The sequence below is a fragment of the Candidatus Magnetaquiglobus sp. genome (assembly GCF_058402785.1).
In genome coordinates this window covers 1-55,230 of record NZ_JBZVFG010000025.1, presented here as the reverse complement: position 1 = coordinate 55,230, position 55,230 = coordinate 1, and the positions used below count along the sequence as shown (strand labels likewise).

Genomic DNA, 55,230 nt, shown 5'->3' with positions numbered 1-55,230 from the left:
GGGAGTCGTTTCCGTTTTTTGGAAACGACTCCCGTATTTTGCACGCAGCCTTGCGGAAAACGACGCATCCCATGATGGTTGCGGTTTGGACAAGATCCATTCCACATGATCGCTCGCCCAAGCCCCGGCGTCAATCCCCGACCGGAAACGAAGAAACCGACTGCCACCCTGGTTCAGCCAATCGGGCAAGGGGGGTCAGGATGGGTCCGACATCTCCCGAAAGAGCGACTCCGCCAGACAGGCCATTTCGGCATCGTGGGTCGGTCGCAACCCCTCGAACAACTCCTTGCCCTCACCATCGACCACGATGCGCTCCTCCGGCAGAATCGGCACCGGTTCCGGCCACTGCCCCTCCACCGGAGCGCTGACCTGACACAACCGCGCCCCTTTCTCGTCCCGCATCACCGGGTTGGTGGTCAGGTCCAAACCCGGCAGATGCCAGGTGAACTCGACGGCGATACCGTTGGGATCATAAGAGTAGATGGAGTAAAAACAGCCGTGGTCAATCACGTCGGAGACCGGAAAGCCGGCTCCGTCGAGCTTGGCCATCAATGTCCACAACGCCTCCCTGTCGTGGACGCCGATGGAAAGATGGTCGAATCCGAACGGACCCCGCACCGGTTGACCGTGACGCTTGAGCGGAATGGCGGCCACCTCCTCCCACTCGAAGAACGAAATGTAGCCGCTGCCGTGAATGTGAAAGAAGTACTGACGGTAACCGGGTTGCCCGTAACAGTAGACCAGCGGCATACCGAGCAGATCACGCCAGAAACGGGTGGTCAGGGTGATGTCGCGGGTGGCGAAGGCCGCATGATGAATGCCCGTGTAAAAACTCATCGTTCCTCCTGATCGGGTTGGGCGATCAACTGGGCCAGGGTGGTCTCCTCCAGGAGCGCGCGGACCGATCGGTCGATGCGTGCCCAGTGGGTTCGGGACAGACAGGCGTCATCCAGGGCGCAGATGAAATCACTCCGACAACAGGGCGTCAACAGCACCGGATCCTCCATGGCGAGCAGTATCCGCGCCAAGGTGATGTCGGCGGGCGAACGAGCCAGAACGAATCCTCCCTGTCGCCCCTGACGGGAACGCACCACGCCGTGCAGGGCCAGCATCCGCAACACCTTGCGGATCGTGGCCAAGGCCAGGGGAATCTCCTTTTCCAGGCTGGCCGCGGAACGGGCCCGCTCCGGTTCCAGGGCCAGCCGGGTCAGGATCAGGACCGCGTAGTCGCTCAAACGTTGGATGCTCAACATGGTGCCTCGTCCGCCAGGGATGAACCGGTTTGATGACGCCTGAGGGATTTCGCGCCGGGCCTCCCATGGCCTTCCCTGGCCAGGTCTAAAGAGGGAAGCCCGGCGCGAACCGACAAACTCACGCCGCCTGTCGCAACCGTTCGATCTCCTCGGGCGGCAAAAAGAGTTGTGGATAGTCGCGATCTCCGTCGAGCAGCGCCTGGGAGGCATCGAACTGGGTTCGGATCATGCCCAGGGCATCGCAGAACCCCTGCATCGACGCCTCGCCCTGCATCAGGGCCTTCTTCAGATCCCGATCCGCCTCCTCCGCGTGACCACGCGCCAGATGGCAGTAGGCTCGCAGCAGATGGGCGATGCCGTGGTTGGGTTGAATATCGATCGCCGCGTCCAGATTGACGATGGCATCGGCGAAACGCTGCATGCGACCAAACAACGCCCCGCGCAACAGATAGATCCGGCTGTTCTCGGGATCGATGCGCAGCGCCTGTTCGCAATCCGCGAAGGCGGCATGATACCGTTCGGCGCGCAAATGGCCCACCGCGCTCCTCATCAACCACCGCAGCGTGATTTGATCCTCGCCCAACAGCGCATTGGGTCGTGCCATCGGCTCCCGCATCGCCGGGCCGGCGGTCATGGCGGCGTTCTCAATCGAACAAAAGGGTCCGTTCATCGATCATGCTCCTTGCATGGAAATGGAATTCATCGGACGGTGATGTACCGTTTTGCTAATTGAGACTAAAATGGTATCAATTTGGTTCCAGAAAAAAACACGTTCAGCCACGCACGCAACGAACGACTACAACCGCCACTCGAAGAACGGCAACTCCGGGCGGGCGCCGAAACGGAGCGGAATCACCGACATGCCGACGCCGCGCGAGATGTACATCGGCATTCCCGGATCGCGACACCAACCGGCCAGACAGGGATGGTTGCGGTTGAAAAACGGGAGGAGCACGATCTGACCCCCATGGGTGTGGCCGGAGAGCATCACCCGATCGGTCACCACCTTCTCCCTGGCGGGCACCATGGCGATGGTGTCGGGATTGTGGGCCAGGATCAACATCGGACCCGGCCAGGTCGGATGTTCGGCCAAGGCGCGCTCCCAGTTCGGGCGACCCAGGCGGGCATCGTCCAGACCGACCACCAACAGCGACTGCCGCTCCTTTTCCACCACGAGCGCGCCATTGACCAGCAGCGTCACTCCGTGTTGGGCGTGAAACCTGCGCAACTCCACCTTGTCCAGCCCGGTCCAGTACTCCCAGTTGCCCAGAATGGCGATTTTTTTCGAACGGTTGTCAAGTTTATCCAAAAATTTTCCCAACTCCGGCAGTTTGTCGCGATGGGACAACTGATCGCCGGTCAGCACCACCAGATCCGGCTTCTCCTGGTTGATCAATCCGATCACCCGCGCTTCGATCTCCGCGCCGCCGCGTACGTGCAGATCGCTCACCTGGGCGATACGCCATGTCACGGCGGATTCGGCGGTTTTTCCGAAGCGGTGGCGCGTCACCTCCAGATCGCCGGATTCGTCGTTGAGATAGACGAACAAGCCGACCAGGATCATGAGCAGCAACAGTCCATGAACCAATCGTATCATAACGGGCTCCCCTGGGTGCGACCGGCCACCCCCACGGCTTTGAGATAGGCGTCGATCGCGTCCCCATCGGGACGACACCCCGAGGGATCGGCCAATCCAGAGATCAAGGCATCACCCCGGAATCCGAACAGGTGGCGCAGGATCATCACGCCATCGCTCCAGGGATCCACCACCCCATTGCCATCCACGTCCAAGAGCGGTCGGGCGGCGATCAGCAGCGTATCCAGAACCGTCGGGTCGGAACGGGGGGCCACGGCATCCACCGCGCCGGTCAACAAGGCGCTTCCGCGCGTTCCCGTCAGGTGGCGCAGGATCAACAGGCCATCGCTCAACGGGCGGACCGTCCCGTCGCCATCGATATCCCAATCCAGCCCCGCGGCCACGAAGGTGACCGGTTCGGGGATGAACCGTTCATCGGCCTCCGGATCGATCACGCTCACCTTGAAGGGGGTGCGGGTGTTCAAGGGGGTAGCGCCGACCATGCGGAAGGTCAGGGCCAGGCTCGCCCCCTCGCCCAGCACCGTCCCGGCGTAGGTCACGCGAATCCGTTGATCGGTGACCGGATCGCCATCCAGATCCGGGTTGTCCGCTTCCAGGCTCACCACCGGTTGCGTGCCGGATGCCAACACGGGCGGTTGCCAATCGACAAAAGCCATGCGCGTGCCATCGAAATGAAACGTCAGACCCTTTCCGGGCAGACGCCGACCCCCATCCGAACGGGTATGGGCCAGGCGGATGCGCACCAGCTCACCCGGCACCACCGGGTGTTCCGTGACCGGAGGGGTGAGGTGGATCAGCGTCATCCCATCGAAAACGCGCGGATCCGTGCCCCGTTGGGACTCCACCCGATTGGTCACCCCGTCCCCGTCGCTGTCCAAGGCGGCATCGCTGGCATCGAAGGGATCGAAGCCGTGGGCGATTTCGTAGGCGTCCGGCATGCCGTCGTTGTCGTTGTCCGGATCGCACCCATCGCCGATTCCGTCCCCATCGCGATCCGGCTGGTCCGGATTGGCCAGGTCCGGGCAGTTATCGACCGCATCCGGCCAGCCGTCCCCATCCCGATCCGGCTGGAGCGACCCGGCGCGCGCCACCACCAGCAGGTTGATCCCGGCCACATTGCCTGCCGTCAGATCGACTCCCTTGGCCGCCGTGCCGTATACCAACGATGCCGGCTCGCCACCGATCTGGTCGCCCCAGTCGCCGTTCCAATATTTTTGCGAGGTCACGCGCGGATGATAGCCATCCACCGCCGCGAGGCCAGGGATCGAAAAGGCCAGATCCTGACCATCGCCGGTCAGATCCACCCCCGCGGTGACCGTCGATTGCGTGGAGCGGGCCTGGAGATGGATCGTTTCGCCGGCCTTCACCCCGCGCACGATGCCGCTCATCACCCGACCCGACCCCTGGCTCGTGCCGCCGCACACCCCGGCATGGGCCACCGCCGCCGTGAACGGCAGGTTGGAAAGGTTCTCGAAGCGAAGGTCGCGGATCATCCAGCCGCGTTCGCCCACGAGCGTGTCCGTGGCGACCCGGAACCGCACCCGGATTTCGTGATCGTTGTAGGTGGAGCCCAGATCCGCGGTTTCGGTGATCGTGGCCGGATAGCCGGCGCTGGTGCCGCCGAACGCCGGACGGTTGTAGAGCGCCGAGATCTCGGAAATGATCTTGCCGGTATAACCCGGCGTGAAGCTGTGGCCCAGATCGTTCCAGGGCCCGCCATCCACGCTGATCTCCACCACCCCGCCATCCCACTGGCCGTCCGAATCCTTTTCAAAGGCGTACCGGTGGGTGAAGCGCATGCGCAGCGATCCGCTGGCCGCCACCCGCAAGGGGGGTGAGGTGAGGGTCAGGTCGCTGGGATGGTCCGCATCCGCGACCGCCAGCCAGCGCACGCCATCCGCTTCGCTCAGGCTCCAGACTTCGCCCGCCTGCCCGGTGATCGCCGCCGTGTTCCAGTCGTGGACCGGATAGCTCACGGTATCCTGACGGAAGGCGGCGATTCGGTCGTGATTGACCCGCCAGGAGAGGCTGTCCGCCCCGATTCCGGAGACATTCACCTCGAAATCGGGCACGAACCGCAACCGTTCCAGGGTCGCGGCGCTCTTCAAGGTCACATCCAGGGTGCCGGTGACCGTATTTCCAACCCGAATCGCCGGAAAGGAGATCACCCCGTTGTTCGACAGGGTGGCATCCGCGCTGGTGGTGAAGGCGGCGGTGAAGGGGGTCGAGGTGGCCTTGCCGTCGTTGCGCAACGTCACGCTCAAACGGGCCGTTTCGCCCGGATCGAGAATCGCGTCGCCATCGCATGAATCGGCGTTCGGCACCAGGGTCGCGCTCACCAGGCTGATCGGCTGATCCGCGTCAAAGCTCTCCACCACGCCGGAGTGGTTATTCGAATAGCGGGATGGCGATACCGCGTCGATCCCCAGACCACGCCGGGCGAACGCGGCCTTGGCCAGTTTGTGATCAGACGCGTCCGTCACCTTGATCACCGCCAGCAAGGCATCCCGCGCCTCGGTGAAGGTGGGGTCGGTGCGGGTCAATTTCAGCGCGGCGACTAGGTAGTGGATCATCCGACGGCGCGCCTCGACATGGCTCAACCGTTCCGAGTCGCGCAGCAGCGCGGCATACACCTCCCACAACGCGGTGGCCCAGATCTCGCCGGCGTTGTGCACCTCGGAGTTCTCCCGATTGGATTTTTGCACCGGATGGGTGGTCGGCAGGGAGACGGAATCCTTGATGTGTTGGAAGGTCAGTGCATTCCGGGTGAAATCGATGGAATAGGGCACCCGCCGGAGTCCATAATAATAGGGTTGCTTGTCCGGTTCGTTGGAGTACGAATAGGCGGCGATGGCATAGGTGCCGCGATAGGCCTGTTCTCCCGTTTCGGGACGCACGGCCAACAGCAGGGACACGAAATCCGACCACCCCTCGCCCAGGCTCGACCCTTGATTGTTGTTCAATCCCGAGCCGTTGCCGATCAGGCGTTCGGTCAGATAGTGTCCCCATTCGTGGGCCACCACCAGGTTGTCCAGGGCGCCGTTGATGTCCGGGTTCTGGATCCGGGCGATCTTGACGTTGACGGTCGCGCCCGAGGCGAGTTGATTGTCCAGGATCTCCCCATCCGATTTGAACAGAAACACCGACGGGATGGTGATGGCGCTGTCCGTCCCCTCCATGGTGAAGAGTTCGTCGATCCCCTTCTGATCGATGATGATCACCCCGATGGCGCCTGCCGCCTGAGCGAACCGGACCTTTTCCGTGAACAGGCAGAGACCCCGATGGATGATCACGATCCGTCCGCGCAGCGCATCGGCGTTGGTGGGGGTCTGGCAGCCGTCGCGGATCGGATCCACCCCATCCTCGAGTCGCGCCAGCGTGCCGCTGACCGAATAGTTCGAAGGTCCGAATTCGGCGTATTCGATCTGGGAAAAGGTCATGGCGATGGGCTGCGTGATCTCCAGCAGCGGGTTTGTCGATCCGCTCCACAGGGCCATCAGCATCCGCGGCGAACTCCCATCCGCGCCCACGATCATGCTGGCATTGTCGCGATCGGTGGAGAGATCGCTCAGGGTGGCGATCATCGGATCCCCGTCCGCGCCGCCGCGACCGTGGTTGCTGGCCTGGCCATTGCCCGCCGACTCGTTGAACCCCAGGTCGTAGAACAGGTCGTGCAGATAATTGATCGTATAGAACAGTTGCACCAGTGCGGCGTTGAGCTGGGAGGGGGTTTGGATGGGTCCTTGATTCGGGTTGAAGCGGTGATCGAAAACGCCGGGGCCGGTCACCGGGGCCCGTTTATTTTCCAGGGCCTGGTTCAGGGCAAAGCCGGATACGGATGCGACCACATCCGCATTGTTGCCGATGGTGGCCGTGGCGGTCTCCGGCAGCCAGGGATCGGCGGTGGAAATCGGGCCGTTTTGCAGGGTGATGAGATTTTGCGTCACCGGGTCGGGCAGATAGGGTGGGGAGGTCGGCGCGCCGGTGGGATTCGGGATTCCCTGGGTGCCGTTGGGATCGTTCATCGGTGCGTGATCCCCGTCGGTCTGGGCAAAGACCCGATAGCCAAACGAACTGTGATGGCGTTGATTCTTGTCGAACAACAGGCTTCCGTCTCGAGCCGACACCACATACAGATGGGCATCCAGGGTGTTGCGGTCAAAGTCGCCGGCGCGGATTTCGATGGCGTAGGCAGGCGTCAGTTCGGTTTCCGTGGGATAGAGAACCGTCTTGACCCGTGCCGGTTCCCGCAGGCGGTATTCGGCCTTGGAAAAATCGGCGCTGTAGTATTGATAGCCATTTCTTTCATCGACTTGGATCCAACCATCCACCGGTTCGGTACCGCCCATTTTCCGGAACGCGTTGTCCAGGGCTTGATCGGCTCCGAGGGAGAAGCGTCGATCCGGGGGCACGGGTGGAAGGGGGTGATCGCCGCTGCTCGCGACCTGTTCCAGGGTGCGGTCGAAAAGCAGATTGGTCTCGTGACCGAACACCTCCAGGCCATCGACCTGGGCATTGGCCTTGACCACGATGGGGCCGGAGCCGATGTCGTGGATATGGCGGATCACCGGTTGGACCGGTCCATCCGGTGGGAAGGTGTGTGTTTGGCGCAGTTGGCGTTCCGCCACGGCGCGGATGTCGGTGGTTGGGGTGGCGGATGGTGTCGGGGTGGTTGGTGTCGGGGTGGTTGGTGTCGGGGTGGTTGGCGGCAAGGGGGCGGGTGTTGGGATGGGGTGCTCTTCGGGCGCGAACCATCGGACTCCGGTCAGGAGGGCTAGGAGAAGGGCGAGGAGGAGCAGCGAACGTTTCATGCTTTGTTCAAGCCGTGCAAAGGGGCGATGAGTCCGGTTGCCGGGGTGCGCCGAGGGGAGTCCCGGAGTCGCCTTCGGCGGCCCGTTTGTTTCTGGCCATGTTCGCGGCATCGTTTTGCAAAAAACGCAAAACGATGCCGCAGCCGAGGCGACGCGCAGCGTTTTTTCGCAAAAAACGCGAAGAAACGCTTTTTTGAAGAGCGCGCTAAAAAACCAAAATCAAAAGCCAAACCTCGGAGGCTCTGCCTCCGAACCTCCGCCGGGGACCTTGCGGTCCCCTGTTCCCTGCAAGGATCAAACCTATCTCACCGTCACCGGATGAATCGCCCCCAACACCGCCGGTATCTCCGCCCCGGTCGCCCCCGTCACCGAAGAGGTCAACCCCCGCAATGTCCGCACCGCAAACCACGCAAACGCCTGCGCCTCCAACGTGGAAACATCCACCCCCAAATCCTCGGCATCCGCAATCCGCGCCAACGGCAACCTTTGCGCCATCCCCTCGACCAGGGCCGGATTGCGCGCACCACCCCCACACAGAATCATGCGCTCCGGATAGGGCGGCAACAACCGACAGGAAGCCTCCACAACCGACTCGACGGTGAATCGGGTCAAGGTGGCAAAACCATCATCCCCGGCCAAATGCGGAAAACGGGCCAAAAACCGCTCCAACAACTCAGAACCGAACGCCTCCCGACCCGTGGATTTCGGAAACGGTCGCGCCAGATAAGGATGGGCCATCAACCACGCCAACGCCTCGCCATCCACCCCACCCCGCCGCGCCGCATCACCATTCCGATCCACGGCACGCGCACCACCGTTCAAACGGGTGGCCAACAGATCGAGCAACGTGTTGGCCGGACCCGTGTCCCCGGCGATCAACGGCGCACGCTCATCACCCGCCAGAGCGGTCACATTGGCAATCCCACCCAGATTCACCACCGCCACCCGCTGTCCGGGACGGGCAAAGAGCACCTGGTGAAACAACGGCACCAACGGCGCCCCCTCACCACCCCGCGCCAGATCGGCGGGCCGGAAATCGGCCACCGTCACCACCCCGGTGCGCGCGGCGATCACGAACGGGTCGGCGATCTGCAAGGTGAAATCCGGAGGACGATGCCGCACCGTTTGACCATGGGATCCGATCACCGCCACCCGCTCGATGGACAATCCACCCCGCTGGCAGACCCGCAAGGCCGCCTCCGCGAAACGCCCACCCAATTCGCGATGCAACACCCCCAAACGGTCGATCTCGTTTTCGCCGGGTTGATACAACGCCAGAATCCGCCGATGCAGATCCTCCGGGTAGGGGAGATGCAGATCCGCCAACACCCGCGGCGCCCCGACCCCATCGGTGCGCACCAGCACCGCATCGATACCATCCGCCGAGGTTCCGGACATCAAACCAATGGCAATCCTTGCCTCATCCATCCTCAAACAGGCCTCCCAACCCTCGGACGAAACCCGCGTTGCCGATTTCGCCACGATTCTTTATGGTGATTACTTTGTCAAACGGTTGTCAATTCGCGAATTGTCAAAAATTGTAAGAGGCTGTTTGGTGATTCCATGAATGGAATCACCAAACCTGCACGAAGCGAAACAATCGATTCGTGCTTACGAAGCTGACGTTTTGCAAAAGACACCAAACGACTCAGCTTCCAAGGCTGCGCGCAGCGATTTTCACAAACTTGCATGATGGGGGGAGAACCCCCTCACCCCCCAACCGTGGAGACTCCGTCTCCAAACCTCTGCCGGGGAGCTTCGGCCCCCGGTCCACCGCAACGTTTTGCTCTCACCGTCCCCCCTTGCTCCCACCCTTTCCCCGCGCCTGAATCACCCCACCGATCTCCCGCGCCCACTCCGCCAACGCCTGACTCATCGCCTTCACCGACGCATCCTGATCATCCGCCCGCTCGGCCCGCTTGACAATCCGCACATGCCGGGTCTCCAACTGCCCACCACGCCCATCAAACAAAATCCATCGCGCCTCCAAGACCACCTCTCCCGCTTCGTCCGGTTCGAACCGGTGAATGCTCGTCACCACCCGAAAATCAGGCTCACCCTCCGAACGACCCGGCAACAACGTCACCCGCTCGGAATTCAACAGTCGCCCCAGATTCTCCATGGTGACCCGCCCGATGTCCTCCTTCAGATCACCACCCCACTGGTTCATCCGCTCCAACTGCAAACGATTGCCACCGGCACGGGTCACCATCTCCGGACGGTTGAGATACTGGGGAATCTCCACCGGCTCCAACTCCACCACCAGGCCGGCCTTGCGATCCATCCCAACCCTCCCCTCCTCCTGGCCGATCTGGGCGGTCAACAGAAAAAATCGGGTCGGCGGCGACCCCGGACCCGCACAACCGGCCACAATGCCCAACACCACCACCAGAACCGAACCCGTAACCAACAAACCCCTTTTCATCGACGTACCCCCTCCTTCTCCTTGCCGAATAGCAGGGATTCGGGCTTGCGCTCCAATAAATCAATCAGACTGCGCACCGAACGGGCCGCGGCAGCCAACTCCCGCACCGCCTCCACCATGCCGTAATGCAACGGCGCCTTGGGCCCGATCAACCCATCCACCTTGGTCAACGTCTCCTCCAACTGTTGCAACGTGGCGGTGGCCGCGCCACTCGCCCCCTTGACGCCGTTGGCCATGGGCTCAACCTGTAGATTGAGGTTTTTCAACAAATTGCGCGCCTCGGTCAAGGCCGCCGTGGCGGCACGGATCGTCTCCATGGTCTCCGGGGCGTTGACGGTGCGGTTGGTCCCCTTCAAGGTCTCATGCAACTCCCTGCCGATCCCCTCCAAAGGCAACGATTGGATCTTGTCCAGAAAACGGGTCACCGAGGCGGTGATCTCGTCCAGACTGGTCGGAATGGTCGGCAACTCGGGATGAAGATTCTGCGTGCCCCCCACCAGATTCATCGGCGCGCCGGGATGGAGATCCAACTCCACGAACAACTGCCCGGTGAGATAGCTGCCGGTCTTGAGCTGGGCCCGCATCCCGCGTTTGACCAGGGTCTCCAGAAACTCTCGCGGCGAGTCGTGGCGAATGGTTTTCACCCCGCTGGTGGAAAACTCGATCACCCGCTCCGGCTCGATCTGCACCAGCACCGGAATGCGGAAAAGGGTCTCCTGGAAATCGTACTCCAGACGGATATCGGTCACCTTGCCCACCTGAATGCCACGAAACTCCACCGGCGCCCCGACGCTCAAACCCCGCACCGAACCCTTGAAATAGAGCACGAAGGTCAGCTTGTGGGTGTAGGAACCCTCGGTGACCGCGCTTTCGTTCTTGTAGAGGGGGAAACGGGTGTTCTCTGCGGCGAAGGTGCCGGATTCGAGGGACTCCGGAGTGTCGAAGGTGATGCCACCCACCAGAAGACGGGTGACGGAACTCGAACGCAACCGGAATCCGCTCGCATCCACCACCAGATCCACCCCGCTGGTCTCCCAGAAATGGGTGGAGTCGCGTACCAGGGCGTTGTAGGGGGCCTGCACGAAGATGGAGAGGGTGATCCCCTTTTTATCCTTGTTCAACTCGTAACCAAGCACCTCGCCCACCTGGATGTCGCGGTAGTAGATGGGAGCGCCCACTTCCAGCGAGCCGAGGGTGGGTGCCTCCAGGATGTAACGGGTGCCGGGCGCGCCGACACGCAGCGGCGGCGGAGACTCCAGCCCGACGAACTCCCGCTGGGACTCGCCCTGACCCGGCTCCATCTCGATGTGCACCCCGGAGACCAGGGTGCCGAGTCCGGAGATGCCACGCAGACTCAAACGCGGTCGCACCACCCAGAATTTGGCGCCGCTGTTCAAGAACAGCTCGGTGCCCTTGACCAGGGCGGCATGCACGCGCACATGGGTGAAATCGGGACTCAACGTCACCGAATCGACCACCCCGACCTCGACCTCCTTGTGTTTGATGCGCGTCTTGCCGGCCTCGATCCCCTCGGCGCTCTTGAAGGTGAGCACCACGCCGGGTCCGGCCTCGGACCAGGTTTTGTAAACCAGCCACGCGCCGACCAGCATCGCCACCAGCGGAATCAACCACACCAGTTGCAGATTGCCCCGTTTGGTCTCCACGACGGCCAGGGGAATCCCGGCGTCGGCGCTCGCACCGTCGGTTCCGGAAAGGGGGATGCGCGGGGAATCAGGAGTGCTCATGCTTGGACTCGTTCAAGGGATCCCAGATCAATCGGGGATCGAATACATGGGTGGCCAACAGGGTCAGGACCACCACGGCGGCAAAATAAGAGGCGCCGATGCCTGGCTTGATCTGGGCCAGAACACCGAAATCGACCAGGGCCGTGAGGATCGAGACCAGAAAAACATCCACCATCGACCAGTGACCAAACACCTCCAGCACCCGATACAGGGCGATGCGATCGCGACAGCGGGTGGTGGAGCGGTTCCCCACCGTGACCAGCAGGAACATCAGCACCACGATCTTCATCACCGGTGCCACGATGCTCGCCACGAACACCACCAGCGCCAACAGCCACATTCCCCCCTCGATCAGGTGTTTCACACCGCTCAGGATGGTGTCGGGCTGTCCGCGCCCCATGCGGATCACGGTCATCACCGGATAGAGGTTGGCGGGAATGTACAGGATGGTGGCGGCCCACAACAAGGCCCAGGTACGGTTGCGGCTGTCCGGTTTGCGAAAGTGCCGGCCAGCCCCGCAGCGCGGACACGGTTGGCCATGCGCCTCCTCGGGACGGGCGATCAGACCGCAGACGTGACACTGGATCCAGGTCGCGGCATCGCTCCGGGCCTGCGGAACCGGCGGCGCGTGGGGCGCCAGCCGTTGCCAGACCTGATGGGGATCGAACGCGGCGCGGGTGGCCGCGACCACGATCAGCAGGACGAACAGGGCGAACAGGGCGATGCCCGGCGCCATGCCGGCCATGGAGGCCAGTTTCACGTAGGCCACGAACAGGCCGAGCATGAAGATCCCCACCATCGACCAACTGTTGACCGCCTGTGCCACGCGCAACACCCAAACGCCCTTCCAGGGTCGGCGACCCAGATGCAGCGGCAAGAGCACATAGGTGAGACCGGCCAGCCAAATCAGCGGAAACAACATGCTGGTCAGAAACACCAGCACCGCCAGATCGCTCATCCCCTCGCGCTGCATGGCGGTGACCCCATCCCAGAGGGTGTTGCCCAGGGTGCGCCCGCCGAGCTTCATGATGAGCAGAGGATGAAAAAGGGCGATGAAATAGAAAACCAATCCGCTCACGGCCAGGGCCAGGGGTCGCTCGAGTCCGCCAGGACGATGACGCGCCAGTTCGGCTCCACAGCGCCAGCAACAGGCCACCCCGCCAACCGGCGTGGGTGGCAGGATCGCCGGTCCGCCACATTCGTGACAGAGCGTCCAGTTGTCGTTGTTGATCTTTGTCACGTTTTTTGCGAGTGACTCGATCGGCATGCCTTTTGATGCGGCGTCCATTTTGACTATAATAGTTGCAGGATGGGGGGAGAGAACCCCGAACCCCCGACCGTGGACTCCCTCGCGGGATGTCACGGTATGAGCTGACACCGAATCATGGTGTCCGGATGATTGCCCGGGTGTCGCATGGAACTCCGCGTTCTCGAGTCATACCCGCCACGGATTGGCGGCAAACGACGACCTGTCCATCTTATTTACCAGGAAAACCCCATGACGTCAAAAATCAACCTCCACGCCTGGGATCAAAAAATCGGCATCAAGGCCTCGCTCAAAATCCTGGGAGTGCTGTTGATGCTCCTGGCCGTCCTGGCCGTCGGCAATCTCTACTTCGCCACGCAACTCAAAAGCGAAGACGCGGCCACCATCAATCTGGCCGGACGACAGCGCATGCTGGTCCAGAAAGCCACCAAGGAGTTCTTCATCTATCTGGTCACCGGCGACCACATGGTCAAAAAACTGGCCGAGGATAGCCTGTCGGTCTTCGACCTCACCTTGAAGGCCCTCATGACCGGTGGCAACGCTCCGGCCACTCTCAACCGCGAAAAAACCACCTTCGAGGCCATGTCGCTCCCCTCCTCCGAGGTGCTCGCCGAGCTGCAACCGGTGGCGGAAAAATGGGAGTCGTTCCAACGCAACGTCCGGTCCGGTCTGGCCGGCTCCGGCGACCTGGAGCAGATCAAGAAAAACGTCATCGAAGAGAATGGCGTCCTGCTCACCGCCATGGACAAGGCCGTGCAACGCATGGCCGCCCAGTCGCGCCAAACCAATGACAACGTGGTGGCCGCGGTGCGTACCCTGGTCGGCATCAATCTCGCGCTCGTGCTGACGGGACTCCTCTTCCTCGGCTGGCGCAACTGGTCCCTCACCCACCAGATCAACGACTTCTCCGGACGACTCGAAGAGTACGCCCAGGGCAACCTGGAGATCCACTTCGTCGAGGGGTATGTCGAAGAACTGGAGTTCATCGGACAGAAATTCAACCTGGTCACGGAACAAATCACCCACTCCCTGCGTCAGCAACGACTCCAGGGCGAAAGCGTCATCGCGGTGGTCAACGAACTGATCCCGCTGCGGGCACTTTTGGCCGAGGATTCCCAGGGCACGGTGAACCTCTCCAAACAGGTGTTGCAGCTCAACGACGATCTGGACAGCGAAACCCAGAAACTGAAACTCAGGATCGACGAGGTGAAGGAGAACATCAACTCCGTCAACTTCGTGGCCCATGAACTTTCCAACAACGTCTCCTCCATCGCCGCCGCCTCCGAGGAGGCGAGCGTCAACGTCACCACCATGGCCTCCGCCGCCGAGGAGATGACCGCCAACATCGAGAACGTCAACTCCAGCCTCGCCCTGGTCAATCAGGCGGTGAGCACGGTGTCGGCCTCCATGACCCAGATGACCACCTCCCTGGGCGCGGTGCGCGAACGGTGCCAGCTGGCCGATCAACGCTCGGAAAAGGCCAATCTCAACGCCCGCTCCAGTCTGGCGGTGATGGACAAGCTGGCCGTGGCCGCCGGCGAGATCGGCAAGGTGGTGGGCATGATCAAGACCATCGCCGATCAGACCAACATGCTGGCCCTGAACGCCTCCATCGAGGCTGCCGGCGCCGGCGAGGCAGGCAAGGGTTTCGCCGTGGTCGCCAACGAGGTCAAGGAGCTGGCCCGTCAGACCGGTGACGCCACCCGCATGATTCATGAAAAAACCCGCGAGATCCAGCAGAAAACCCGCGAGGCCGCCAGCGTCACCCGCGATGTCACCACGCTGATCCAACAGATCACCGAAACCAACATGGAGATCACCCGTTCGGTGGATGATCAGGCGCGGGCGGTGGGCAACATCGCCCAATCGATGCGCAACGTCACCCAGGCCGCCGACGAGGTGACCCGAAACGCCTCCGAGCTGGCCATGGCCTCCCAGGAAGTGGCCCGCGCCGCAGTGGAGGCCGCCGCCGGCACCGCCGAAATCGCCCGCGCCGCCTCCAACGTGGCCATGGGCGCGGCCAATGTCGCCCAGGAGAGCACCACCGCCCAGGAACGCACCGCCGCCTTGCAGATGGGCTCCGAGGAGATCTACATCGCCTCGGTCAACGTGCAAAAGCAGATCCTCCAGGCCCTCGACCTGCAAGAGTACCTGAGCGGTTCGATCCATCACGCCGGCATGCTCACCACCGTGGTCCAGGAGATCAGCGACGCCCTCAAGAAATGGGAGGAGGGTTTCTCCTACAGCTCGCCGGCCTTCGACGTACAGGCGGTGAAGAATGCCCATCTGAAGTGGCTCGGCAAGCTCGAACACGTCATTCGGGGACGCGCCCGTCTCAAGCCCGAGGAGGTAGCCAGCGGCCACGAATGCGCCTTCGGCAAGTGGTACGACAGCGAGGGGACCGCCAAGTTCGGGGCGATTCCGTTGTTCGTGGAGCTGGGCAAGGTACACATGAAGGTGCATGAGACCGCCCGAACCGTGGTCGGCATGGTGGCCAAACAACAAAAAGAGGCGGCCATCGCCGAAATGGAGACCTTCCAGACCCTGCGTTCGCAGATGTTCGTGATGCTCGATCAGCTCTTCATGTCCAAGGATGCCAACGCGGTCATGAAGGCTCTCAAGGAGAGGGGCGTCGTATAATCGGGAGGAACCGACTTTCGCCCCCAACCCTGGGAATGAATCGTTGCGGGACCGGGGGCGAAAGGTCCCCGACGAAAAAAAACGTCGCGGGACCGGGGACCGAAGGTCCCCGGCGGAGGTTCGGAGGCAAAACCTCCGGGGTTGTGTCTTGTCCTTTGATTTCGTCGTTGTCTTTGTGTTCTTTTAGCGCGCTCTTCAAAAAAGCGATTTCTCGCAAAGAACGCGAAGAATCGCTCATTCGTAACAGCGCGCAAAAGGCAAAAGAAGAGTCCCAAGGGCTTCGCCCTTGGATCCCACCAGGGGCCAATGGCCCCTGGACCCCACCAATCATGGGGGGTCTTGAACCGTGACCACAATCCAAGGGTGACCACCTCGAGGAACCGCATCGTCATGTCCTGGCATCTGCTCGCTATCTTTGCATTCGCTGGCCTGATTTTCGGCAGCTTTCTCAATGTGCTCATCCACCGGATCCCGCTCGAGGAGAACATCGTCTTCCCGCGTTCGCGCTGCCCCCACTGTCGGCAGATGATCGCCTGGCATGACAACATCCCGGTGTTGAGCTGGTTGATCCTGCTCGCACGCTGTCGACACTGCCGGGCGCGAATCTCCATCCAATACCCACTGGTCGAGCTGACCGCCGCCATCCTGACCGCCACCACCCTGCACCGCTTCGGCCTCACCCCCACCGGCATCGCCTTGACCGTCCTGGGGTACGCCCTGATCACCCTGACCGTCATCGATCTGTACCACTACATCCTGCCGGATGTGATCACCCTGCCCGGCATCGCCGTCGGCATCGTTCTTTCATTCACGTCCTGGTTCGTCCCACCCCTGGCCAGCTGGCAAGAGAGCCTGATCGGCATGGCCGTAGGCGGGGGCGGATTGTGGCTGTTCGGATGGATCTTTTACAAGATCACCGGCAAGGAGGGCATGGGACTGGGGGATGTCAAGCTGGTCGCCCTGTTCGGCGCCTGGCTCGGCTGGCAGGCGCTGCCGTTGATCATCTTCGGTTCCGCAATGATCGGCAGCGTGGTCGGCATCACCTGGATCCTCGTCTGGGGACGGGATCGCTCCCTGCCGATTCCGTTTGGTCCCTATCTGGCTCTGGCGGCCTGGGGATATCTCCACTTTGGACCCGCGATCTACGCCTGGTATCTGGGACGGATGGTGATGCTATTCTGATCGCACGCTTGTGTGTTGACATGGAAAATCGGAGTCGGATACCGTTGAGTTTTTGTCACCCTTTATTGAGAGCTTATCCAAGGAATCAACCATGGCCCGCATGACCATTCTCACCGCCCCGGACAGCCGCCTGAAACGCAAGGCCCTGCCGGTGCCGGCGGTCACCGACGCGGTATGTCGCCTCATGGAAGACATGGCCGAAACCATGTATCACGCCCAGGGAATCGGCCTGGCCGCCCCCCAGGTCGGGGTTTCGCAACGGGTGATCGTGGTGGATGTGCAGTATTGCCAAAAAGAGGGAAAACGCAATCCGATCTTTCTGGCCAATCCGGAGATCATCCGCAAGGAGGGGGCGATCCAATGGAATGAAGGGTGCCTGTCGGTGCCTGAACACACCGCCGAAGTGACCCGCGCTGCGCAAATCCAGGTCAGAGGGCTCGATCAACACAACCGGGAGGTGATCATCGACGCCGACGAGGTGATGGCGGTCTGCTTCCAGCATGAGATCGACCACCTGGATGGGGTGCTGTTCATCGATCACCTGTCGAGCTTGAAACGCTCCATCATTCTGCAAAAACTCAAAAAAAAGAAACAGAACGCGGAGTGATCCAGCCGTGACCCCCTGGCGCATCGTCTACATGGGCACCCCGGATTTCGCCGTGCCCGCCTTGAAGGCCCTCCTTGACGGCCCGGATCCGGTGGTGGGGGTGTTCACCCAGCCGGACCGACCCACCGGACGCGGCATGCGCATGCGAGCCTCACCGGTCAAGGAGGTGGCGCTCGCGCATGGTCTCGCCCTTTTTCAGCCCGAACGTCTCAAGAATTCGGAAACCCTGGCCGATCTGATCGCCCTGACGCCGGATCTGATCGTGGTGGCCGCCTATGGTCAGATCCTGCCCGAGGCGGTCCTCGCCCTCCCCCCCCAGGGCTGCATCAACGTACATGCCTCGCTGCTCCCCAGATGGCGCGGCGCGGCACCGATCCATCGGGCGCTCCTGGCCGGGGATAGCGAATCGGGGGTGGCCATCATGCGCATGGAAAAAGGGTTGGATACCGGTCCGATCCTGTCCATGGAGTCCATCCCCCTGCCGGACGGCATGACCGGTGGCGCGTTGCACGATGCCTTGGCCGAACTCGGCGCGCGTCTGCTCCTGCAAACCATCGCCAGGCTCAAGACTGACGATATCCAGGCACGGCCTCAGCCAGATGAAGGGGTGACGTATGCCGCCAAACTGACCAACGCCGATGAGCCGATCGATTTTACCGCTTCGGCAGAGATGGCCCGGCGCCGGATTCTGACGCTCAACCCCTGGCCCGGCGCCGTGGCCAAGCTCGACGGCCAAGCGGTCAAGTTGCTGGCGTGTCGCCTCGGAATGGGAAATGGCACCCCTGGAACAACCCTCGCACTCCACGCGGATGGCCCGGAGATCGCTTGCGGGGAGGGCTCGATCGTGATCACCGAGCTGCAACCCGCCGGCAAACGACGCATGTCAGCCGGCGACTGGCTGCGCGGTCGGGGAATGCGGTTGGAAGGGGTGTGGGAATAGCAGAGAAAGGGATAAGATCGATCACCGCAACCACCCAACACGTCACGTTCCACACCAATCAACCCTTGCAGAAATCACCCCCCCTCACATCCGGGTGGCAAAAATCTCCTCCAGGGATTGGGCATCCAGAATCCGCAGGCTCCACGCCTCCAAGGCACTGGAATCGGCCTGGGAAATTTTCTCTTGGACCCACGCCGGAACGACACCAAAGCGACGTTGCAACAGGCGCATCAGAATGGCAGCCTCGCCTTCCTGACGACCTTGCTGCAGGCCTTGCTGCAGGCCTTGCTGCAGGCCTTTCCGCAGGCCTTTCGCTTCCCACTCCTGGGTCCACTCCCGCACGGTTTCGGCTAGCATGGTTTCCACCTCCTGTAAATCCCTCATTTCTGGGACCGTTTGGCCGGGCACGCGTTTGGGAATCAGTACCCGGCCCAGCATCACCGTGAAGGCCCGGCGCAGACTCGACTGCTCGGGGGCCTTCAGCCAATCGATCAGACACACCAGAGCGCTCCGGATCTCCTTCACGCTGCGACTCTTCTCCAGACGGAACAGCGCGGCCACCAGATTGCGCATCGATTCGAGTTGTGCGTCGTCATGGCGCACCTCGTCAATGAGCAGATAGCGCATGCTCGGTCGATAGCGCTCCAATTCCCCTGGGATCGGGGCGATCAACGCCGCGACATCCTGCGCCGCGTTCCATTCGGGCTTCCCGTTGTAGAGTACCACGGGTAACACCGGCGGGAGTGGTTCGCCACTCTTCACCTGACCGGACTTGATCAGGTCTTGATACAGCAGCATCGTGTAGGCGGTCATCCGCACCGCCATCCATCCGTCCACCGTGGACTGGAACTCCAACAGCAGATAGACGTACAGCCAGTTGTCGCCCCAGAGGACCCGCCAGATCACATCATCCGAACGATCCTTGAGATCATCGGTCACATAACTGCCGTTGACCTTTTCGAGGCTGGAGAAATCGAGTTGCGCCACCCACGCCTCGTGGACAAATCCCAGCAGCAGATCCCGCACCATCTCCGCATGGCTGAAAAGATGCTTGTAGCCTGAATCGTGCTCGGTCACGCGACTCCCCCGGATGGCTGTGTCCTTTCGCGGTTTGATTATGATGCAAAATCGCGCCGCTTGAAATGGTCTTGCGTGGATCAGGCGTACACCATTGACGTCAGCCAGATCGATGTCGTGATGATGGACACACGGATCAACCAATCCGCAAAGCCGGCGAAGAAGCGGCTGTCACACCAGGCCTGTCATGCAACGCCATGAGATTGTCACCCAGATCATGGGATCGCTCATCAACGCCAAAAAGGGAGGCGGATTGCTCCGCCTCCCTTTTTGAAAAGATCCAGCTTTGTGTGACGATGGAGATTAGAAGTCCATGCGCACGGAGGCTTGGATGTAATGCATCACATCGGCATTCAGCACGGCAGCGGGACGGGTGGACAGTTTCGGGTCAACCCAGGTGCCGGACAGGTCGAAGGTGGTGGCTTCCTGAATCTTGGTGGAGAAGCCCACGGTACCGCCCCAGGCGCTGGTGTAGTTGGCCTGAATGGTACGGTTGGTGAGATCATAATCCTCAACCACGTGAGCATAGTCCAGGCTCGGCTTGATGGTCCAGGCGCCGGCATTGATCGCCAGACCCGCACCGATACCCCACATGTTGGTCTCGTTCGAGAAGAAGCCAGCCGTGTTGCCGCCAGCGGTCGCCGAGTTGTTGCCGGCGAGGCCGGTCAGAGCGCGCTGCATCAGATCTTGGGAGCCAGGGCCCGAGCTATCCCAGGTCGGGGACCACTTGGCTTCGTTGTTCTGCACGAGCGGGGAGGTGAAGTCGGTGGAGCCATAGAAGGCATAACCGTTCCAACCACCGAAGCCGGCAGCACCTTTGGCACGCAGGGCCAGGAAGGTACCGCTGTCCTCAAGCTGTTTGGTACCAACACCGGTCGCCGGAACATCGGCACCGGTCTCATAGATGGCGGTACCAACCAGATCGATACCCTGGAACTTGGTGGACAGGGTCAAGGCGATCCAACCATCGGTGATGTCGGTCAGGGTGGTGGCCTTGTTCTGACCCTTCAGATAGGCACCGGTCAGCTGATAATCGAAGGCATCGATCTTGCCCAGGGCGGACAACACGAACAGATCGGTATCCTTGTGATTCTGGTCAGCCGGCATGGCGGCCTGAGCGGCGACGGCGGCGGCATAGCCCTCGTCCACCTTGACATCGGCGGCCACGACCGTGACGCCACCGAAATTCTTGGCCAACAGGATGGTACCATAGGAGGTGACATCGTTATCGACCAGCAGGCCATCGTTCAGGGCGATCGGCATGTTACCGACCTTCAGGCCCACACCCCAGGCTTCGGTTTCCAACCACAGCTGACGGACCTGCCAGTCGGCGGCACCCAGGGCACCGGTGCCGGCGGCGGCGGCGCCACCGAAGATCTGATCCGAACCCTCGACAACCTTGCCATCCAGGACGCGGGTCACCATGTGGGCATGGGACTTGTCGCTGGCTTTCATGTCCACATTGAGTTGCAGACGCTGGGCCCAGAAGTTGGCATTCTCGTCACCGGCGACATCGGTCGGGGTGTTGTCCGTGGAGACCATGCGGAACAGGTAGTAACCGCCGAGTTTGACCTCACCCGCATCAGCGGCCTGAGGAGCGGCGAGGGCGACGGCGGCCAGGGCGGCAGCACCCAAAAGGATGGATTTTTTCATGTTCTTTTTCTCCAAAGTTCGTTGCCAGTTATGCCCCGGCCAAACCGGGATCTTTGTGTTTCGTCTCTTTTGCAACACCCTGTTGCGAAAGTGTCACAGTGTTGATGTGATGGCTTATATCGGATCTCCCCATCACCTGTCAAGCGAAAAATCGAATCTGTTTCCTTTTTGTTACACTTTATTTGGTTACCGTGTCTCAAGCCCTCGATTAGTCTGACTCTTGACCCGTTTCATCCGCGGTTGCCATCCTATAAAGCAATTGGTGGGCCATTTTTTTAAAAGCCCGGAATTGTCTCATTTCGCGCCATTTTCCCCATGTTTCGGGTGTGTCCATCCTGCCATGGGGATTCGGGTTACACTGTCATGATTTTGCCACAGTGGGTCCCATGCCGTCTCAATTTCGTCTATGGCTGCCATTTAAACCGCGTCTATTTTGAGATGCGTCGTCTCCCGCAAGGCCACCGTGCAAAAGACGAGCTTCGTTTCCAAACCTGCATGATGGGGGGAGATCCCCCTCACCCCCCAACCGTGGACCTCCCTGACGGGAGTTCCACGGTAAAGGTGAAGGGATTTTCCCCCCCATCATGCACGTTTACCGGGGAGCTTCGCCCCCCCATCACACCACCTGACTCCGCGCAGCCTCGATGGCAGCCCGCACCGTGGCAAATGCCGTCCCACCCACCACCTTCCGGGCGTTGATCGAAGCGGTCACCGTCAACACCTCCACCACGTCCGCGCCAATCCGTGGATCCGCCGACTGCATCTCGGCCAACGACAACTGCTCCAACGTCCGTCCCGACTCCACGCACAACCGTACCAACCTCCCGGATACCTCGTGCGCCTTGCGGAACGGAATCCCCTGCCGTACCAGATAATCCGCCAGATCCGTGGCCGTGGTGAAACCAACCTTGGCCGCGGCGGCCATCGCCTTCTGATGAACGCGAATCTCGGCCAACATGCCGGCAAACACCTTCAAACATCCCCGCACCGTCTCGATGATGTCGAAAATCGCCTCCTTGTCCTCCTGCATGTCGCGGTTGTAGGCCAACGGCAACCCCTTCATCATGGTCAACAACCCCATCAGATGACCGGTCACCCGCCCACTCTTGCCACGCACCAGCTCCGGAGCGTCCGGATTTTTCTTTTGCGGCATGATGCTCGATCCGGTGGCAAAGGCGTCGGACAACTCCACGAAACCGAATGCCGGCGAAGACCAGAGAATCAACTCCTCGGAGAAACGGGAAAGATGCATCATCACCAACGAACAGGCCGCTGCGGTCTCGATCACGAAATCCCGATCCGATACCGCGTCCAGCGAGTTGCGACAGATCCCCTCGAAACCCAACTCCTTGGCCACCCACGCGCGATCGATCGGAAAGGGGGTGCCGGCCAGGGCGGCGGAACCGAGCGGCAGTTGATTGATGCGTTTGCGCGCCTCGCCGAACCGCTGCCGATCGCGATCGAACATCTCGAAATAGGCCATGAGATGATGGCCGAAACTGACCGGCTGGGCGTTTTGCAGATGGGTGAAGCCCGGCATGACCGTCTCCACATGGGTTTCGGCCAGGGTGAGCAGGATGCGTTGCAGACTGCGCAACGCCTCGCGAATCGCATCGACCTCCTCGCGCAGCCACAAACGCAGATCCGTGGCCACCTGATCGTTGCGCGAACGGGCGGTATGCAGCTTGCCGGCCACCGGACCGATCAGTTCGCGCAGACGATCCTCCACATGCATGTGGATGTCTTCCTGGTCGTCCCGGAACGGCAGACGTCCCTCCTCGATCTCCACCTTGACCCGCGCCAAACCTTCGACGATCAGGTCCGCCTCGGATTCGGCGATGATCCCCTGACGGGCCAGCATGCGGCAGTGGGTCATCGATCCCTGGATGTCCTGGCGGAACAGCCGCGAGTCATAGTGGATCGAGGCCGAAAAGCTCTCCATGAAGGCATCGGTGGGCTGGGAGAAGCGCCCACCCCACGGTTTGCTCTTGCTCATGGCTTTCCTTGGCGCACCAGGGCGGCGATGCGCATCCGCAGGGCGTTGAGTTTGATGAAGCCGCTGGCATCGGCCTGATCGTAGGCGCCATGGTCATCCTCGAAGGTGGCCACCACCGGATCGAACAGCGACTGCTCGGACTTGCGACCCGTGACGATCACATTCCCCTTGTAGAGTTTCAGCCGCACCACGCCGGTGACGTAGGTCTGGGAGGCATCGACCAGGGATTGGAGCATCAACCGCTCCGGCGAGAACCAATAACCGTTGTAGACCAGCGAGGCGTAACGCGGGCCCAGTTCGTCCTTGAGGTGGGCCGCTTCGCGATCCAGCGTCAACGACTCCATGGCGCGATGCGCGACGCCCAGGATGGTGCCGCCCGGGGTTTCGTAGACGCCACGGGATTTCATGCCCACGTAACGGTTCTCCACCAGATCGACCCGTCCGATGCCGTTGGCCCCACCCAGGGCGTTCAGACGCGCCAGCAGATTGGCCGGCGACAGCCGCTCGCCGTCGATGGCCACCGGATCGCCCTTTTCGAAGCTGATTTCGACATAGGTCGGTTTATCCGGCGCACGTTCCGGGGAGACTGATAAAACGAACATCTCCTCTTCGGGTTCCTTCCAGGGATCTTCCAGCACCTTGCCTTCGAAGGAGAGGTGCAGCAGGTTGCGATCCATGGAGTAAGGGACATCACCGCGTTTGTCGCGCGCCACCGGAATGCCGTTGGCATCGGCATAGGCCAGGAGTTTCTCGCGCGAGGTCAGATCCCACTCCCGCCATGGCGCGATCACCTGGATTCCGGGACGCAGGGCGTAATAGGCCAGCTCGAAGCGCACCTGGTCGTTCCCCTTGCCGGTGGCCCCATGCGAGACGGCTTCGGCCCCGCACTGGGTGGCGATCTCGATCTGGCGTTTGGCGATCAGGGGACGGGCGATCGAGGTGCCGAGGTGGTACACCCCTTCGTAAAGGGCGTTGGCGCGATACATCGGAAACACGAAATCGCGCACGAACTCCTCTTTCAGGTCGTCGATGTAGATTTCGCGAACGCCGAGGTTCATGGCCTTCTGGCGGGCCGGTTCCAGCTCCTCGCCCTGGCCGAGATCGGCGCAGAAGGCGACCACTTCGCACTGGTAGTGCTCCTGGAGCCATTTGAGGATGATGGAGGTATCCAGACCTCCGGAGTAAGCCAGGACCACTTTTTGGACGGGTTTGGACATGAGGTTCCTCTTTGGTGATACGTAACGATACGAATTTGTAACGATTCAGGATCCCACGGTCATCGGGGTCCAGGGGCCATTGGCCCCTGATGCGATCCGAGGGCAAAGCCCTTGGGACGCCATCTTTTGCCTTTTGCGCGTTGTTACGAAGCAACGATTTTTCGCGCCGGTCCCATGGTTTAAACCGCACCCATCACGGGATGCATCGTTCCATGATCAAGGGTCCAGGGGGATAATCCCCCTGGTGGGATCCAAGGGCAAAGCCCTTGGGACGTTGCTTTTGACTTGAGCGCGCTCTTCTCAAAGAAGCCTTTTTCGCGCCCCTCCCGGACGAGAGTTCCTCGGTAAAAAAAAACGGTCGCAATGGGATCCACTGCGACCGTTTGATCCAACGGCCCTTCCGGCCACCCATCCCACTATTTGGTGAACGCGGAACGCATGTAGGCGATGACCTTCCACAGATCATCCTCGGAGTAGTTCTGCTCCGAACCCGGTCCGAACCCCTTCATTTCGGTGTTCGGGCTGCCGTTCATGGTGATCCACAGCAGTTGCCCATCCTTGCGGCCAGCCATATAACCGGGCGCGGAAAGGTTGGTCGGCTTGATGGTCAACTCACCCGCCGCCGAACCCTGTCCGTCACCGGTTTCGCCGTGACACTTCTGGCACTTCTTGGTGTAGATCTTGCCGCCCTCTTTCAGCGTGGCCTCGTCGGCTTCATCCGCCTTGATCGGGCTGGTCTTGCTCAGGAAATCCGCGGGAGCGGTCGGGATCTGCCGATCCGCAGCCACCGCCTGTCCGCCAACCACCGCCATCAGACCGAAGGCGGCCACCGTGACCAACAAATCCTGCATCTTCATCGTTTCGTCTCCTGTTTTCCTTGTTGCAAGTCCGGGCCGGAGAGACTCCGGCCCGGTAAGACGATCAACCGCTCAGAGGGATCAATAGATGTCCATCTGGGTGTTGTAGACGTTGAACTTGCCGGTCGGGGTGTTCAAACCGGTGATGCGAGCCTTTTCCTTGAGGGTCTTGTCGTCCAGGATGACGATTTCGCCCTCCTTGTCCCACAGCGACACCCACACTTCACCGCCATCCTTGTCATACTCCATGTGCACCACCTTCTTGGCGAAGGTGATCTCACGCGGAGCCTCGGTCGGCTTGTCGATGTTGAAGACCGTCAGCACGTTGGACTTGTTGGGATTGATGGTGTTGTCGCAATAAACGTTCTTGCTCTTCGGATGGGTCTTGACGAAGAGCGAGTTGCCACCGAGCTTCCACTCGCGCACCACGGTCCAGGCCTTGGGATTCTTCGGATCGGTGCTGATCATCGAAACCAGACCCTCGCCCAGGTGGACGGTGGCCCAGACCGGTCCGAACTCCGGATCGACCCAGTTGGCGCCACGGCCCGGATGGGGCTTGGTACCGGTCTTGATGTTCTTGACCAGCTTGCGCTCCACGGTGTCGATGACCGAAATGGTGTCACGCGCATTGGCCGCCACCAGGAAGTAACGCTTGGAGGCATCCCAACCACCGTCGTGCAGGAACCGCTCGGCGTTGATCTTGGTCTCGGTCACGGTGCCGACGTCCAGCTTGCTGTAGTCCACCAGCAGCACGACGCCGGTCTCCTTGAGGTTCAACACCCACTCCGGGGCGTGGTGCGAGGCGACGATCGAGGCCACGCGCGGCTCCGGATGATACTCGTTGGTGTCGTAGGTGTAACCGCGGGTGCCGACGATCTTCAACGGTTCCAGGGTATCGCCCTTGAGAATCACATAGTGGGGCGGCCAGTAGTCGCCGACCACCGCATACTTGTCCTCGAAGCCCTTGTACTTGGAGGTGTCGATGGAGCGGGCATCCAGACCGGTGCGCACTTCGGCGACCAGATTCGGCGGATCGGCCCACAGATCCATCATGGTGGCCTTGCCGTCGCGACCGATGGCGAACATGTAGCGTCCGCTCATCGAGGTGCGCAGGATGTGGGTGGCGAAGCCGGACGGGATGGTCACGAGAACCTTCTTGGTGTCGCCGTCGATGATGGCGATCTGCCCCTTGTCACGCTCGACCACGCCGAAATAATTCTGCCAGTTCTTGCCCTTCGGCGGCTCCTTGGGACGCTTGTCAACCGGGACGTGGACCTTCCAGGTGTTCTTCATCTCCTTCATGCCCCACTCCGGCGGCAGAGGAGCCTCGATTTGCACATACTTGGCCATCAGGGCGGTCTCGTCCTTGGTCATGAAGCCGCTCTTGCCCCATCCGGGCATGCCGCCATCCGTGCCGTTGAAGAGAATCTTGTCCAGGGCATCCAGGGTTTTCAGACGGGTCTTGGCCGGGGTAATGTCCGGACCCGTGGCACCCTTGCGCAGCGCGCCGTGGCAACCGGAACAACGGTCGAAGTAGATCTGTTGACCTTTTTGGAACTCCTCCTTCGTCAACGTGGGTTCCGGTTGCAGGGCGGGGGCCGCCGGGGCATTCGCCATGGCCACGCCAGCCATGCCCACGGCCATGACAGCTCCGGCGAGCACGGACAACAAGTTCTTCTTCTTCATATTCAAACTCCTTGAGACAAAATGGGGTGGAAAAGATGCCTTGAATTTGTCGTTAAATCAGCTAAGTCAGAAGGCTATCAACTTTAAATGGATGTTGACAGGATGGTTCGCACACATTCTTGACCAAAATCAAATTGCATGCGGATTTTTTTCTACAACACAATCATGGAGAAAATCACGAGAAAAGCAAACCTTCATCAAAACTTAATAAAAAAGGCTTCAGGCGTCCAGATGCACCTCCAGATCTTCCAGACACCTCAAGCCTTTTTATCAACAATACGTCCGGGTGGAACGTTTATTCTCCTGTCACAAACTTGCATGATGGGGGGGAGAACCCCCTCACCCCCCCAACCGTGGACCTCCCTTACTGGAGTTCCACGGTAAAAGATTCATGACACGATCATGATGGATGATTTTCTCGGTTGACTGGTCAGTCAATCTCCCATTTCACGGCCTTGTGGACGATATTGTGATGGCACTCCACGCAGGTCTTGTCGTTGGTGGCCTTGTGGGGCTCGAGCTTCTTGAACCAGTTGCCATCCGGCTTATGACAGTTCTTGCACTTGATGGAGTTCTCCTCGACCATCTCCTTGCGCACCCGCTTGGCCAGCTCCACGCGCAGCTTCTCCCACTCCGGGATGTCGCGCAGACCGCTGGAGATTTCGTGGAACGGACTCTCTCCATAGCCGCCCTTGTTGAGATAGAAGAACTTCCAGTTCATGAACTGAAAGACCGAGTGGGGATTGTGACACCCCATGCAGCCCGGTTTGACCCCCTTCTCGTTGTCGAAATGCGGAGAGGCACGATACTCCTCGTAGGGGTAGGCATGACACTCGGCGCATCCGACCGTGACGTTGAACAGTCCCGGACTCAGACTCTTGGAGGGGTTGAAATCCTCCTTGGAGTTGCTCAACCGTCCCACCGGCTTGTACTCGTCGTAGTTGACGAAGATCTCGTGACAGGAGGTACACAGGCTGATGCGGTTGAAGCGATGGGCGCTCCAGCCCAGCCCGACCAGGATGACCAGCAACATGCCGCCAGCCACGATGGCGACCAACTTGTTCTTGAATAAGTTCACCCCAACCTCTCCTCGCGCGTCGGTATCCAGAGGGAATCAGGCTAACCGGCCCGATGACCCGTCATCTGCTTGAAAATGGCCAGATGCCTGGCATTGTCCACATGGACCGTGCCGTAGACATCTCCAGGGTCCGCGGGAGTCACGGTGACCACGGTATCGTTCCAGGCCTGCTCGCCGTGCCGCGCCGAAACCGCCAGGGGCAAGATCTCGTTGGGACTCACCCCCCGATCCCGCCACCAGATATTGTCGTCGATATCCTCGTCCACCAGCTCCTTCCGGGCATGATCCGGCACCTTGCCGAATGGATCCGCCTTGGCCACCCGGCCATAACTGGTGCGACCCACGGACGTGGAGATCCCCACCACCTTGGGATGCACGCCGTTGGTGACAAAGGCCTTGGTCACCAGATAGCCGACCTCGGAGGTGACGCGCACCAGATCCCCATCCGCGATCTCCAACTCCCGCGCCTGGGCCTTGTTGATCCACAAGGGGTTGGCATGATGGATCTCGGCGAGATACTTCAGGTTCGTGGTCATCGACCGGGCGTGATAGGCAACCTTGTAGGTGGCCAACACGAACTGTCCCTTCTCCAGCCTGGCATGCCGCGGATTGAGCTTGAGATCCGGGACCACCACCTCGATCTTCCCGGACGGGGTGGCAAAACCCGTCTTGTGGAAGGTGTGGTAGGCCACGGGCAACGCCTCGCCATCCTTGACGATTTTGCGGTCCGCCGGATCGATCTTGCCGTGGTCGGGCCAGAACCCTTTGTTCTGCAACTTTTTGTAATTACCCTCCAGACCCGGCGTGGCGGCGCTCGCCTGTTCGACCCATTGCCTGGCGCTGGTGAAGGCCCACAAAGGCTTCATCCCCTTCTGACCGTCCGCGTCGATGAGCTCGACGATCTTCTTGAAGGTCTCGCGCACGTCACGGGCACCCCCCACCGGCTTGACCGACGGCTGACTGATGCTCACCCATGGCCACAAGGCGGTCGGCGCGCTCACCAGATCGTGCCGTTCGACCCCCACCACATCCGGCAGGATCAGATCGGCCCACTCGGCGGTTTCGCTCATGAACGGCGAAAAATCGACCACCAGCGGCACCAGGGATTCGTTCTTGAGCGCCTCGCGCCAGATGCTCGCCGCCGGAGCCGAATAGACCGGGTTGCTCAAATGGTTGAAAAGCACCTTGACCACCCGGCTCTTGTCGAGGATCTCGAACGGCAGGGTGTGGTTCAAACGGAGCTTCTCCCCACCCTCGACCGGCTTGGGCGCGGGTTGCGGCACGCCAACCTGAAATTGTCGCGGCAGACAGAGACCACCCTCGTTGTCGATGTTGCCGGTGATCACCGCCAGCAGCGTGCAGGCCTGCTCGACATCGATGCCGTTGTCGCGCCGGCTGACACCGTTCATGGTGACCACGGCGCCCGGTTTGTTCTTGGCGAACTCGACCGCGAGGCGTTTGATGCTCTTCTCCGGCACGCCGCTGATCTCGGCGGCCTTCTGGGTCGTGTAGGGGGCCAGGGCGACGAGCAGCTCTTCCGGGGTGGTGGTGGTCCAGTTCCGGATGAAGTCGCCATCCGCCAGCCCCTTCTCCAGGATGTGACGACACATGGCCAGGGCCACGAAACCGTCCGTACCCGGAAAGACCGGGATCCACTCATGGCTGCGCCCCGCCGTGTTGGACATGCGCACGTCGAAGGTGACCAGCTTGAGCCGGTTGTTGACCAGGCCGTCGGTAAGCCGCTGGGCCAGGGGAAGCGCGGTTTCCAGGATGTTGCAGCCGAAATTGAGCACGTAGCGGGCATGCTCGAGATCCGGCAACAGGTAGGAGGTCCCCATCATGCGCCGCAACCCCTCCTGCCTGGCCGCGCCGCCCAGACCCGGCGCACAACTGCGGAAGAGCGAAGCCGAGCCCACGGTAGCCAGGAAACGGGCCGCCGCGCCATCGCGAGAGCCCCCCTCGTTGACCACGATGGTATCCGGTTGGGAGAGGGCCTCGGCCACCTTGCCCGCCACCTCGGCGATCGCCTCGTCCCAGCCGATCTCGCGCCAGTTGCCCGAACCGCGCGGTCCGACGCGCTTCAACGGCATGGTGATGCGATCCGGATCATAGGCGCTCAAAAATGAAGCCAACCCCTTGGCACAGAACTTCCCGCGGGTGGCCACATGATCCGGATTGCCTTCGGCCTTCTGGATGTGACCGTTCTCGGCATAGGTGAAGCCGCCGTCGCAGTAAGGACAGAGGGTGCAGGCGTAATGGCTGCGCACGCGGGGATGAAAGGTGCGCAACTGATGATAGCTCTTGCCACCCAGTTCCAACTCCATGGCATTCGCCGGTGCGGGCAGCGCGGCGGAAGCGAGGAGCGTGCCACTGGCGACAAGAAACTCGCGTCTACGGATTTCAGGCATGCGATCCATTCCTCGATCCATCAATAGAACGACTGGAGATACTGACCACCCATCACCCACCACACCCGCATGCCATACACACCGACGATGACCAGCACGGAAGCCACGAAAGCGCCTAACTTTGTATGTTTCAGCGGGGAGACAAGAATGACCAATGGAATAACAAGTCCAATCACCAGCTCAAGCCAGAGATAGGGAAATCTGAAAACTTGCATCAACACGACCGTGTGGCCCATCACCTCGTTCTGGTTTCCATAGGTGGTCTGCATGAAGTCAAGAAACAGCAAAAAGATGTCGAAAACGATTCCATACATCATGAATTGCGCCATCTCGTGGACCAAGGCCCAGTCGTAGCGGTTCTCGGCGCGCACCAACCCGTTGCGGATGAAGACGATGACGTTCATCAGCCCGATGCCGGAGATGAAGGCACCGGTCAGGAACAGCAACGGCGCCAGCGCGGTATGGTTGAGGAAACGACCCGGATTCAGCTCCATCACCACGCCGGTGTACCAGTGGGTGGAGAGGGCCAGCACGATGGCCACGATGCCGAAAATCCGCGCGAAGGTCTGGTCGTGCTTGAGCACGAAGTAGCTGTAGACCATCATCGACATCGGATACAGACAGATCAGCAGCGTGCCCCAAGCCATGGGACCGGTGCTGTGCCAGTAGCCGGGAATCAGCAGATAGATGAAACGGATCGGTTTGCCCAGGTCCCAGGTCAACAGGAAGGGAACCAGCAGCAGCATGATGATGGCCGTGACCGAGGCGGTCATGGTCAGCGGTTTGTAGCGCTTGATGCCGAACACCCAACCGAAGCTCGAGATCACGAACGATCCGGCACTGGCCCCCACCAGCCAGAAATAGACCGAAATGGTCGTGCCCCACGCGACGTGGTGAAAGGCATTGAAGGTGACGATGCTCTCTTCCATGCGCGGATCCTTTAGTCGAAGAGAAAGATCTTGAAGGCGTTCAAGGTCTCTTTGGCCTTATGGGGGATCGTCTTGAGATAGCCGATCCAGTTCTTGCCGACCTCGGTCATCAAGGGTTCGCCCTCGATGATGTCGGCGAAGGCGTCGCCCTTGTGATTGCGCTTGAAGTCGTTGAACTCTTCCACGACCTGGCGGGTCCGGTTGGTGTAGCTGTGGGGTTCGTCCATGATCTCCCAGTCGGCGCCGATGTAGTAGACGGTGGGACTGGTGCCCAGTTCGGGCTTGAGCACGGTGACGGTTTCGGTGGCGATCAGACGCGAAACCTCGCTCTGCGGATCGTTCATGTCGCCGAAGAGGCGCGCCCCGCCCACGCAGGCCTGCACGCAGGAGGGAACCAACCCCTTTTTCACGCGGTGGATGCAGAAGGTGCATTTATCCACCACCATGCGCGGCAGGTTGCCATCGGTCCGTTTTTCCGGCAGCAGGTGACGCGCGTTGTAGGGGCAGGCGACCATGCAGGTGCGACAGCCGATGCAACGGTTGTAGCGTTGCAGGACAAAGCCGTCCTCATGCTTGTAGGTAGCCTGGGTCGGACAGTTGCGCACGCAGACCGGGTAGTCGCAGTGGTTGCACAGGCGCGGCATGAAAATGCGCTTGGTGGTGGGATAACTCCCCTTGTCCACCACCTTCACCCAGGTGCGCCAGACCCCCAGAGGCAGGCCGTATTCGGCCTTGCAGGCGATCGAACAGGACATGCAGCCGATGCATTTGCGCAGGTCGATGACCATGGCATAGCGTTTCTTGCCCTTGACGCCCTTGGTGCCCGGAGTCTGAAGTCCGTAGGAACGTGGCTGATTTTGTTGACTTTCTTGGTTTCCCATGTGGGAATCTTTCCCGATTGAGGTTTGGAGTCCACATCCTGGTGGATTCCCGAATCCCGGGCATCCACGTTAGCCTTGCGTGTGTTCGGAGTCTCCATTCCCGGCACTCCGTTCGACTTCATCCAGGTGGTCAGCGTGGACTGTAGCGATGTCGTCCACATAATGACTTGACCTTGATCAAGTTTGACGATCTTTTTTCACCTGGATAAAGAAATTTTGGTAAATTGACCTTGATCAATTTTTTTGGCCGCGGATTTGGACTAGAAGAAACCGATTGAATAATCGTAAGATACCGCACTCAAGCGCGCGGACATGGGGAACGGATACCCGAACCGGCATGCGGGTCGGCGGGCCTCTGGAACGACGCGGCAACGCCTACCCACACAACCAGCCTTCAACATGAAACAACACGGACGAAAAACATGGAATTGATCTACTTCACGGTCATCGGCGGGGCGCTCTATCTGATCTCGGAGCGCATCTTGAGTCGCATCGAACAGGCGCGCGGGGAGTTGCTGCCCTATCGGTCGGTGATCTTCTTCGCGATCATCTTCTCCCTCTCCATGGGCACCTTCTCGGCGATCCGTTTTCTGACCGACGCGCCCGAAGAACCCGGAATGGAGAAAAGCCGGCCACTCCAGCCGGAAGCCCCCCAACCCACCCCGCCCAAATCGCCCTGAGCGACTCAGGCCGGGAGGCTCGAACGATACGCCGCGCCGACGGATCGGAAGCGTTGATTCAAGCGTGGGAAAAAGGTTTGGCCCGGCCCCGTCTCGAAAACAGTCCCAGGAAATCCTGATACCGTCCCCGCCATCCGGCCAGGGAAACCCACTCGGATCGTTGCGCGGCGATCTGTTCGTATTCCGACCGAACCAGATCGACAACGCGCCGGGAGGTGAAACCGTCGTTGTGCAGCCAGAATTCGTCGATGTAGCGTTGCAGCTGTTCGGGATCGACGCGATAGGTGGCGGGATCCTTCAACAGCGCGGACAGCTCCTCCCGCCGGGCAAACCACCCGATCCAGGAGGCAAACCAGGGGTTGGGATGGGTTGACAGGTTCTGATCCCAGTGGCTCGACGGACCGCGCGGCAGGGAGCAACACTGGTCACTGGCATGGAATCCAGGCAAGGGAGGGGGCGGAATCCGATCGGAATCCACATAGATGAACGGTTTTCCAAAATAGGCCGTATCCATCGCCGAATGGCTGTTGATGCCCAAACCGACATCCAGATGGCGGAACATGGCCTGCGTATGGGTGTTGACAAGGATCTTGATCCAAGGAAATTGATCCCAATACTCGTATTCTTCCTCAACCTTGCTCCAGTAGGATGCGTAGCTGGAGGGATGGAGTTTCACCAGCAGATTGCAACCGCTGTCACGAACCTTCTCGCAGATGGCGATTTGCAGATCCCGCAGTCGCTGACAGTAATCATCCACTTGCGCGTCGCTCCAGTCGGAGAACCAGAGTCGGGCCTTTTTCCGGAACCCCAGAATCGCCTTGGGAAACAGCACGGCCACGGGTCGGTCGGGATCAAGGCCGTAAAAGCGACAAAATCGTTCCCGACTGTCCATGCCATCCTGGGAAACAAGATCTTCCGGGTCTTCGTAAAGCACGGATCCGGTCACGACCATTTTATTGGGGGTCAGAAAAAATCTCGTCATGCGCAGCGGTTCTTGCGTAAACATTCTCAGGACGATACCGCTTTTCACCAGAGAGAGATCATGACCGCTGAAAAAGTGGTCGAAACCGACGGATGCATTGAAATCCACCGAAACCTTGCCGTATCGACGCGCCATCTCCGCCAGTTGCAGCTGTTTTTTCCAGGAACTGAACACCACGACCTGACAACCGCGCAGGGCGCACAAGAAATCCTGTTGATCTCGCAGCGGAATAGCCCCTTCGCGCACGAAAACCGGATCGGCCAGATCCTCCGGACGGAATCCGGCCTCATGGAACGATCGCATGGGAAGGGCCAGGACCACCCGAATCCCCAGGGCTTCGAATCGTCGTTTGACGCCCAACTCGATGTACGGATTTTCTGCCCGGTAACGTCCGGCAATCAACAGGATACGTTTAAGTTTCGACATGATCATCTTCGGAAGGGCTTGAGGATCTCCTGGCGCAGGAACCAAAACACATAGCGATGTGTCACGGCGCGCGCCAAACCGGGCAGGAACGACCGCAGCCATCGCTGGAAACGCGGATGTTGATTGCACTGTTGGTTCAGGGCGGTGAATACCGCGGGACGGGTGAAGAACGCCACGAACCGCTCGGACGCCTGACCTTTCCAGATCGTTTCGTAGAGAATGGGAACAAAGGTTTGATTCTCATCCATCTCACCCACCCATTGATTGTAACATGCCGGATCATCCGGGCGTATATAGCCATCCCGGACCGCCATTTGGAACAGTTCCGTGTTCGGAAAGAACGAGAGCTTGAACAGGACGATCTTGAACGGGTGCTGTATGCGTGACATCCCGCGTATCGACGCGAGTATGTCTTCCAGAGTCTCGTAGGGATTCGAGTAGATCACATCGAAGGTCGGCGGCAAAACGCCATGCCGTCTGGATATCTCCACCAGAACATTGGCCGCCTCGATCACGCTCTCCGGTTTGGTTCTGCGTTTGTAGACATCAAACAGGATTCGCCGGCTCAGACTCTCCACGCCAACCCCGATATGCATGCAGCCGGCCTCCACCAGATCCTCGATCGCCTCACGGTGAATGTTCAGGGGAAAACCAAGAATTCGGAACGGTTTCTTCACGCGTCGCTTGTATTCGGCGGCAAATCGTTTCAGCCACGTTTGAGAATGGGACAAGAACGTATCGTCACTGATGCTGATCACGTCGATCTTGTCGCCGAAACGGTTCATGACCTCCACGAGTTCATCGACGATATTCTCCGGTGAGCGGGTCCGGAAGGGGTATTGCTCTCCGCCCTGCGTGCCCATGGAGCAATAGGTGCAGACGAACGGACATCCGCGCGTGCTGACGGTCTTGTAGGGAACCAGGGTCACCCCACCTTCGAGGGATGGATACCTTTTCTGATACTGGCCGTAATTGTCCGGTGTGACCGGGATGGCGCGCGGTTCCCCGCCCGTATGCGCAAAAAGGAGATAGTGCTCCTGGAACGAATAGTCCGGAAACGGATAGGCATCCAGATTATCCTGGCCGGACCGATGCGGATTATGCCGCACCACCCCTTGGTCCCAATAGACCAATCCCTGAATGGAGGTGTACGTCTGATCGCTGGCAAGACGCTCCAGAAGTTCCAACAACAACGCTTCCCCATCCCCGATGCAGGCAAAATCCGTATAAGGCATGCACAGATCCACCGCCATGGTCGCATGCACGCCACCCCAGATCACCGGTATCCCGGCATGCGCCCTCAGATAGGCGGATATCTCGGCCAACGGACTGAAAAACAGACTCAAAACATGAAATCCGATCAGATCGCAATCGGAGACCATCGCCAGAATCCGCTCCTTGACCGGAAGCGGACAGAGTTCCGGTCCGGGGTCGGGATTGCCTGAAAGGCTCGCCTTTTCCGCCAGGGAGGTGACCAGATCGGGAATGAAGATCAGGCGGGTTTCATGACCGTGGGCGCGCAGATGGCTGGAGAGGAGACGGCACCCCACGGCACCAAGCTCCAACGGAACGATGAATACGATTTTCATGGGTGAACCCTTCTACAAGTCATCATCACGGGTCGGGTTTGCAAGGGGATTGTCCGCGACCAGAATCAGTCCGGTCGTGAAGGTGGCAAAGGTCGGGGAACGGGCGGTGACGATCGGATCCATGCGCATCAACCAGCGTTGCAGCGGGGTGAAGATCAGGGCCACCAGCCACCAACGCCACCCTTTGGCATGCTTGACCAGCAGATGGCGGACGATGTTGTTCAACACGGCCAGTATGCCGCCCTGGGTACGCAGGGTCTCGATGCGCCATCCCGCCAGGGTGACGATCCGCACAAGCCCTGGAGCCGTGAAGCGCCACAGATCGGTGGGGGTGTCCCAACGATGCAAGAACGGGGTGGCGAGAATCAATCGACCACCGGGACGCAGGATGCGACGCATCTCACGCAGCGCCCCGACCGGATCGGAGACGTATTCCAACATCTCCAGGCAGATCACCGTGTCGAACGCCCCGGCCCCGAATGGCAGACAGCCGACATCCGCGCACAGATGCGGTCGGGTGATGCTGGAGATGTCCGCCAGAACCCAGGCCGATACCGACTCCACCGGCGGCACGAAATCGCCCCGTCGCCGGATGCGACCGGCTCCGATCTCCAACACCCGCCCGGTCATGAGCGGTTTCAGGGTTTCCAGTTCCTGATCCAGGAGTTCCCGGCGTAGCGAACGGCGCAGCCAAGGTTGAAACCACGGCTCGACCCCGTGCCGGATCGAACGACTCATCCTGTCGCGCATGCGCCATAACATGGATCGGCCACCTTCTGAATTGAGAATCCCGGAGCCGACCGAGGCCGTGGTCACGACCGGCTCCGGACATGACGGGATCCGGTCCGACCGACTGAAACCGTCCATGGGGTTTGCGAGGCTGTTTGGCTCTTGCCGAACAGCCGACGCGGGCCATGGAGGGCCCGCCAAATTGCGAAGCCATTTGGATCAAGCACGGTTTAAAAAATTCGAACCGTGCGCGTTGGGTCATTCCATCATCAGCCAACGCCCTCTGAGCTATTCTGAAACAGAGTCGCCCGGACATTCAACACTTAGTTTGTGGGGTGGGAACGATTTTTGGCAAGGGCGGGCGTTCCGGTCGCCGCCGCCGGGGCGGGCCGATCGGAGCAGGTCGGGGGGCATGCGGACGGGAGAACCCTCTTGACCGCGCGCGATCAAGAGGGTTCTGGATCCAAACCGGGTTCTGGATCCAACCCGGAAGAGCGGCGTCAGTTGATCACGAACCGGTCCACGCTCTCGTCGAACTCGATGCGGATCCCCTGCCCCGGACGCCAGTCACGCCGGGTCTCCTCGACGAAATCAAAGCCGTTGTCCGTGCGCGCACTGTCGCGCATGCGCACCGTCAGCTTATGTTCGCCGGCGGGCAGACTGAACTTGGCATACACGAAGGTGGCCATGTCTTGACTGACACCGGGCGGAGTGAAGGTGCGCGTGGCCAGAAACTTGTCGTCGAGCAACAACTCGATGTAGATCGGCGCGCGCTTGCGCGGACAGTTCTTGGGTTTGCGCATATTGGGCGGGAGTTTCTGCAACTCCTCGGGGGTGATCTCCTGGCAGGGCTCCTCGCGCTGGGAGGTGTGCTTGAAGGCCAGCTTCACCTCGGCCTGGCCCGGCTTGAGATACTCGTAAGCCGGCGAGGTGGAGAGCACGAAAATCACGCCGAAAAAACAGGCATAGGCGATGAACTGCACCATGAAAGCCGAAAAGGTCTTGGGCATGTCGGGACGCTCCGCAGTGAATAAGGTTCAGGCCGAGGGTTGCAGGGAGCGACGAAACGCTTCCAACCGACGCGCCAACTCGGCGCGCTCACCCGAGGAGTTGGAGACGCGGAATTCGGTCACCCGACTCTTCTCCACCCGTTTCAACAGCTTCGGTTCGCGCTCGCCGGCCAGACGCTGCTCGGTCCAGGTATTCCCGATGCGGTGATAGCAGTCCCCGTTGCGGCACCCGGTGATGAACACGCCATCCGCGCCGTTCTTCAACACATAATCCACCATCGACGGCGGCAGCATGCCGCTGCACGGCAGGTTGACCACCGCCACCCCCGATTCTCCCATGGTGGTGACATCGGCCCCATGCTCGCATCCGAACAGAATCACCCGATTCTCCCCGGTCAACGCGGCCAGCTTGACCTTGACCTCCTCGCGCAGGGAATCGACCGTGAACCAGGGCATTTCGATGCCGGATTTCAGGGTCGTGTTGGCCATGCGGAAGGGGCTCGAGGAGACGCACGAACCGCTACAGATGCCGCAGGCGGTACACAAGGTGGGATTGACCGTGGGCTCGAACGGGAACTTCTTGCCATCGGAGCGCGGCTGCATGCTGATGGAGCCATACGGGCAGTCCTTGGCGCACTGACCGCACCCGTGGCATTGGGTGAGTTCCACCTCGGCGCAGGGTTTCTCCTTTTTGGAAGGGAGCCACGGCAACATCATCAACAGAACGGTGACGCCGGTGGCGATCGACCAGGCCCAGCCCGGCCCCAGCACATCCACCAACGGGTAGATGTTGAGATAGAACCAGTCCAGATGCAGCACCACCGGCGCGTGACCGGCCTGCACCGGGGCATGGCTGACCGCCGGTTTGAGGATGGAGAGGGCCAGCAGGGTCAAAAAGGCGCCGGTGGCCAGAGCGCGGGGCGGATTGAAGTCGATCTGGCTGATGCGGCTGACATGGGTCCAGAGCAGGAAAACCAGGGCGATCGGCAGACCCAACAGATGCAGGAAAGCCATCAGGGTGAAAAACCGGTCGGTGATCTGCCCGTCGAGGAAGTTGAACACCATGGCGCTCGGGATCAACGGGATCCAGTCCATCATCTCGGCGGTGGCCAGGGCCACGTATTGGGCCAACTGATCCCACACCAGCCAGTAACCGGTGATCCCGAGCACCACCACCAGCCACAAGGTCGGCACGCCGGTGAACCACGAAAACCAGCGCACTCCGCGATAGCGATCCCGAAACAGCTCCCGGAACATGTGGATGAAGATGGAGATCACCGCCGCGTCCGAGGCGTAGCGGTGCAGGCTGCGCATGATGCCGGCCAGCCACCACTGCTCGTGGGTGATGTACTCCACCGACGGGTAGGCCCCGGCGACGTTGGTCTCGAAGAAGATGAAGACGTAGATGCCGGAAATCAGGACGATCCAAAAGAAAAAGAATGTCAGGGATCCGAGGTGATAGAACGGGTTCAACCGGTTTTCAAATCCTTTGTTAAGCAGAAACTCCAAATACAGAATAACATTATTACATGTTTTGCGCAAGGCGTCCATCCTTCTGCCCCCGGTTTGCCTGTCTGAATGTTGAGTCGTTGACGTGGTTTCCATGCATGATTGGTTGATTTTTCGATCTCCATTATCGTTTTGCGAAATATGGCTATCACAACCCTCACCCGGCTGTCCACCTTTTTGTCCAGGTTTTTTTTTGTGCAATTGGGGAACTAATACTTGACAGAAAGGATCGGATTTAGACAAAATCTCCCGCGCGCCGAGTATGAGCATTTTCGCATATAAGCCGCATTCGGATTCCTAACCGAACCACCAAGCCCGCGGGATGTCCACCCATGTTTCAACGGATCAAACAGGATATCGAGGTAATCTTCCAGCGGGACCCCGCCGCCACCGGGGTCTGGGAGGTGATGCTCTGTTATCCGGGTCTGCATGCCATACTCGGCTACCGGCTGTGCCATTGGCTGTGGAATCGGAACTTCCGACTGTCGGCCCGCTTTCTGGCGCATCTCACCCGGCTTCTGACCGGAATCGAGATCCATCCGGCGGCCAGGATCGGTCAGCGCTTCTTCATCGATCACGGCATGGGCGTGGTGATCGGCGAAACCACCCACATCGGCGATGACGTCACCCTCTACCACGGAGTCACCCTGGGAGGAACGAGCTGGAATGTCGGCAAGCGTCACCCCACCCTAGGCAACGGCGTGGTGGTCGGGGCGGGCGCCAAGATCCTCGGCCCGATCACCATCGGCGCCAACGCGCGGGTCGGCTCCAACGCCGTGGTGGTGAGCGACGTGCCCGCCGACACCACCGTGGTGGGCGTGCCGGGACGTCTGGTGATGTCGAAATTCAAGAGCGCCGCGGCCAACGACTCCTTCTCTTCCTACGGCCAGAACAGCGGCGCGGTGGTCGATCCGGTGGGCAAGGCGGTCACCTGCCTTCTGGATCAAGTGCGCCACCTGGACGAGCGGGTCAAGCAACTCGAACACGAAAAGAAACTTTTGATGGAACGCCACCAGACCATGCCAGATGAGAAAAACTAAGGGGACGCCATGAAACTCACCACCAAGGGACGCTACGCGGTCACCGCCATGCTGGATCTGTGCTGCCAGGATGCCCACACCCCGGTCGCGCTGATCGACATCTCCAAGCGCCAGGAGATCTCCCTCTCCTACCTGGAACAGCTCTTCGCCAAGTTGCGGCGGCGCGGACTGGTGCGCAGCGTGCGCGGACCGGGCGGGGGATATCTGCTGGTGGCGCCCCCCTCGACCATCAGCGTGGCCGACATCATCCGCGCCGTGGACGAGCCGATCAAGGCCACCTCCTGCGATGAGAACGATCCGGAAGGGTGCCGAAAATCGACCCGTTGCATCACCCATCACCTCTGGGAGCGGGTCGGCATCCACATCAACAGCTATCTGGAGTCGATCCATCTGGGCACCCTGATCGAGGAGATCCGTGCCGGCGCCCTGGGACCTGCCGCCGGACACGGATTCCCGGCATGATCTACCTGGATCACAACGCCACCTCCCCTCCCCGTCCGGGGGTCGCCGAGGCGATGCTGGCCGCCATGACGGCCACGCATGGCAACCCCTCCTCCGTACACGGACCGGGACGGCGCGCCCGCCAGCTCCTGGACGACGCGCGCCGCGCCGTGGCGCGACTGGTGGGAACGCATGAGAGCCGGGTGATCTTCACCAGCGGCGGCACCGAGTCCAACCATCTGGCCATCCTCGGCATCGCCGAGACGGCGGATCACCCTGGAACCATCCTCACCAGCGCCATCGAACACCCCTCGGTGCTCAACCCCCTGGAACGACTCCAGGCGCGCGGCATGCGCGTGATCAAACTGCCGGTGGATGCCATGGGACGGGTCGATGTCCAGGACGTGGAACGGGCGCTCACACCGGATACCCGGCTGGTGTCGATCATGGCAGCCAACAACGAAACCGGGGTGCTGCAACCGATCGCCGCCATCGGCGCCTTGTGTCGGACGGCCAAGGTTCCGTTTCACTGCGATGCCACCCAGTGGTTCGGCAAGCTCCCCCTGAGGGTGGAGGCCATCGGCGCGGAACTGGTCACCCTGTCGGCCCACAAGTCCGGTGGTCCCAAGGGGTGCGGGGCGCTGATCGCCGGCGCCGCGCTTCGTCTGGCCCCACTCCTGCTGGGGGGCGGCCAGGAACGTGGACGCCGCTCCGGCACCGAAAATCTCCCCGGCATCGCCGGATTCGGCCTCTTGGCCGGCCAACTGGCGGGACGGATCGAAGAAGAGTCCCAACGCATCGAGGCGTTGCGAAAGAAAATGGAAAGAGAACTGTTGAAAAGCGTGCCGGATGCGATCATCCTTGGCGCCGACGCCGAGCGTCTGCCCAATACCACCGCCATGCTCATCCCCGGCGTGGACGGCGAAACCCTGGTGATGACCCTCGATCTGGCCGGCTTCGCCATCAGCAGCGGCGCGGCCTGCTCATCGGGCAAGAACAACCCATCCCATGTCCCCCTGGCCATGGGATGGACGCCGGAAGCGACACGGGGCATGGTGCGCGTCAGTCTCGGCTGGGAGACCACCGGGACGATGGTGGATTCCTTCATTTCAGCCTTTCAGCGGTCCGTGGATCGCCTGCGCAAAGGGAGTGCATTCGCATGAAACAACCCATCTACATGGATTATCAGGCCACCACCCCGGTGGATCCACGGGTGCTTGCCGCCATGCTGCCCTGGTTCGTGGAGAAATTCGGGAATCCGGCCTCGCGCTCCCATGCCTACGGCTGGGAGGCCGACGAAGCGGTGACCACCGCCCGCAAACAGGTCGCCGGCATCATCGGCGCCGACCATCGCGAGATCGTCTTCACCTCCGGAGCCACGGAGTCGGACAACCTGGCCATCTGGGGCGTGGCGCAATTCTACCGCGACAAGGGCAACCACATCATCACCCCCACCACCGAACACAAGGCGGTGCTCGACACCTGCCGCCATCTGGAGGCCGAAGGGTTCGAGGTGACCTACCTGCCGGTCGGCACCAACGGACTGATCGACCTGGCCACCCTGGAGGCCGCCATCACCCCGAAAACCATTCTGGTCTCGGTCATGGCGGTCAACAACGAAGTAGGCGTCATCCAACCCATCGCGGAGATCGGTCGTCTCTGCCGGATGAAAAAAATCTTCTTTCACTGCGACGCGGCTCAGGGGGTCGGCAAGATCCCGATCGATGTCAATGCCATGAACATCGATCTCTTGTCGATTTCGGCCCACAAAATCTACGGTCCCAAGGGGATTGGCGCCCTGTACGTGCGCCGTCAGCCGCGGGTGCGCATCAAGCCGTTCATGCATGGCGGCGGACACGAACGCGGCATGCGTTCCGGCACCCTCCCCACCCCGCTGCTGGTGGGACTCGGCGAGGCCTGCCGCCTAGCGAACGAGGAGATGACCCTCGAAACGACACGGCTGCTGGCCCTGCGCGAACGACTCAGAGAGGGAATCATGGGCCAGTTGACCCATGTGGCCCTCAACGGCGATCCGGTGCGACGGGTGGCCGGCAATCTGAACATCTCGTTCTCCTACGTCGAGGGAGAGTCCTTGATGATGGCCATCAAGGAGGTGGCGGTCTCCTCGGGATCGGCCTGCACTTCGGCATCGCTGGAACCCTCCTATGTGCTGCGTGCCATGGGGGTGGACGAGGAGCTGGCCCACACCTCGATCCGCTTCGGCCTGGGCCGTTTCACCACCGCCGAGGAGGTGGATCATGTGATCGGCATCGTGGTCGGCGCCGTGAACAAACTGCGCGAAATGTCCCCGCTGTGGGAGATGGTCCAGGATGGCGTGGACCTGAAAACCTTGCAGTGGGCATCGCATTAATCGTGATCATTTGACCGTCTGGCATTCACAAGGGACGATTGGAGAGACCAAGATGGCATACAATGAAAAAGTGCTCGATCATTACGAGAATCCCCGCAACGTCGGCAGCCTCGACAAGGGCGATGCCCAGGTGGGTACCGGCATGGTGGGCGCGCCGGCCTGCGGCGATGTGATGAAACTCCAGATCCGCGTCAACGAGGACGGGATCATCGATGACGCCAAATTCAAGACCTTTGGCTGCGGATCGGCGATCGCCGCCTCCTCGCTGGTCACCGAATGGGTCAAGGGCAAGAGCATCGACGAGGCGCTGGCGATCAAGAACAAGGACATCGCCGATGAACTGGCCCTGCCACCGGTCAAGATCCACTGTTCGGTGCTGGCCGAGGATGCCATCAAATCCGCGGTGGCCGACTACCGGAGCAAACAGAAAGGAGCATGATGCCATGACCATCACGCAAGCAGGCGTTTCCTTGACCGAACGGGCCGCCCGTCAGGCCAAGGCCATGCTGGCCAAACGCGGCACGCCGGATGCGGCGATCCGCATCGGCACCTCCACTGCGGGCTGCTCGGGATTCTCCTACAAACTGGAGTATGCCGATCAGGTGGCCGAATCCGATCAGGTGTACGAATCGTTCGGGGTGAAGGTGGTGATCGACGGCAAGTCGGCGGTGATCCTCGACGGCACGCTGGTGGATTTCGAATCCTCGCCGTTCAAGTCCGGCTTCAAGTTCAGCAATCCCAAGGAGAAGGAACGCTGCGGCTGCGGCGAATCCTTCAAGGTGTGATGATCGCCAACGCGCCCATGATCTGCTGGTCCTGCCGGGGTCCGACCCCGGCAGGACTCTTCTGCGCCACCTGTCGGACGATTCTGCCACCCGTGGCGGGCGAGGATTTTTTTCAGCTGTTTGACATCTCTCCCGGCTTCGAGCCGGATCTTGCCGCCCTGGAACGGCGCTACCGCGACTTGCAGAAACAGCTCCATCCGGACTTCTTCGCCCATCGCTCCGGCACGGAACGGCGTCTCTCGCTGGAGTGGACCACCCGCATCAACGAAGCCTGGCAGACCCTGAGCGATCCGGTGGCACGCGCCGGCTACCTGTTGCGGCTGGCCGGCTGGCATGCGGAGCGTCCGTCGGTGGATCCGGCGTTTCTCGAGGAGGTGATGGAGCTGCGCGAGGCCCTGGAGTCGGTGGATCCCCACGCCGCCGACGCCATCCCCCGCCTGGCCACCCTGAAAACCGATGCCCGGCGGCGTCTGGATGCGGAAGTGGCGCGGGTGGCGGCTCTGTTCCGCGGCAACGGGGAGTCATCCCTGGCCGAAATCGTCCGTCATGTAGATCGCATGCGCTATCATCGGCGCTATCTGGAGGAGTTGGATCGTCTGGAGGATCGGGCGTTCGATCCGTAGTCGCGATCCACGCGCCGGAAGTCGGGATCGCCAACCGCGCCCGTCCCCTCCCCGATCGGTTGTCACCCTTGATCACGAGCAGGCAACGAAACACCCATGGACATTCTGCTGGACATCATGGAACCGGGCCAATCCCCGCTCCCCCACGAAAGCGGACCAGGCAGCCGCAAGCGGGTGGTCGGTATCGACCTGGGCACCACCTTCTCGCTGGTGGCCGCCATCGGCATCGATGGCAATCCGTCGTGCATCCCGGACGAAAACGGGGTCCAGGCCACCCCCTCGGTGGTCCACTACGGCCCCAAGAGCAGCGTGCTCGTCGGCTGGCCGGCCCGGGAACTGTTGGTCCAACACCCGGAATCCACCATCGCCTCGGTGAAACGGTACATGGGACGCGGGGTGGAGGAGATCCGCAACCGCTCCGGCGCCCTGCCCCACACCCTGGAAGCGGGTGAAGGGGGCATGGTGCGCATCCTGGCGGGAGAGGCCAGGGTCTCGCCGGTGGAGGTGTCGGCGGAGATCCTCAAACAGCTCAAGCATCGCGCCGAGGATGCCCTGGGTGGCAAACTCCAGGGTGCGGTGATCACCGTGCCGGCCTATTTCGACGACGCGCAACGCCAGGCCACCAAGGATGCCGCCCGCGTGGCCGGTCTGGAGGTGCTGCGTCTGCTCAACGAACCGACCGCCGCCGCGCTGGCCTACGGCCTGGACAAGGGACACGAAGGACTCTACGCCATCTATGACCTGGGAGGAGGCACCTTCGACATCTCGTTGCTGAAACTGGAAAAAGGGCTGTTTCAGGTGATGGCCACGGGCGGAGATTCGGCTCTGGGCGGCGATGATCTGGATCAATGGATCGTCGATCGGCTGCTCGCCGGAATGGAGATCACCCACCCGGATCCCACCCTGATCCAGAAATGTCGCAAGCTGGCGCGGGAGATCAAGGAGCGTCTCTCCAGCGAAACCGAGGTCACCTTCGAGATTCCCGATCCCGCATTCCCCATCCAAAACAGGATATTGACCCGCGCGGCGTTCGAGGAGGGCGTCCGCGATCTGGTGTGGCGCACGATTCCGATCTGCCGGCGGGTATTGAAGGATGCCGGAGTCGCCCCGGATGCCCTGCAAGGGGTGGTGCTGGTGGGCGGATCGACACGGGTGCCGTTGGTGCGGCGCATGGTGGCAGAGTTCTTCGCCCGCGAACCGCTGGTGGATCTGGATCCGGATCAGGTGGTGGCGTTGGGCGCAGCCCATCAGGCCGAGGTGTTGGCCGGCAACGAGCCTGCCGAAATGCTGCTGCTGGATGTGACCCCCTTGTCGCTCGGCATCGAAACCATGGGCGATCTGGTGGAAAAGATCGTGCCGCGCAACACGCCGATTCCCACCGCCCGCGCCCAGGAGTTCACCACCTTCAAAGATGGACAGACCGCGATGGCGGTGCATGTGGTGCAGGGGGAGCGGGAGTTGGCCAGTCAGTGCCGCTCGCTGGCCCGTTTCGAATTGCGCGGCATTCCGCCCATGACCGCCGGCGCGGCGCGGATCCGGGTCACCTATCAGGTGGACGCGGATGGACTGCTGACGGTCTCGGCCCGCGAGGAGACCACCGGGGTGGAGCAGTCGATCGCGGTGAAGCCCTCTTATGGCCTGACGGACGACGAGATCGCCGACATGTTGCGGGATGCGATGCGCCATGGCGAGGCGGACATGCTCGCCCGTCTGCTCAACGAGGCGCGGGTGGAGGCGAACCGGGTGCTGGCCGCCGCGGAGGCGGCCTTGCGCGAGGATGGAGATCTGTTGAACGAAACGGAAACCCATCAGGTCAAGACGGCGATGCTGACGCTTTGGGAAGCGACTCAGGGGGATTCGGCGGATGCCATCAACGAACGGGTGGGCCGAATGGATGTCCAGACGCGTTTTTTTGCCCAACGACGGATGGATCGGAGCTTGCAGAAAGCGATGACCGGTCGCAAGGTGGATGATTTCGGATGAGGTCGTCCGATGTTGACCGGTCGCAGGATGGTTTCGGATAAGGTTGTCCGATGTTGACCGGTCGCAAGGCGGATGATGTTTCATGAACGAGCGAGGTGAACCAATGATCCATGTAACCTTTCTTCCCGACAACCGCACCGTGGAGGCCGAAGCTGGCGACACGTTGCTGGAGGTGGCGCACAACCACCACATCCCCCTCGAGGGGGCGTGCGAAGGGGCGTTAGCCTGTTCGACCTGTCATGTGATCGTGGCCCCGGAGTGGATCGACCGGCTGGACCCGGCGGATGAACGCGAGGAGGACATGCTCGACAAGGCGTTCGGTCTGACCGCCACCAGTCGTCTGGGATGTCAGATCGTGTTGGACGAGACGTTGGACGGTCTGGTGGTGACCATACCGCCCTATTCGGTGAACATCAGCGTGGACAAGAAGGGAGCCCGTTCATGAAGTGGACCGATACCCATGAGATCGCCATCGCGCTGGCCGACTCGATGCCGGACCAGGATCCGATGGCGGTGCGTTTCACGGAGTTGATGGGATGGGTGATGGAGTTGCCCGGCTTCAACGACACGCCGGAGCGGTGCAACGAAAAGATCCTGGAAGCGATCCAGATGGCCTGGATGGACGAGATGTAACCGTGTTGTCCGGCCAGGAGCGGATCACGCCGCATGCACGACCGCCCGATTTGGGGAGCGCCCGAAAAAAATCGCCCGCAACACACATTTCCGGTTCACATCCACCCTGCCGCGTGCTATCATGATGGTTTCTTGATTCCGCCGAACCTTTCAACTCTGTCTCCCCGACAGACCCCCTTCGGCGCGAAGCGGGATGGGCCGTTAGCTCAGTTGGTAGAGCAGCAGACTTTTAATCTGCGGGTCACAGGTTCGACTCCTGTACGGCTCACCATTAAAGTTTTACAAGATTTTCTTGCCTCAATAGCCGCCCTTTCAGGGCGGCTATTTTTTTGGAAAAAATTCCAATATTTTCAATAGATAGCCAAACCGGTTTGGAAACACACTTGGTTGGAAACCGGACCCGCAGGAGTCGAAAACCGGCCTTTCTCCCTTCTCCCTGGCGACATTCTCCAAAAGCTATGGACCGTTCACATGAAGTGGCCTGGAATTTTGGACCGAACTTTTGCCTTGAAAATCAATGAACAACGCAGACCTGTTTTTTGGACCATTTTGGAAGTGCCATTGGTCGGCAATAAAGAGTTGAACATGTGTCTGGTTTGATGTTACCTTGTCAAGCAATGCATTTTCATGTGTAATTTACAAATTTTACATCATAAGATATTATTTTTCTGCCATGACCGTTCCACGCAAACACGATCCATCTTTGGGCCTTCCTCCCGTCTCTCCCGACGTTTATGATCCCTTTCTTCTGGGAGTGAGGTGATGGCCACAACGGTATGCGTCCCTGATGGGGAGATTCGGCTGGAGTTCGTGCGGGCCTCGGGTCCGGGCGGCCAGAACGTCAACAAGGTCGCCACGGCGGTGCAACTGCGCTATGACGCGGCCAACTCCGCGATCCTCACCCCGGCGGTCCGGGAACGGTTGGTGCGCCTGGCAGGAAGCCGCATGACGGACGAGGGGGTGCTGGTGCTGGACGCCCGCCGCCATCGGACCCAGGAACGCAACCGGCAGGATGCCCTGGAGCGACTGGACCACCTGATCCGGCAGGCCATGGTAGAACCTGTCACGCGCAGACCGACCCGCCCGACCCGAGCCAGTCGCATGCGTCGCCTGGAAGCCAAGAGTCACCGTGCCGAGATCAAGCAAGGGCGGTTCGGGATCTCAAACTGTGACTGGTGAACAGCCTGGAAAGTGGTGACCGATTCGTGACAGGCGTCTTGGCGTCGGTGTTGGCCCCAAACGACCCACGTTCGCGCCGGGGCAATTGCCGGTGCAACGGTTGCCAAAGCCGTTATGCGGCCACAAATGACGGTACTGGAACCCGGTTTGACAGAGTCGTCCCAGACGAGACGCAAGCCCAAGAGAGGCTTGGAGGGTTCATATTTTCCCTTTACCTCCACAGGTTTCGCAAACCCTGTAACAACACCCTTCCCGGCAGCACTTTTTGGGTGGGTTGTGAAATCTTTCTCCCACACCACCACAATCGGGGCAGACAACCATTTGGCCTTTTCTGGCTTTAGAATTTTTAGGTTTGCCCAATCCCAAGGCCAACATCGACTGCTGACACGGAAGGCAATGGGATGCGCTGCTGTTTTCATCGATAATCTCGTCACACCGAACGCATAATTTGGCCATAGTTCTCCAGTTATTGGCTGAGCGCCTCGCATACCGTTTCAATGATCGACTAGGTCAAAAAAACTGACTTGATATCCTATTGCCGGGCCGACATCAAGCAAGGGCGGCGCGGAGTGTCACTCTGCGACGGGTGAAGAGACGGCGGGTATTGGTCAAAACCCTGTTGCGCCAGACTGGCGCCCCAGTCAGCCCACGTTCGCACCGGGCCGTTCACTGGTACACATGCCGCACTGCCCCATGTCAGTCGGCCCGTGCGCCAATGTGGTGGCGCGTGCGTCTCTATCGGACATGGAAGCGTTGAGACGAGAGATGGAGAAAGAACTACCGGAAGGGTGCTACGGTACGACGGTGCGTGTTACGCCAGGGTCAAATATCCACCCTCTTGCGCAACTCCATACCTGCTTTGAAAAATAGAACCCGTTTGGCGTCCACCTGGACATGGTCGCCCGTCTTGGGATTGCGACCATCCCGTGCATGACGACTCTTGATCCCGAAGCTACCGAACCCCCTCAACTCCACCCGATCACCCTGTTTCAGAGATGAACTCATGGTGTCGAAAAGGGTGTTGACCGCCACTTCGGTCTCCTGGCGTGAAACTTCCATTTTTGCCGCAATCGCTCTGATCAGATCTGATTTGGTCATGTTCTGCCCTTTCTGAAGAAAAGCCGGCCCTCATTCCCAATTCGCCATGGGGAAAGGTTCCAACAATTTTGACAGAAAAGTAGCAGAAAAACAATGGCGAGGAATTTTTGTGCGGAATGTCGCCGTCCCAGGGGCAAACCTAAAGCGACGACATGGGATTTGATCAAACCGGGGCCGAAATGCCCCAACGTTTCCTCTGCTCACTCCAGAGCATGGGAAACGGATGCTTCAGCTCCTGCCATGTCAGAACATCCGGCTGCCGTCCGTCCAGGATGGTCTCCACGATGTCCGGTGCCAACAGCGTCAGGTTCAGGATCTTGGAGACATAGGAAATGTCGAGATTTTCTTTCTCAGCCAACTCCCTGACCGATCTGAACTTGCCTCCCTCCAACTGGCGCAACCAATGGTGCGCCTTGACCACATGTTTCAACAAAGCGCCATCACGCGGTGAGGATGGTGGGGAGACATCCAATCCTTCCGGCGCAATGATCTTCGTGCGCCCACCCCGCCACCGCATCTGCATGGGAATGCTGACGACGATGGTCTTGCCGTCTCTACTCAATTCTGCCTTCATGCCGCACGCTCCTTTTTGCTCCAAATGTCGGTCAATTCGCGGGCCAGGGTATCCAGCCCCTCGGCGCGCAAATGCACTTTTAGCTCACCCTTTGCCACATCCACCCTGGAGATAAGCAGCGTGATCAGCCGATGTTGTTCCACCGGGAAAAGCTCCTCCCACACCGGATCCAACCGCCGCAAGGCCTCCCCCACATCGCGCTCCTCGATCCCATCCGCAGACTGCCACGTCTTGACGATCATCTCCGGCGATCTCAACATGGTGCGCACCTGACCGACCACCATGGCTTCGATCTCTCCGGCGGGCACGGATTTCAAATTGCAAAACTCATGACCATTCTTCCTGGCGTTCTGACAAGTGTAGTAACGGTACAATCGGCCACCGTTTTTCCGGGTGAAACTGGGACTCATGGCCCGTTCACAAGACTGGCAACGGACGATCCCCTTCAGAACAGCATCGGACTGAACCCGACAGGAGGAAACCTGCCGACGGGTGTTGTCGGCCAACGTCTGATGCACCTTGTCCCATGTCTCCTGGTCTATGATCGCCTGGTGTTCGCCGGGGAACACCTCATCCCTCATGGTGATCTCTCCCAGGTAGAGACGATTGGACAGGATCCGATAGATGTACCCCTTGTCCATCAGGCTGCCGTTTTTGCCCGTGGCACCGGCCTCGGCCAGTTCTTTGACCATCTGGGTGACGGAACCGCCCTCCGCGACGCGCTGAAAGATGAGCCGGATCGTTTTCGCCTCCTCGGGCACAATGAGCAGTTTCCGTTCACGCACTTCATACCCGAGGGGCAAATGCCCGCCCATCCAGATCCCTCTGCGCTTCGATGCCGCGAACTTGTCCCGGATGCGCTCGGCTGAGATTTCGCGCTCAAATTGCGCAAACGAAAGTAATATGTTGAGCGTCAGACGCCCCATAGATGTGGTGGTGTTGAAGGCTTGCGTGATGCTGACAAAGGTGACGTTACGCCGATCGAACGACTCAACCACTTTAGAAAAATCCATCAGCGAGCGAGTCAGCCGATCCAGTTTGTAGACCACCACCACGTTGATTTTGCCCGCCTCGATGTCTGTCATGAGTCGTTTCAAGGCAGGCCGTTCCAGGCTGCCACCCGAAAATCCGCCATCGTCATAGCGGTCGGGAATCAGAAACCAACCTTCGGATTTTTGGCTGGCGATGTAGGCCTCGCACGACTCCCGTTGGGCATCGAGGCTGTTGAACTCCATGTCCAACCCTTCATCGGTGGACTTGCGGGTATAGACCGCGCAACGCACTTTTGGCGTTTCTGGTTTTTTGATACTCATACCTTTTCTCCCTGGCGACGCACGCCCCAAAACACAAAGCCGTTCCATTTTGTGCCGGTAATGGCAGTAGCCACCGCCGACAGGCTCCCGAATTTGCGTCCCTGGTATTCAAAACCTTCATCCAGCACCGTGCAGCGGTGTTCAGATCCTTTCCACTCCCGGACCAACTGCGTTCCCGGAAGGAGTCGATCTCCCGACGGACGTTTCAGTTCCTTCGGCCCTTCCTCTTCGGTGGCCAGTCGTTCCATCCGTTTTTCGCTCTTTGCCTGAAGCCCTCCCAAAGACAGTTCTTGAAGTCGGTGCGCCAAGCGTTTCACCAGAAAGGTCCGGTTGAAGGCTGGCGGCTCCGTCTGGTGCAACTCTTTCCACATTTTCTTCAACTCTTCAGTGGTCATGCCCGGCAGGGCCGCCACCTGCTTGATCACGCTGATACTGTTCATGCCCTTCCTCCTCTGGTTGATTTTTGACCATAAGGGCATTGGTTGGCCGACTTATCAACTCGGATTTTCTCCAGTTTTTCTTTTTCTTTCAGGCGCTTGATAGCCGTGGCCAGGATGGCGGCGGCCTCGTCAAGTCGGGCTTCGGTAGTCATATCGTCGGGGTGAGCAGCAGCGGTGTCGAACATGAGATGGGCTCACATCAGTTTTCGGCAGGCTGCATGAAAAATTCGACCATGTCGGCAATTGGCACTCCGGCGGCTTTGGCCAGGGAGCGCATGCGATTCGGACGAGGGGTGCGGGTTTTGTAGATGTATTGGCGCTGAATTGTGGCAATCGGAATGCCGGCCTGTTTGGCAAAGATCTCGCGATCCCTGCGCGACAGGCCGCTGAAGTGGTCTCTCAGGCTGAACATGGCTGTTCTCCTTTCAGATGAAGTTTGGGGGATGCCCAGGTTCTATCACCTGAATAAACAGCCTGTCAATGCAAAAATCATCTCATAAGTGAATCTTCTGAAAGCGTGATCTGGTCATGCCAAACGTCCATTCATTCTCTCCAAGACAAAATCGTCTCTCTGATGAATGACCTTTACAGTTCACGCCCCAACCACACCACGCGCCCCAAAATCTGAAAATCACCCTCCATACTGGTATCGACCGCAAAGGCAGGATACTCGGCAGCGTTGTCACTGACCACCTGCACCTTCCCGCCAGGAAGACGCTGCAACCGTTTGACGTGGAGCATGCCGTCGTAGCGTAACACATAAATTTGACCGCTCTTGATCTCCACTTCCGAGGTGTTGATCAGAAGAACCGCTCCGTCCGGAATAGTCGGCGTCATGGAGTCTCCCTTTGCCCGAATGACTCCCAGGGCAGACTGCTGAAATCCTCGGGCAAACATCCAATCTTGCCGAAAAAACAACTCCTTCACCCGTTCTTCGCTCTCTACGAATCGGCCATGACCGGCACTGGCTTCGACATCGAAAACCGGAACGGAGACCGCATCGATTCTTTCCCCTTCGCCATCCTCACCATGTCGCTGATCCAGCCAGCCGTAAGGCAGACCGGCAGCCACTTCAATTCTTCTGGCCAGTTTTGGACCGACCGGCTTTCCAATCGTATAGGCGTGAAAAAGGGATGGACTCATTTCAATGGCCGTGGCCATCGCCTTCTTCACGCCGCCCCACCGCTCCTCCAGCAACCGCAAGAGATGGTCTCGTCTGATGTCATAAACGTCCATGCTGGTTTCACTCCTTGTTGGTGAATTCTGATTTTGCATGGATTTTAGCATGTTTCATCAAAATGATGAAAGAAAAAAATACCAAACAGATTGACAATGGGTTGAACGGTTTGGTATAGCCTTCTTCATCTTGAGGGTTACAATATTTTCATCATTTTGATGAAAACAGCGCTGGGCAGTGATGCTGTTCGCAAGCAAAAATCACTGGTTAGGTGTCGTCGAGATCCTATTAATGGAGAGCACAACAATGAACACTCAAAATTCAATCCACGCAATGCCGGATCCATCAAAAATACCACTCACCCTCGATCAACTGCGGCAGATGCCGGTGGGCGCCGTCGCGGCCCTGCCGATTCGGGAACTGGCCCGGCTGCAACAGGAGGCATCCAAGGCCATGGGCCGGATCAAACTTGTCAACGACCTGCTGGATGGCGTTTTCGCACGCCGCTTCGGTGACCAGGCCGCCACCATCCGCCGGGAGGGAGGAAAAGAGTTCGGCATGATCCGCTTTCAGGACGGTGAGGTGGAGATCGCGATGGACGTGCCCAAGCGTCCCTCCTGGGATCAGGAGAAGTTGGCCGGGATCGTCCAGACCATCCGGGAAGCCGGGGACACCCCCGATCAATACGTGAAAATTGTCTATGACGTGGATGAGCGGAAGTTTACCTCTTGGCCGGACAGCATCCGCCGGGTGTTTGAACCGGCTCGCACCGTCAAGCAGGGGAAGGCATCCTTCAAGCTCACTCTGCTTTGAGATTTAGCAAGTCAATGCCAGGCGTGGCAAGGCGGGGCTAGGCAAGGCCCGGTGCGGCTCGGCAGGGATCGGCAATGCAAGGCAGTGCGTGGCAAGGCACAGCAAAGCGCGGATTTAATAAAAATGATTGATATTTTTGACCTCAACAACCAGGGAGAATTCTCATGAAACGACTCACAATTGGCATCGAAGGCATGACGCCGCTGCTCTGCAACCGCTTCACCGATGCGGCCCAGATGGCCGCCACGGAAGGAACGCGCACCGGCATCGTGGGCAACAAGGGTACGCCTCGCGAGATCGCTGAAAGCAGGCTCTACATCGGCCATGACGGCAAATCCATGGTCCCGGCCCCCAATCTGTTCCGGGCCATCATTGATGCCGGACGGTTCTTCAAGGCGGGCAAGTCCCTCATCACCACCCAAAAATCGTCCTTAATCCCGGCATGCGTCGCCATTGAGGAGATCGAATTGCCCCTGGAGCACAGGGAACCGTGGATGGTGGACACCCGGGCCGTGCGCATTCCCTCCACCGGCGGACGCATCCTCTCCCATCGCCCCTGTTTCCAGGATTGGCGAGTGCGGTTCACGGTGCTCCTCGATGACGGACTCATCACCACCAAGTTGTTCCGCGAGATCGTGGATGCCGCCGGTTCCCGAATTGGCCTTGGTGATTTCCGTCCAGCGTGCAAAGGCCCCTTTGGGAGATTCGTCGTGACCCAGTGGGCGGTCGAAGAGATTGATCTGAAGGAAGCCGCATGATGTGCGCCCTCCCAATCGTCACTGCCGAACAGCGCATGGCCGAACGGCACGGCATCAAGGGGGTTCTCGTCGGGCCGGTCGGCATTGGCAAGACCTCCCAGCTTTGGACCCTGGACCCGCAGACCACATTGTTCATTGACATGGAAGCCGGAGATCTGGCCGTCGAAGGCTGGCCAGGAGATACCCTGCGCCCTCGCACCTGGGATGAAATCAGAGACTTTTCCGTTTTCATCGGTGGACCCAATCCGGCACTACGCAACGACCAGTATTACAGCACCGCCCATTACCAAGCCGCAGTGGCCGGGCTCGGCGATCCTGCCGTTCTGGACAAGTATGCAACGCTGTACTTCGACTCGATTACGGTGGCGGCGAGACTCTGCTTTCAGTGGTGCAAAGGGCAACCACAAGCGTTCAGTGAAAAAACCGGAAAGCCGGATCTGCGCGGTGCCTACGGACTGTTGGGCCAGGAAATGATCAATTGGTTGACCCACATCCAACACACCCGGAACAAGAATATCTGGTTCGTGGGCATCCTGAACAAGCTGCTGGACGACTTCAACCGCCCCTATTTCGCCTTGCAACTGGAGGGTTCCAAGACCGGGCTGGAACTCCCCGGCATCGTCGATCAGGTGATTACCATGGCGGAATTGCCGACCGAAAACGGCCAACTCTTCCGGGCCTTCATCTGCCACACCTTGAACCCCTGGGGCTACCCGGCCAAGGACCGCTCAGGTCGTTTGGCCATGGTGGAGGAACCCCACCTGGGACGCCTGATGACCAAAATTTCCGGCCCGGTGCGCCCGATCGAGGAACGCCTTGAATACGGTC

The 55,230-nt window shown here is 60.2% G+C and carries 48 protein-coding genes, 1 tRNA gene and 2 pseudogenes; 20 read left to right on the top strand and 31 right to left on the bottom strand.

What is annotated here, in order from left to right; all coding sequences use genetic code 11:
• Window positions 1-195 precede the first annotated feature (195 nt).
• The 9 genes from ACV4UY_RS10045 to ACV4UY_RS10005 form a co-directional block, all read right to left on the bottom strand.
• Window positions 196-837 (bottom strand): VOC family protein, encoded by a 642-nt coding sequence (locus ACV4UY_RS10045; RefSeq protein WP_491607462.1) that lies wholly within the window; start codon window positions 835-837, stop codon window positions 196-198.
• Window positions 834-1,253, bottom strand: coding sequence for an SUF system Fe-S cluster assembly regulator (locus ACV4UY_RS10040; protein ID WP_491607461.1), 420 nt, complete (start codon window positions 1,251-1,253; stop codon window positions 834-836). Before ACV4UY_RS10040 ends, ACV4UY_RS10045 begins: the two co-directional genes overlap by 4 nt.
• A 118-nt stretch (window positions 1,254-1,371) precedes the next feature.
• On the bottom strand, window positions 1,372-1,923 hold the full coding sequence (locus tag ACV4UY_RS10035) for a tetratricopeptide repeat protein (RefSeq protein WP_491607460.1): 552 nt from the start codon (window positions 1,921-1,923) through the stop codon (window positions 1,372-1,374).
• Window positions 1,924-2,049: 126 nt separating this feature from the next.
• Window positions 2,050-2,850, bottom strand: coding sequence for a metallophosphoesterase (locus tag ACV4UY_RS10030; RefSeq protein WP_491607459.1), 801 nt, complete (start codon window positions 2,848-2,850; stop codon window positions 2,050-2,052).
• Complete coding sequence (locus tag ACV4UY_RS10025) at window positions 2,847-7,661, bottom strand: M36 family metallopeptidase (RefSeq protein ID WP_491607458.1); 4,815 nt, start codon at window positions 7,659-7,661, stop codon at window positions 2,847-2,849. The genes ACV4UY_RS10030 and ACV4UY_RS10025 overlap by 4 nt, the downstream gene beginning before the upstream one ends.
• 300 nt (window positions 7,662-7,961) lie before the next feature.
• The gene (locus ACV4UY_RS10020) at window positions 7,962-9,089 is read right to left on the bottom strand and encodes an anhydro-N-acetylmuramic acid kinase (RefSeq protein ID WP_491607457.1); all 1,128 of its coding nucleotides are present in this window, start codon (window positions 9,087-9,089) and stop codon (window positions 7,962-7,964) included.
• A gap of 361 nt (window positions 9,090-9,450) precedes the next feature.
• Entirely contained in the window at window positions 9,451-10,086 is a 636-nt protein-coding gene (locus ACV4UY_RS10015) for a PqiC family protein (protein WP_491607456.1), read from the bottom strand.
• Window positions 10,083-11,831 (bottom strand): PqiB family protein, encoded by a 1,749-nt coding sequence (locus ACV4UY_RS10010; protein ID WP_491607455.1) that lies wholly within the window; start codon window positions 11,829-11,831, stop codon window positions 10,083-10,085. The genes ACV4UY_RS10015 and ACV4UY_RS10010 overlap by 4 nt, the downstream gene beginning before the upstream one ends.
• Entirely contained in the window at window positions 11,818-13,071 is a 1,254-nt protein-coding gene (locus ACV4UY_RS10005) for a paraquat-inducible protein A (RefSeq protein WP_491607454.1), read from the bottom strand. Before ACV4UY_RS10005 ends, ACV4UY_RS10010 begins: the two co-directional genes overlap by 14 nt.
• Before the next feature lie 258 nt (window positions 13,072-13,329).
• Between ACV4UY_RS10005 and ACV4UY_RS10000 the strand changes: the two genes are divergently transcribed.
• The 4 genes from ACV4UY_RS10000 (at window position 13,330) to fmt (ending at window position 18,467) form a co-directional block, all read left to right on the top strand.
• On the top strand, window positions 13,330-15,738 hold the full coding sequence (locus ACV4UY_RS10000; RefSeq protein WP_491607453.1) for a methyl-accepting chemotaxis protein: 2,409 nt from the start codon (window positions 13,330-13,332) through the stop codon (window positions 15,736-15,738).
• Window positions 15,739-16,128: 390 nt separating this feature from the next.
• Window positions 16,129-16,920 (top strand): prepilin peptidase, encoded by a 792-nt coding sequence (locus ACV4UY_RS09995; protein WP_491607452.1) that lies wholly within the window; start codon window positions 16,129-16,131, stop codon window positions 16,918-16,920.
• A 91-nt stretch (window positions 16,921-17,011) separates the two neighbouring features.
• A complete protein-coding gene (gene def / locus ACV4UY_RS09990; protein ID WP_491607451.1) occupies window positions 17,012-17,527 on the top strand; it encodes a peptide deformylase in 516 nt (171 codons plus the stop codon).
• Between the two features lie 7 nt (window positions 17,528-17,534).
• On the top strand, window positions 17,535-18,467 hold the full coding sequence (fmt, locus tag ACV4UY_RS09985) for a methionyl-tRNA formyltransferase (RefSeq protein WP_491607450.1): 933 nt from the start codon (window positions 17,535-17,537) through the stop codon (window positions 18,465-18,467).
• A gap of 84 nt (window positions 18,468-18,551) precedes the next feature.
• Here fmt and ACV4UY_RS09980 read toward each other — a convergent pair whose 3' ends face one another.
• From ACV4UY_RS09980 to dsrO, 10 genes and pseudogenes are all read right to left on the bottom strand, one after another.
• Entirely contained in the window at window positions 18,552-19,544 is a 993-nt protein-coding gene (locus tag ACV4UY_RS09980; RefSeq protein ID WP_491607449.1) for an Rpn family recombination-promoting nuclease/putative transposase, read from the bottom strand.
• Window positions 19,545-19,847: 303 nt separating this feature from the next.
• Window positions 19,848-21,197 carry a hypothetical protein gene (locus tag ACV4UY_RS09975; protein WP_491607448.1) on the bottom strand — a complete coding sequence of 450 codons (1,350 nt, stop codon included), beginning with the start codon at window positions 21,195-21,197 and terminating at the stop codon, window positions 19,848-19,850.
• A 616-nt stretch (window positions 21,198-21,813) separates the two neighbouring features.
• Complete coding sequence (argH, locus tag ACV4UY_RS09970; protein WP_491607447.1) at window positions 21,814-23,193, bottom strand: argininosuccinate lyase; 1,380 nt, start codon at window positions 23,191-23,193, stop codon at window positions 21,814-21,816.
• Entirely contained in the window at window positions 23,190-24,410 is a 1,221-nt protein-coding gene (locus ACV4UY_RS09965) for an argininosuccinate synthase (RefSeq protein ID WP_420906193.1), read from the bottom strand. Before ACV4UY_RS09965 ends, argH begins: the two co-directional genes overlap by 4 nt.
• 416 nt (window positions 24,411-24,826) lie before the next feature.
• Window positions 24,827-25,267: a c-type cytochrome gene (locus ACV4UY_RS09960; RefSeq protein WP_491607446.1), complete on the bottom strand. Its 441-nt coding sequence runs from the start codon at window positions 25,265-25,267 to the stop codon at window positions 24,827-24,829.
• Window positions 25,268-25,348: 81 nt separating this feature from the next.
• Window positions 25,349-26,953, bottom strand: a complete 1,605-nt coding sequence (locus tag ACV4UY_RS09955; RefSeq protein WP_491607445.1) for a cytochrome D1 domain-containing protein — start codon at window positions 26,951-26,953, stop codon at window positions 25,349-25,351.
• A gap of 430 nt (window positions 26,954-27,383) precedes the next feature.
• Entirely contained in the window at window positions 27,384-28,031 is a 648-nt protein-coding gene (locus ACV4UY_RS09950; protein ID WP_491607444.1) for a NapC/NirT family cytochrome c, read from the bottom strand.
• A 41-nt stretch (window positions 28,032-28,072) separates the two neighbouring features.
• Window positions 28,073-30,439: a molybdopterin-containing oxidoreductase family protein gene (locus tag ACV4UY_RS09945; protein WP_491607443.1), complete on the bottom strand. Its 2,367-nt coding sequence runs from the start codon at window positions 30,437-30,439 to the stop codon at window positions 28,073-28,075.
• Between the two features lie 20 nt (window positions 30,440-30,459).
• On the bottom strand, window positions 30,460-31,368 hold the full coding sequence (nrfD, locus tag ACV4UY_RS09940) for an NrfD/PsrC family molybdoenzyme membrane anchor subunit (protein ID WP_420905078.1): 909 nt from the start codon (window positions 31,366-31,368) through the stop codon (window positions 30,460-30,462).
• Window positions 31,369-31,592: 224 nt separating this feature from the next.
• A pseudogene (dsrO, locus tag ACV4UY_RS09935) lies at window positions 31,593-32,249 on the bottom strand (sulfate reduction electron transfer complex DsrMKJOP subunit DsrO); the annotation flags it as partial.
• Between the two features lie 422 nt (window positions 32,250-32,671).
• Between dsrO and ACV4UY_RS09930 the strand changes: the two are divergent.
• The gene (locus tag ACV4UY_RS09930; protein ID WP_491607442.1) at window positions 32,672-32,929 is read left to right on the top strand and encodes a hypothetical protein; all 258 of its coding nucleotides are present in this window, start codon (window positions 32,672-32,674) and stop codon (window positions 32,927-32,929) included.
• A 58-nt stretch (window positions 32,930-32,987) separates the two neighbouring features.
• Here ACV4UY_RS09930 and ACV4UY_RS09925 read toward each other — a convergent pair whose 3' ends face one another.
• The 5 genes from ACV4UY_RS09925 to ACV4UY_RS09905 form a co-directional block, all read right to left on the bottom strand.
• Window positions 32,988-34,337 (bottom strand): hypothetical protein, encoded by a 1,350-nt coding sequence (locus ACV4UY_RS09925; protein ID WP_491607441.1) that lies wholly within the window; start codon window positions 34,335-34,337, stop codon window positions 32,988-32,990.
• Between the two features lie 2 nt (window positions 34,338-34,339).
• Window positions 34,340-35,926, bottom strand: coding sequence for a B12-binding domain-containing radical SAM protein (locus ACV4UY_RS09920; protein ID WP_491607440.1), 1,587 nt, complete (start codon window positions 35,924-35,926; stop codon window positions 34,340-34,342).
• A 12-nt stretch (window positions 35,927-35,938) separates the two neighbouring features.
• Window positions 35,939-36,742, bottom strand: a complete 804-nt coding sequence (locus ACV4UY_RS09915) for a class I SAM-dependent methyltransferase (protein ID WP_491607439.1) — start codon at window positions 36,740-36,742, stop codon at window positions 35,939-35,941.
• A gap of 413 nt (window positions 36,743-37,155) precedes the next feature.
• The gene (locus tag ACV4UY_RS09910) at window positions 37,156-37,665 is read right to left on the bottom strand and encodes a hypothetical protein (protein ID WP_491607438.1); all 510 of its coding nucleotides are present in this window, start codon (window positions 37,663-37,665) and stop codon (window positions 37,156-37,158) included.
• 27 nt (window positions 37,666-37,692) lie between these two features.
• A complete protein-coding gene (locus ACV4UY_RS09905; RefSeq protein ID WP_491607437.1) occupies window positions 37,693-39,138 on the bottom strand; it encodes a cytochrome b N-terminal domain-containing protein in 1,446 nt (481 codons plus the stop codon).
• A 368-nt stretch (window positions 39,139-39,506) separates the two neighbouring features.
• On the opposite strand from ACV4UY_RS09905, the gene cysE reads away from it, so the two are divergent.
• The 12 genes from cysE (at window position 39,507) to arfB (ending at window position 48,229) form a co-directional block, all read left to right on the top strand.
• Entirely contained in the window at window positions 39,507-40,214 is a 708-nt protein-coding gene (gene cysE / locus ACV4UY_RS09900) for a serine O-acetyltransferase (RefSeq protein WP_491607436.1), read from the top strand.
• A gap of 9 nt (window positions 40,215-40,223) precedes the next feature.
• Window positions 40,224-40,676 carry an Rrf2 family transcriptional regulator gene (locus tag ACV4UY_RS09895; RefSeq protein WP_491607435.1) on the top strand — a complete coding sequence of 151 codons (453 nt, stop codon included), beginning with the start codon at window positions 40,224-40,226 and terminating at the stop codon, window positions 40,674-40,676.
• Complete coding sequence (locus ACV4UY_RS09890; RefSeq protein ID WP_491607434.1) at window positions 40,673-41,818, top strand: cysteine desulfurase family protein; 1,146 nt, start codon at window positions 40,673-40,675, stop codon at window positions 41,816-41,818. Before ACV4UY_RS09895 ends, ACV4UY_RS09890 begins: the two co-directional genes overlap by 4 nt.
• Window positions 41,815-43,026 carry an IscS subfamily cysteine desulfurase gene (locus tag ACV4UY_RS09885; protein ID WP_491607433.1) on the top strand — a complete coding sequence of 404 codons (1,212 nt, stop codon included), beginning with the start codon at window positions 41,815-41,817 and terminating at the stop codon, window positions 43,024-43,026. The genes ACV4UY_RS09890 and ACV4UY_RS09885 overlap by 4 nt, the downstream gene beginning before the upstream one ends.
• A gap of 52 nt (window positions 43,027-43,078) precedes the next feature.
• Window positions 43,079-43,465, top strand: a complete 387-nt coding sequence (gene iscU / locus ACV4UY_RS09880; RefSeq protein ID WP_420905089.1) for a Fe-S cluster assembly scaffold IscU — start codon at window positions 43,079-43,081, stop codon at window positions 43,463-43,465.
• Window positions 43,466-43,469: 4 nt separating this feature from the next.
• Window positions 43,470-43,811 (top strand): HesB/IscA family protein, encoded by a 342-nt coding sequence (locus tag ACV4UY_RS09875; RefSeq protein WP_491607432.1) that lies wholly within the window; start codon window positions 43,470-43,472, stop codon window positions 43,809-43,811.
• Window positions 43,811-44,434, top strand: a complete 624-nt coding sequence (gene hscB, locus ACV4UY_RS09870; RefSeq protein WP_491607431.1) for a Fe-S protein assembly co-chaperone HscB — start codon at window positions 43,811-43,813, stop codon at window positions 44,432-44,434. The genes ACV4UY_RS09875 and hscB overlap by 1 nt, the downstream gene beginning before the upstream one ends.
• A 96-nt stretch (window positions 44,435-44,530) precedes the next feature.
• Window positions 44,531-46,417, top strand: coding sequence for a Fe-S protein assembly chaperone HscA (gene hscA, locus ACV4UY_RS09865; protein ID WP_491607430.1), 1,887 nt, complete (start codon window positions 44,531-44,533; stop codon window positions 46,415-46,417).
• A 103-nt stretch (window positions 46,418-46,520) separates the two neighbouring features.
• A complete protein-coding gene (locus ACV4UY_RS09860; protein ID WP_420906108.1) occupies window positions 46,521-46,862 on the top strand; it encodes a 2Fe-2S iron-sulfur cluster-binding protein in 342 nt (113 codons plus the stop codon).
• Window positions 46,859-47,050, top strand: a complete 192-nt coding sequence (gene iscX / locus ACV4UY_RS09855; RefSeq protein ID WP_491607429.1) for a Fe-S cluster assembly protein IscX — start codon at window positions 46,859-46,861, stop codon at window positions 47,048-47,050. The genes ACV4UY_RS09860 and iscX overlap by 4 nt, the downstream gene beginning before the upstream one ends.
• A gap of 195 nt (window positions 47,051-47,245) precedes the next feature.
• A tRNA-Lys gene (locus tag ACV4UY_RS09850) sits at window positions 47,246-47,321 on the top strand.
• Window positions 47,322-47,812: 491 nt separating this feature from the next.
• Window positions 47,813-48,229: an alternative ribosome rescue aminoacyl-tRNA hydrolase ArfB gene (gene arfB, locus ACV4UY_RS09845; protein ID WP_491607428.1), complete on the top strand. Its 417-nt coding sequence runs from the start codon at window positions 47,813-47,815 to the stop codon at window positions 48,227-48,229.
• An 822-nt stretch (window positions 48,230-49,051) separates the two neighbouring features.
• On the opposite strand, the pseudogene ACV4UY_RS09840 reads toward arfB, so the two are convergent.
• From ACV4UY_RS09840 to ACV4UY_RS09810, 7 genes and pseudogenes are all read right to left on the bottom strand, one after another.
• Window positions 49,052-49,330 (bottom strand): annotated as a pseudogene (locus ACV4UY_RS09840) (integration host factor subunit beta); the annotation flags it as partial.
• 160 nt (window positions 49,331-49,490) lie between these two features.
• On the bottom strand, window positions 49,491-49,901 hold the full coding sequence (locus ACV4UY_RS09835; RefSeq protein WP_491607427.1) for a hypothetical protein: 411 nt from the start codon (window positions 49,899-49,901) through the stop codon (window positions 49,491-49,493).
• A complete protein-coding gene (locus ACV4UY_RS09830) occupies window positions 49,898-51,214 on the bottom strand; it encodes a recombinase family protein (protein ID WP_491607426.1) in 1,317 nt (438 codons plus the stop codon). The genes ACV4UY_RS09835 and ACV4UY_RS09830 overlap by 4 nt, the downstream gene beginning before the upstream one ends.
• The gene (locus tag ACV4UY_RS09825) at window positions 51,211-51,654 is read right to left on the bottom strand and encodes a DUF2924 domain-containing protein (RefSeq protein WP_491607425.1); all 444 of its coding nucleotides are present in this window, start codon (window positions 51,652-51,654) and stop codon (window positions 51,211-51,213) included. The genes ACV4UY_RS09830 and ACV4UY_RS09825 overlap by 4 nt, the downstream gene beginning before the upstream one ends.
• A complete protein-coding gene (locus ACV4UY_RS09820; RefSeq protein WP_491607424.1) occupies window positions 51,651-51,839 on the bottom strand; it encodes a hypothetical protein in 189 nt (62 codons plus the stop codon). Before ACV4UY_RS09820 ends, ACV4UY_RS09825 begins: the two co-directional genes overlap by 4 nt.
• Before the next feature lie 14 nt (window positions 51,840-51,853).
• Window positions 51,854-52,066: a helix-turn-helix domain-containing protein gene (locus ACV4UY_RS09815; RefSeq protein ID WP_491607423.1), complete on the bottom strand. Its 213-nt coding sequence runs from the start codon at window positions 52,064-52,066 to the stop codon at window positions 51,854-51,856.
• Between the two features lie 173 nt (window positions 52,067-52,239).
• Complete coding sequence (locus tag ACV4UY_RS09810; RefSeq protein WP_491607422.1) at window positions 52,240-52,890, bottom strand: S24 family peptidase; 651 nt, start codon at window positions 52,888-52,890, stop codon at window positions 52,240-52,242.
• A 181-nt stretch (window positions 52,891-53,071) separates the two neighbouring features.
• Between ACV4UY_RS09810 and ACV4UY_RS09805 the strand changes: the two genes are divergently transcribed.
• The 3 genes from ACV4UY_RS09805 to ACV4UY_RS09795 form a co-directional block, all read left to right on the top strand.
• Window positions 53,072-53,644 carry a hypothetical protein gene (locus ACV4UY_RS09805; RefSeq protein ID WP_491607421.1) on the top strand — a complete coding sequence of 191 codons (573 nt, stop codon included), beginning with the start codon at window positions 53,072-53,074 and terminating at the stop codon, window positions 53,642-53,644.
• 164 nt (window positions 53,645-53,808) lie between these two features.
• On the top strand, window positions 53,809-54,402 hold the full coding sequence (locus tag ACV4UY_RS09800) for a hypothetical protein (RefSeq protein WP_491607420.1): 594 nt from the start codon (window positions 53,809-53,811) through the stop codon (window positions 54,400-54,402).
• The coding region (locus ACV4UY_RS09795; protein ID WP_491607419.1) for an ATP-binding protein at window positions 54,402-55,230 on the top strand (829 nt) is incomplete at its 3' end. The genes ACV4UY_RS09800 and ACV4UY_RS09795, both read left to right, overlap by 1 nt.

Coding starts and splice junctions, on each gene's coding strand:
- def (WP_491607451.1), top strand. CDS start 17,012: ATGGCCCGCATGACCATTCTCACCGCCCCGGACAGCCGCCTGAAACGC.
- nrfD (WP_420905078.1), bottom strand. CDS start 31,368: ATGGAAGAGAGCATCGTCACCTTCAATGCCTTTCACCACGTCGCGTGG.
- ACV4UY_RS09895 (WP_491607435.1), top strand. CDS start 40,224: ATGAAACTCACCACCAAGGGACGCTACGCGGTCACCGCCATGCTGGAT.
- ACV4UY_RS10030 (WP_491607459.1), bottom strand. CDS start 2,850: ATGATACGATTGGTTCATGGACTGTTGCTGCTCATGATCCTGGTCGGC.
- ACV4UY_RS09800 (WP_491607420.1), top strand. CDS start 53,809: ATGAAACGACTCACAATTGGCATCGAAGGCATGACGCCGCTGCTCTGC.
- argH (WP_491607447.1), bottom strand. CDS start 23,193: ATGAGCAAGAGCAAACCGTGGGGTGGGCGCTTCTCCCAGCCCACCGAT.
- cysE (WP_491607436.1), top strand. CDS start 39,507: ATGTTTCAACGGATCAAACAGGATATCGAGGTAATCTTCCAGCGGGAC.
- ACV4UY_RS10040 (WP_491607461.1), bottom strand. CDS start 1,253: ATGTTGAGCATCCAACGTTTGAGCGACTACGCGGTCCTGATCCTGACC.
- ACV4UY_RS09820 (WP_491607424.1), bottom strand. CDS start 51,839: ATGTTCGACACCGCTGCTGCTCACCCCGACGATATGACTACCGAAGCC.
- ACV4UY_RS09960 (WP_491607446.1), bottom strand. CDS start 25,267: ATGAAGATGCAGGATTTGTTGGTCACGGTGGCCGCCTTCGGTCTGATG.
- ACV4UY_RS10020 (WP_491607457.1), bottom strand. CDS start 9,089: ATGGATGAGGCAAGGATTGCCATTGGTTTGATGTCCGGAACCTCGGCG.
- ACV4UY_RS09815 (WP_491607423.1), bottom strand. CDS start 52,066: ATGTTCAGCCTGAGAGACCACTTCAGCGGCCTGTCGCGCAGGGATCGC.
- ACV4UY_RS09810 (WP_491607422.1), bottom strand. CDS start 52,890: ATGGACGTTTATGACATCAGACGAGACCATCTCTTGCGGTTGCTGGAG.
- ACV4UY_RS09835 (WP_491607427.1), bottom strand. CDS start 49,901: ATGAAGGCAGAATTGAGTAGAGACGGCAAGACCATCGTCGTCAGCATT.
- iscU (WP_420905089.1), top strand. CDS start 43,079: ATGGCATACAATGAAAAAGTGCTCGATCATTACGAGAATCCCCGCAAC.
- ACV4UY_RS09965 (WP_420906193.1), bottom strand. CDS start 24,410: ATGTCCAAACCCGTCCAAAAAGTGGTCCTGGCTTACTCCGGAGGTCTG.
- ACV4UY_RS10015 (WP_491607456.1), bottom strand. CDS start 10,086: ATGAAAAGGGGTTTGTTGGTTACGGGTTCGGTTCTGGTGGTGGTGTTG.
- ACV4UY_RS09805 (WP_491607421.1), top strand. CDS start 53,072: ATGCTGTTCGCAAGCAAAAATCACTGGTTAGGTGTCGTCGAGATCCTA.
- arfB (WP_491607428.1), top strand. CDS start 47,813: ATGGCCACAACGGTATGCGTCCCTGATGGGGAGATTCGGCTGGAGTTC.
- ACV4UY_RS10025 (WP_491607458.1), bottom strand. CDS start 7,661: ATGAAACGTTCGCTGCTCCTCCTCGCCCTTCTCCTAGCCCTCCTGACC.
- ACV4UY_RS09890 (WP_491607434.1), top strand. CDS start 40,673: ATGATCTACCTGGATCACAACGCCACCTCCCCTCCCCGTCCGGGGGTC.
- ACV4UY_RS09830 (WP_491607426.1), bottom strand. CDS start 51,214: ATGAGTATCAAAAAACCAGAAACGCCAAAAGTGCGTTGCGCGGTCTAT.
- ACV4UY_RS09925 (WP_491607441.1), bottom strand. CDS start 34,337: ATGTCGAAACTTAAACGTATCCTGTTGATTGCCGGACGTTACCGGGCA.
- ACV4UY_RS09860 (WP_420906108.1), top strand. CDS start 46,521: ATGATCCATGTAACCTTTCTTCCCGACAACCGCACCGTGGAGGCCGAA.
- ACV4UY_RS09995 (WP_491607452.1), top strand. CDS start 16,129: ATGTCCTGGCATCTGCTCGCTATCTTTGCATTCGCTGGCCTGATTTTC.
- ACV4UY_RS09875 (WP_491607432.1), top strand. CDS start 43,470: ATGACCATCACGCAAGCAGGCGTTTCCTTGACCGAACGGGCCGCCCGT.
- ACV4UY_RS09955 (WP_491607445.1), bottom strand. CDS start 26,953: ATGAAGAAGAAGAACTTGTTGTCCGTGCTCGCCGGAGCTGTCATGGCC.
- ACV4UY_RS10035 (WP_491607460.1), bottom strand. CDS start 1,923: ATGAACGGACCCTTTTGTTCGATTGAGAACGCCGCCATGACCGCCGGC.
- ACV4UY_RS09920 (WP_491607440.1), bottom strand. CDS start 35,926: ATGAAAATCGTATTCATCGTTCCGTTGGAGCTTGGTGCCGTGGGGTGC.
- ACV4UY_RS09975 (WP_491607448.1), bottom strand. CDS start 21,197: ATGAAAAAATCCATCCTTTTGGGTGCTGCCGCCCTGGCCGCCGTCGCC.
- ACV4UY_RS09885 (WP_491607433.1), top strand. CDS start 41,815: ATGAAACAACCCATCTACATGGATTATCAGGCCACCACCCCGGTGGAT.
- ACV4UY_RS09825 (WP_491607425.1), bottom strand. CDS start 51,654: ATGAACAGTATCAGCGTGATCAAGCAGGTGGCGGCCCTGCCGGGCATG.
- ACV4UY_RS09945 (WP_491607443.1), bottom strand. CDS start 30,439: ATGCCTGAAATCCGTAGACGCGAGTTTCTTGTCGCCAGTGGCACGCTC.
- ACV4UY_RS10045 (WP_491607462.1), bottom strand. CDS start 837: ATGAGTTTTTACACGGGCATTCATCATGCGGCCTTCGCCACCCGCGAC.
- ACV4UY_RS10010 (WP_491607455.1), bottom strand. CDS start 11,831: ATGAGCACTCCTGATTCCCCGCGCATCCCCCTTTCCGGAACCGACGGT.
- hscA (WP_491607430.1), top strand. CDS start 44,531: ATGGACATTCTGCTGGACATCATGGAACCGGGCCAATCCCCGCTCCCC.
- ACV4UY_RS10000 (WP_491607453.1), top strand. CDS start 13,330: ATGACGTCAAAAATCAACCTCCACGCCTGGGATCAAAAAATCGGCATC.
- ACV4UY_RS09910 (WP_491607438.1), bottom strand. CDS start 37,665: ATGCCCAAGACCTTTTCGGCTTTCATGGTGCAGTTCATCGCCTATGCC.
- iscX (WP_491607429.1), top strand. CDS start 46,859: ATGAAGTGGACCGATACCCATGAGATCGCCATCGCGCTGGCCGACTCG.
- hscB (WP_491607431.1), top strand. CDS start 43,811: ATGATCGCCAACGCGCCCATGATCTGCTGGTCCTGCCGGGGTCCGACC.
- ACV4UY_RS09930 (WP_491607442.1), top strand. CDS start 32,672: ATGGAATTGATCTACTTCACGGTCATCGGCGGGGCGCTCTATCTGATC.